Source organism: Rhodococcus sp. ARC_M12 (assembly GCF_022810385.1).
Classification (GTDB): Bacteria; Actinomycetota; Actinomycetes; order Mycobacteriales; family Mycobacteriaceae; genus Rhodococcoides; species Rhodococcoides navarretei.
In genome coordinates, this window is sequence record NZ_JALGQI010000021.1 from 55,167 (window position 1) to 99,929 (window position 44,763).

Annotated in this window: 46 protein-coding genes and 3 pseudogenes (1 of these 49 cut by a window edge); 26 read left to right on the forward strand and 23 right to left on the reverse strand. The window is 65.3% G+C overall.

What is annotated here, in order from left to right:
* Positions 1 to 319, forward strand: the end of a protein-coding gene (locus tag MTX35_RS23010) for a hypothetical protein (protein WP_243597153.1). Its footprint begins 494 nt before the window's first position; the window shows 319 of its 813 coding nt (coding positions 495–813); its start codon lies off the left edge, out of view; it ends in the stop codon at positions 317 to 319.
* Positions 320 to 333: 14 nt separating this feature from the next.
* Here MTX35_RS23010 and MTX35_RS23015 read toward each other — a convergent pair whose 3' ends face one another.
* Positions 334 to 705: an Lsr2 family protein gene (locus MTX35_RS23015; protein WP_243597154.1), complete on the reverse strand. Its 372-nt coding sequence runs from the start codon at positions 703 to 705 to the stop codon at positions 334 to 336.
* A gap of 196 nt (positions 706 to 901) precedes the next feature.
* On the opposite strand from MTX35_RS23015, the gene MTX35_RS23020 reads away from it, so the two are divergent.
* From MTX35_RS23020 to MTX35_RS23030, 3 genes are all read left to right on the forward strand, one after another.
* Positions 902 to 1,102 (forward strand): type II toxin-antitoxin system HicA family toxin, encoded by a 201-nt coding sequence (locus tag MTX35_RS23020; RefSeq protein ID WP_243597155.1) that lies wholly within the window; start codon positions 902 to 904, stop codon positions 1,100 to 1,102.
* Positions 1,099 to 1,485: a HicB family toxin-antitoxin system gene (locus tag MTX35_RS23025; RefSeq protein WP_243597156.1), complete on the forward strand. Its 387-nt coding sequence runs from the start codon at positions 1,099 to 1,101 to the stop codon at positions 1,483 to 1,485. The genes MTX35_RS23020 and MTX35_RS23025 overlap by 4 nt, the downstream gene beginning before the upstream one ends.
* Positions 1,486 to 1,556: 71 nt before the next feature.
* Positions 1,557 to 2,333 carry a hypothetical protein gene (locus MTX35_RS23030; protein ID WP_243597157.1) on the forward strand — a complete coding sequence of 259 codons (777 nt, stop codon included), beginning with the start codon at positions 1,557 to 1,559 and terminating at the stop codon, positions 2,331 to 2,333.
* A 98-nt stretch (positions 2,334 to 2,431) separates the two neighbouring features.
* Here the strand turns inward: MTX35_RS23030 and MTX35_RS23035 are convergent, their stop codons facing one another.
* From MTX35_RS23035 to MTX35_RS23045, 3 genes are all read right to left on the reverse strand, one after another.
* Positions 2,432 to 3,208: a hypothetical protein gene (locus tag MTX35_RS23035; protein ID WP_243597158.1), complete on the reverse strand. Its 777-nt coding sequence runs from the start codon at positions 3,206 to 3,208 to the stop codon at positions 2,432 to 2,434.
* Positions 3,209 to 3,239: 31 nt separating this feature from the next.
* A complete protein-coding gene (locus MTX35_RS26125; RefSeq protein WP_243597159.1) occupies positions 3,240 to 4,238 on the reverse strand; it encodes a NucA/NucB deoxyribonuclease domain-containing protein in 999 nt (332 codons plus the stop codon).
* A 516-nt stretch (positions 4,239 to 4,754) separates the two neighbouring features.
* Positions 4,755 to 5,777 carry a GAF domain-containing protein gene (locus MTX35_RS23045; RefSeq protein ID WP_243597160.1) on the reverse strand — a complete coding sequence of 341 codons (1,023 nt, stop codon included), beginning with the start codon at positions 5,775 to 5,777 and terminating at the stop codon, positions 4,755 to 4,757.
* Positions 5,778 to 6,171: 394 nt separating this feature from the next.
* Between MTX35_RS23045 and MTX35_RS23050 the strand changes: the two genes are divergently transcribed.
* From MTX35_RS23050 to MTX35_RS23075, 6 genes and pseudogenes are all read left to right on the forward strand, one after another.
* On the forward strand, positions 6,172 to 6,372 hold the full coding sequence (locus tag MTX35_RS23050; protein WP_243597161.1) for a hypothetical protein: 201 nt from the start codon (positions 6,172 to 6,174) through the stop codon (positions 6,370 to 6,372).
* Positions 6,373 to 6,437: 65 nt separating this feature from the next.
* Positions 6,438 to 7,289: a hypothetical protein gene (locus MTX35_RS23055; RefSeq protein ID WP_243597162.1), complete on the forward strand. Its 852-nt coding sequence runs from the start codon at positions 6,438 to 6,440 to the stop codon at positions 7,287 to 7,289.
* Between the two features lie 388 nt (positions 7,290 to 7,677).
* Entirely contained in the window at positions 7,678 to 8,064 is a 387-nt protein-coding gene (locus tag MTX35_RS23060; protein ID WP_032391990.1) for a hypothetical protein, read from the forward strand.
* 150 nt (positions 8,065 to 8,214) lie between these two features.
* Entirely contained in the window at positions 8,215 to 8,499 is a 285-nt protein-coding gene (locus MTX35_RS23065; protein ID WP_243597163.1) for a hypothetical protein, read from the forward strand.
* A gap of 93 nt (positions 8,500 to 8,592) precedes the next feature.
* A pseudogene (locus tag MTX35_RS26310) lies at positions 8,593 to 8,835 on the forward strand (chromosome partitioning protein ParB); the annotation flags it as partial.
* 1,066 nt (positions 8,836 to 9,901) lie between these two features.
* A complete protein-coding gene (locus tag MTX35_RS23075) occupies positions 9,902 to 10,240 on the forward strand; it encodes a hypothetical protein (RefSeq protein ID WP_243597165.1) in 339 nt (112 codons plus the stop codon).
* Between the two features lie 103 nt (positions 10,241 to 10,343).
* Here MTX35_RS23075 and MTX35_RS23080 read toward each other — a convergent pair whose 3' ends face one another.
* Entirely contained in the window at positions 10,344 to 10,562 is a 219-nt protein-coding gene (locus MTX35_RS23080; protein WP_032391993.1) for an AlpA family transcriptional regulator, read from the reverse strand.
* A 207-nt stretch (positions 10,563 to 10,769) separates the two neighbouring features.
* Between MTX35_RS23080 and MTX35_RS23085 the strand changes: the two genes are divergently transcribed.
* The 7 genes from MTX35_RS23085 (at position 10,770) to MTX35_RS23115 (ending at position 13,878) form a co-directional block, all read left to right on the forward strand.
* Positions 10,770 to 11,051 (forward strand): hypothetical protein, encoded by a 282-nt coding sequence (locus MTX35_RS23085; protein WP_243597166.1) that lies wholly within the window; start codon positions 10,770 to 10,772, stop codon positions 11,049 to 11,051.
* A gap of 124 nt (positions 11,052 to 11,175) precedes the next feature.
* The gene (locus MTX35_RS23090; RefSeq protein WP_243597167.1) at positions 11,176 to 11,391 is read left to right on the forward strand and encodes a hypothetical protein; all 216 of its coding nucleotides are present in this window, start codon (positions 11,176 to 11,178) and stop codon (positions 11,389 to 11,391) included.
* The gene (locus tag MTX35_RS23095; RefSeq protein ID WP_243597168.1) at positions 11,391 to 12,047 is read left to right on the forward strand and encodes a DUF6349 family protein; all 657 of its coding nucleotides are present in this window, start codon (positions 11,391 to 11,393) and stop codon (positions 12,045 to 12,047) included. Before MTX35_RS23090 ends, MTX35_RS23095 begins: the two co-directional genes overlap by 1 nt.
* A 52-nt stretch (positions 12,048 to 12,099) precedes the next feature.
* On the forward strand, positions 12,100 to 12,342 hold the full coding sequence (locus MTX35_RS23100) for a hypothetical protein (RefSeq protein WP_243597169.1): 243 nt from the start codon (positions 12,100 to 12,102) through the stop codon (positions 12,340 to 12,342).
* 386 nt (positions 12,343 to 12,728) lie between these two features.
* Positions 12,729 to 12,962, forward strand: a complete 234-nt coding sequence (locus MTX35_RS23105; RefSeq protein WP_243597170.1) for a glutaredoxin family protein — start codon at positions 12,729 to 12,731, stop codon at positions 12,960 to 12,962.
* A 53-nt stretch (positions 12,963 to 13,015) separates the two neighbouring features.
* Positions 13,016 to 13,603, forward strand: a complete 588-nt coding sequence (locus tag MTX35_RS23110; RefSeq protein WP_243597171.1) for a DnaB-like helicase N-terminal domain-containing protein — start codon at positions 13,016 to 13,018, stop codon at positions 13,601 to 13,603.
* Entirely contained in the window at positions 13,600 to 13,878 is a 279-nt protein-coding gene (locus MTX35_RS23115) for a hypothetical protein (protein ID WP_155291248.1), read from the forward strand. Before MTX35_RS23110 ends, MTX35_RS23115 begins: the two co-directional genes overlap by 4 nt.
* 97 nt (positions 13,879 to 13,975) lie before the next feature.
* Here MTX35_RS23115 and MTX35_RS23120 read toward each other — a convergent pair whose 3' ends face one another.
* The 3 genes from MTX35_RS23120 to MTX35_RS23130 are packed head-to-tail and all read right to left on the reverse strand — an operon-like array spanning position 13,976 to position 15,685.
* The gene (locus MTX35_RS23120; RefSeq protein ID WP_243597172.1) at positions 13,976 to 14,326 is read right to left on the reverse strand and encodes a hypothetical protein; all 351 of its coding nucleotides are present in this window, start codon (positions 14,324 to 14,326) and stop codon (positions 13,976 to 13,978) included.
* Positions 14,323 to 15,279: a hypothetical protein gene (locus MTX35_RS23125; protein ID WP_243597173.1), complete on the reverse strand. Its 957-nt coding sequence runs from the start codon at positions 15,277 to 15,279 to the stop codon at positions 14,323 to 14,325. The genes MTX35_RS23120 and MTX35_RS23125 overlap by 4 nt, the downstream gene beginning before the upstream one ends.
* A 16-nt stretch (positions 15,280 to 15,295) precedes the next feature.
* On the reverse strand, positions 15,296 to 15,685 hold the full coding sequence (locus MTX35_RS23130; protein WP_006246584.1) for a heavy metal-responsive transcriptional regulator: 390 nt from the start codon (positions 15,683 to 15,685) through the stop codon (positions 15,296 to 15,298).
* Between the two features lie 105 nt (positions 15,686 to 15,790).
* Between MTX35_RS23130 and merA the strand changes: the two genes are divergently transcribed.
* The 5 genes from merA to MTX35_RS23155 are packed head-to-tail and all read left to right on the forward strand — an operon-like array spanning position 15,791 to position 19,640.
* Complete coding sequence (merA, locus tag MTX35_RS23135; RefSeq protein ID WP_006246583.1) at positions 15,791 to 17,215, forward strand: mercury(II) reductase; 1,425 nt, start codon at positions 15,791 to 15,793, stop codon at positions 17,213 to 17,215.
* Positions 17,216 to 17,252: 37 nt separating this feature from the next.
* Complete coding sequence (merB, locus tag MTX35_RS23140; RefSeq protein ID WP_006246582.1) at positions 17,253 to 17,912, forward strand: organomercurial lyase MerB; 660 nt, start codon at positions 17,253 to 17,255, stop codon at positions 17,910 to 17,912.
* A gap of 31 nt (positions 17,913 to 17,943) precedes the next feature.
* Positions 17,944 to 18,237: a hypothetical protein gene (locus MTX35_RS23145; protein ID WP_006246581.1), complete on the forward strand. Its 294-nt coding sequence runs from the start codon at positions 17,944 to 17,946 to the stop codon at positions 18,235 to 18,237.
* Positions 18,234 to 18,758, forward strand: coding sequence for a redoxin family protein (locus tag MTX35_RS23150; RefSeq protein ID WP_006246580.1), 525 nt, complete (start codon positions 18,234 to 18,236; stop codon positions 18,756 to 18,758). Before MTX35_RS23145 ends, MTX35_RS23150 begins: the two co-directional genes overlap by 4 nt.
* A gap of 3 nt (positions 18,759 to 18,761) precedes the next feature.
* Positions 18,762 to 19,640: a cytochrome c biogenesis CcdA family protein gene (locus MTX35_RS23155; protein WP_048472691.1), complete on the forward strand. Its 879-nt coding sequence runs from the start codon at positions 18,762 to 18,764 to the stop codon at positions 19,638 to 19,640.
* A gap of 48 nt (positions 19,641 to 19,688) precedes the next feature.
* On the opposite strand, the pseudogene MTX35_RS23160 reads toward MTX35_RS23155, so the two are convergent.
* From MTX35_RS23160 to MTX35_RS23170, 3 genes and pseudogenes are all read right to left on the reverse strand, one after another.
* Positions 19,689 to 19,859, reverse strand: a pseudogene (locus tag MTX35_RS23160) (ATP-binding protein); the annotation flags it as partial.
* Positions 19,838 to 20,083: pseudogene (locus MTX35_RS23165) on the reverse strand (IS21 family transposase); the annotation flags it as partial. The pseudogenes MTX35_RS23160 and MTX35_RS23165, both read right to left, overlap by 22 nt.
* Before the next feature lie 365 nt (positions 20,084 to 20,448).
* The gene (locus MTX35_RS23170; RefSeq protein WP_243597174.1) at positions 20,449 to 20,886 is read right to left on the reverse strand and encodes a hypothetical protein; all 438 of its coding nucleotides are present in this window, start codon (positions 20,884 to 20,886) and stop codon (positions 20,449 to 20,451) included.
* A 668-nt stretch (positions 20,887 to 21,554) separates the two neighbouring features.
* Here MTX35_RS23170 and MTX35_RS23175 point away from each other — a divergent pair.
* Positions 21,555 to 21,998 carry a hypothetical protein gene (locus MTX35_RS23175; protein ID WP_243597175.1) on the forward strand — a complete coding sequence of 148 codons (444 nt, stop codon included), beginning with the start codon at positions 21,555 to 21,557 and terminating at the stop codon, positions 21,996 to 21,998.
* A 51-nt stretch (positions 21,999 to 22,049) separates the two neighbouring features.
* On the opposite strand, the gene MTX35_RS26315 is transcribed toward MTX35_RS23175, so the two are convergent.
* Complete coding sequence (locus tag MTX35_RS26315; RefSeq protein WP_374230350.1) at positions 22,050 to 22,790, reverse strand: DUF732 domain-containing protein; 741 nt, start codon at positions 22,788 to 22,790, stop codon at positions 22,050 to 22,052.
* Between the two features lie 24 nt (positions 22,791 to 22,814).
* On the opposite strand from MTX35_RS26315, the gene MTX35_RS23180 reads away from it, so the two are divergent.
* On the forward strand, positions 22,815 to 23,114 hold the full coding sequence (locus MTX35_RS23180) for a hypothetical protein (RefSeq protein WP_243597176.1): 300 nt from the start codon (positions 22,815 to 22,817) through the stop codon (positions 23,112 to 23,114).
* Positions 23,115 to 23,258: 144 nt separating this feature from the next.
* Here MTX35_RS23180 and MTX35_RS23185 read toward each other — a convergent pair whose 3' ends face one another.
* From MTX35_RS23185 to MTX35_RS23200, 4 genes are all read right to left on the reverse strand, one after another.
* Complete coding sequence (locus MTX35_RS23185; RefSeq protein ID WP_094722035.1) at positions 23,259 to 23,594, reverse strand: hypothetical protein; 336 nt, start codon at positions 23,592 to 23,594, stop codon at positions 23,259 to 23,261.
* Positions 23,595 to 23,706: 112 nt separating this feature from the next.
* The gene (locus MTX35_RS23190; protein ID WP_243597177.1) at positions 23,707 to 24,261 is read right to left on the reverse strand and encodes a hypothetical protein; all 555 of its coding nucleotides are present in this window, start codon (positions 24,259 to 24,261) and stop codon (positions 23,707 to 23,709) included.
* Positions 24,262 to 24,263: 2 nt separating this feature from the next.
* Positions 24,264 to 25,082 (reverse strand): hypothetical protein, encoded by an 819-nt coding sequence (locus tag MTX35_RS23195; RefSeq protein WP_243597178.1) that lies wholly within the window; start codon positions 25,080 to 25,082, stop codon positions 24,264 to 24,266.
* Positions 25,079 to 25,441: a hypothetical protein gene (locus tag MTX35_RS23200; RefSeq protein ID WP_243597179.1), complete on the reverse strand. Its 363-nt coding sequence runs from the start codon at positions 25,439 to 25,441 to the stop codon at positions 25,079 to 25,081. The genes MTX35_RS23195 and MTX35_RS23200 overlap by 4 nt, the downstream gene beginning before the upstream one ends.
* A 206-nt stretch (positions 25,442 to 25,647) precedes the next feature.
* Between MTX35_RS23200 and mobF the strand changes: the two genes are divergently transcribed.
* Positions 25,648 to 31,839 carry a MobF family relaxase gene (mobF, locus tag MTX35_RS23205; RefSeq protein WP_243597180.1) on the forward strand — a complete coding sequence of 2,064 codons (6,192 nt, stop codon included), beginning with the start codon at positions 25,648 to 25,650 and terminating at the stop codon, positions 31,837 to 31,839.
* Positions 31,840 to 31,864: 25 nt separating this feature from the next.
* On the opposite strand, the gene MTX35_RS23210 is transcribed toward mobF, so the two are convergent.
* Positions 31,865 to 32,593, reverse strand: coding sequence for a hypothetical protein (locus MTX35_RS23210; protein WP_243597181.1), 729 nt, complete (start codon positions 32,591 to 32,593; stop codon positions 31,865 to 31,867).
* Positions 32,594 to 32,718: 125 nt separating this feature from the next.
* Here MTX35_RS23210 and MTX35_RS23215 point away from each other — a divergent pair, with 125 nt between their 5' ends.
* Positions 32,719 to 33,564, forward strand: a complete 846-nt coding sequence (locus tag MTX35_RS23215) for a hypothetical protein (RefSeq protein WP_243597182.1) — start codon at positions 32,719 to 32,721, stop codon at positions 33,562 to 33,564.
* Positions 33,565 to 33,624: 60 nt separating this feature from the next.
* Here the strand turns inward: MTX35_RS23215 and MTX35_RS23220 are convergent, their stop codons facing one another.
* The 6 genes from MTX35_RS23220 to MTX35_RS23245 form a co-directional block, all read right to left on the reverse strand.
* Positions 33,625 to 34,113: a hypothetical protein gene (locus tag MTX35_RS23220; protein WP_243597183.1), complete on the reverse strand. Its 489-nt coding sequence runs from the start codon at positions 34,111 to 34,113 to the stop codon at positions 33,625 to 33,627.
* A 112-nt stretch (positions 34,114 to 34,225) separates the two neighbouring features.
* Positions 34,226 to 40,513 (reverse strand): helicase-related protein, encoded by a 6,288-nt coding sequence (locus tag MTX35_RS23225; RefSeq protein ID WP_243597189.1) that lies wholly within the window; start codon positions 40,511 to 40,513, stop codon positions 34,226 to 34,228.
* On the reverse strand, positions 40,432 to 41,046 hold the full coding sequence (locus MTX35_RS23230) for a hypothetical protein (RefSeq protein ID WP_243597184.1): 615 nt from the start codon (positions 41,044 to 41,046) through the stop codon (positions 40,432 to 40,434). Before MTX35_RS23230 ends, MTX35_RS23225 begins: the two co-directional genes overlap by 82 nt.
* A 284-nt stretch (positions 41,047 to 41,330) precedes the next feature.
* Positions 41,331 to 41,807 (reverse strand): DUF4913 domain-containing protein, encoded by a 477-nt coding sequence (locus MTX35_RS23235; RefSeq protein ID WP_243597185.1) that lies wholly within the window; start codon positions 41,805 to 41,807, stop codon positions 41,331 to 41,333.
* On the reverse strand, positions 41,804 to 43,651 hold the full coding sequence (locus tag MTX35_RS23240) for a type IV secretory system conjugative DNA transfer family protein (protein ID WP_243597186.1): 1,848 nt from the start codon (positions 43,649 to 43,651) through the stop codon (positions 41,804 to 41,806). The genes MTX35_RS23235 and MTX35_RS23240 overlap by 4 nt, the downstream gene beginning before the upstream one ends.
* Positions 43,652 to 43,692: 41 nt before the next feature.
* Entirely contained in the window at positions 43,693 to 44,355 is a 663-nt protein-coding gene (locus tag MTX35_RS23245; RefSeq protein ID WP_243597187.1) for a TraI DNA relaxase, read from the reverse strand.
* Positions 44,356 to 44,763 lie beyond the last annotated feature (408 nt).

The following is a 44,763-nucleotide window of genomic DNA, read 5'->3' on the forward strand; positions in this document are numbered from 1 at the left end:
CGCGAGGATCCCGTACGACCTTCCGCCGCAGCCTGTGAGCGTCTACTTCCCGGTCACCGTGAAGAACACATCGCCCGACTCAACCATGCCGGATATGGTCTCTACCCAGGCGACAAACGCCGAACAGGGTGCGTACGACGGCATCCGGGAAGTGCGAGACGGCGACGTCGGCTTGCGTTCGGTCACCTCCGCTCTCAGCCTGCCCGTGGGCGAGACGCTGACCGTCAAGGAAGGCTGGAACATGACAACGCTCGATGGTGTGCAGTACAGCCTGTCGATCGACGGTCAGGCCGGATACACCGTCGAGTTCGCGCGGTGATCCTGAAGTAATGATCAGTGTGCAGCGTTGAATGCTTCTTCGATCGCAGCGGGAATGCGGCCCCGATCGTTGATCTCGTAACCGTTGTCTGCGGCCCATTGCCGGACAGCTCTGGTCTGAGCCGGATCACGTGTGGCTCGGCTGTTCGAGGGTGCTGCAGATGGAGCCGTGGAGGTGGGGGTGTGTCGACGCTTACGCCCGCCGACACGGGTTGCGTGCTCGATGTAGTAGCCGATCTTCCGATGAAACTCGCTGGCGTTCTTCGCCTTCAGATCTACGAGGTAGTCGACACCGTTGACGGAGAATTCGATCGTCTCGCCTGATTCGTCGTCGATGACCGAGCCATCGATATCGTCGACCAATTGGGTGAATACTTTTTTTGCCACGGTTCGATGCGGCCTCTCTCGAGTAGAAACACATTGCTGTCGACAACCACCCTAACCAGACCGAACCCGCAGGCAGATGCACCAGATGAGGAATGTGGAATAGGCACTTCCTCCGTGTCGACCACCGCACCGCCACTCAGCCAAATTTTGTCTAGTCAACTTGACTAGAAAGTGTCCAGTCGGATAGACTAAAATCATGGTTACCGAGCAGCCCACGCGGAAAGTGGTCAAGGCCCTCAAGGCGGCCGGGTTCGCCTCGGTCCGCACGGTCGGCTCGCACAGCACGTGGGTGTCGGCCGATGGCGCAGTCAAGGTGACTGTTCCGGATGGGCACCGGACGATCTCGCCCGGCGTCTACCGCAAGATCCTCGCAGCCATGAAGGAGGCGCAGCAGTGAGCAAGACCTACACGGTGTCGGTGACCCGAGACGGCAAGTGGTGGATGATCGCCGTCCCCGAACTCGACGCCCTCACTCAAGCCCGTCGCATCGATGATGTCCCCACCGCGGCGAAAGAACTCATCGCCCTCGAAACCGGAGTCGCCCTCGCCGATGTCGAGATCGAGCAGCACATCGAACTCGAACCCGGGGGAGAGGATCTCGCGGTCCGCATCGCCGAGATCGCGACACAGCGAGCACGTCTGGCCGAGGACGAAGCCCGCGTCAAAGCCAGCACCGAGGCCTTCGCGAAGAAACTCGCCACCGCTCAGGTACCCGTCCGAGACATCGGATCACTTCTCGGCGTGACCTTTCAGCGAGCCAGCCAACTCGTCAACAACTGACCTGCGCATCGAAAGTTCGGTCCCTGGCAACTGCACCGGTTTCACAGTTGAGAACGACTAGAGTCGGTACCATGCCAACTCTGCCAGAAGGCCAATCCCTGCTCATCCGTACGTACTTCGGCAATGACGGTGCCTGGGAACAGGTCGCGCGAGAGGCCCAAGCGTCGCACGTACAAGACAGTGGTTATGAGGCTCAAGCCTTTCTGACGACGGTCGATGACCCGGAGTTTGCCGACATGTCGGTGTCACGCATTGTCGGCCTGGTGGAATCTCCGCCGCCGGACTATCTCTTCGTAGTCGACCAGCGGGCATGTGACGAGCCGGAACATCCAGTGCTCGTTGTGGATACAAGTGCCGATCCGGAAGACGAGGCAGCTACTTTTCGGGTTGTACCGAGCAGGCTCGCGGTAATCGAGAACAACTTGTCCATCGCAAATCTGAGCTTCGACGACCTCCGTTCCGGCTCTGATCCTGACGGGGTCTACCGCGGAACCCGAAAGCAATCCACTGAAAAGAGCCAAGTCCGTCGCGAGGATTTGATCGCCGCAGCTGACAACGCAGAAGACTCGCCGACGGTCCAGCAATTGCGAAAAGACCTGAGGACAAGGTCTGTGCCGGTCTGGCCGGCAAAAGTTGTCGATGATCTCCGGGACAGGTACGACTCGATTACCGGACAGACCTATGACTTGAAGCTGACCGTGGGATACAAAGAAGCGCTCGATGTTCTCGCTGAGGGCGGTTCCGCGCTGGGCATCCACTTCGCTGCCACCAACAGCTACTGGACTATCTACCTGGATCCGAACAATCTGAGCTTGCTGGCCGCCATGAAGGTGATCTATCCGTCGTGATCGCCGCCCGCCCGGGATTCCGTGACCGACCACAAAATCACCAGAGGCGCGCTAGTCCTCAAATTGATGCAGGGACCGGCGCGCCTCAGGGAGCGGGATCAGGAGATGGTGAACTCGCTGATCTGTGTTGTTCCATCGCTGGCGTAGACAGGAACCGTCTTCGGAGCCGATCCGAGGACATCGGTACCGCCGACGTTCTGCTTTTCGAGCGCCGTCGCCTCGTCGGGTGATGCTGCGGCCGTGTCGAGTGCGGACTTCTCGATGAAACCTTGGACCCCGTCGGTACCGATTGCAGCGACCAGATCAGGCAGTTCTGCGTCATTCGCAGCAGTGTCGCCTGCGCCGTACGACTGCCCGGAGGCGTTTGTTCCTGATTCGACGGTGGTTTCGTCCGTGGCACTTGGCGCTGCCGAGCGGGCCGCCGGGGCGGTCCAGTTGACGGGATTACTGGGGAAGGTGAGAGCTTCGCGGTACGCGCTCACTCCGTCCCACACCGCGGTGAAGCCGTGGCTGTTGTACGAGCCGGTGCCGCATGTTGCGGTGGTGCCGATTGTCAGTGATGCGGCACCGGTGAAGCTGTACTTGTAGCCCACGGCTTCACATAGAGCGCCGCTTTTGAACAACCGAGCCCGTACCCCGATGTCACCGGGTGCTACCTGCTGACCGAAGACCGAGTAGATCTTGGACTGCGCCGTTAGGTTCGGTGAGTTGATGATGGTGGAGGTGTTCAGAAACTGAACGCCGGCTCCGTTGCTGCCTGCCGGTCCGACCCATCCGGTGACCGTCTCCGCGTGCGCGGCACCGGGTACAGCGAGCGTCACAGCACCGAGTAGCGCGGTGATCGTCAAGGTCTTGCGAAGTGCGTGAATTTTCATTCTATGGAGCCTTTCGTGAGGGGTTCGGAGCTCAGCTTTGAGCGTTGACGTAGAAGCCGTCACCAGGCATGACCCGGTTTGTGCGGTAGAACTCGGCCATGAAAGTGCCTTGGTCGGTGTTTTCTGCAAGTGGAACCCACCTGACGGTTGATCCGTACCCTCCTTGTTCCGTGGACGCGAACGGGTACTCGTCGCACGAGGGGCTATCCATGTCAGTGGGTTTGTCTCCCAATAGGTTCAACCGCTGCAGAGACGAGGAGGGGCATGCCGCCTCTCGGTTCGCTGCGTTGTTTGCCGATGGACCGCGAACAAGTGGGTTTCCCGAACCGGGAATGCCTGACTCGTATGCTGCCTGACCATCCAGAATGGTTCCTGTGATTGTGGGGAACCGCGCGGCGGTGTACGTGACCGTGGGTATGAACGACGGGTTGACGCAGCCAGTGCCGTAGTTGACCGCCGTGGCGGCGTCGCACCTGATCTTTTGGTTGGTCGTGCGGGTCCGTCTCGGCTCGTCCAAGTCAGGCACGGGGGTATTGCCCTGATAGTCGAAACGCATTGTCGTTACATCGGTGTTGGAAGTTGCGTTGCCCTGGGTGTAGTGCTCCCATTGGTTGAAGGCGGTCGATCCGACTGCCATAGGGAACCTGAAAGGCGTCCACCCCTGGGAAGTATTGCCCGATCCCCTCAGCGCGATGAGCTCGAACTCGAAGATTCCGGGAACCGTCAGTTCGGGGTTGGTCGAGACGACGTTGGCGTACATCGTGATGACGGACTCTTTGGTGGGTGTTTGAACCGGTGAGCGAACATGCAAGATGATGTTCGTGAGCCAGCTGCCGATCGGGGTCAATGGCCCACTGGGAGGGTTGTACTGCACGTACTGAGTCACCGTTGCCTGGTACGTCTTGCAGGACTGGAATCGGGTGTCGCGGCAGTCGAGTGGGGGTGCTTGGCGAGCTCCAGGGCCGGCCTGTGTACTGCGGCTCTGCATCACCTGGTTGTAGATCGCCGCCGCTTCGGCGGGATCGGTCACTTCTCGGGAAGATCGGTCCTCGGTCAGCGGCTCACCGGTCGGAGTGCGCGGAATTTCTTCCGGTGGAACAGCTGGGATCGAGTCCGAACTTTGAGGTATGGGAACGTCGCCAGGTTCGGGACTGCTTGACGATTCAGGTACTCCGGATTCGAGCTGGCTAGCTTCTGGATCTGTAGGTGCTGGATCCACTGGTTGAGCATTGACGGCGACGTTGGGGCCGATTGCGAATGCAATCACAGCTACGCAAACGAATGCACGATGCGACCAGCGCGATCGAGGACGAGGTTGCAGTGTTTCTACACCTGAATTCTTCAACGGATTCCTCGTAATGCGTATGCCGATCGTTGCACGCGCACAGCGCTTTACAGCGCTGGACGACGTGATGCGATCGAGTAGCATGAACGCCCGATGGAGGGCGTGGAGGAGGCCCCGACTGCTACAAGGTACCTACCTCAGGCGCTGGTTGAGCGTGGATCAAACGCTATCAAGATCCGACATATCTGGCAACGAAACAGCTCATGCGGTCTGTGGTCGCAGAATCCACAGTATGGCGCGCGAGTCGTCGGCGAGGTCGATTGCCCTCGCCGTGACCGGGACCGACGCGTACTCGTCTGCATTGGTGAGAAGACGCAAGCTCAGTGCTTGTGTTGCACCCAGGGGCGCGGTCAGCAGTGCCTGTGCGGACGCCCTCGCGTTCTTTCTGTCCCCTGGATGAAGAACAGGCTTTCCGTCCGCAAGGTGGTCGGTTTGCCAGGCTATGTCCGACGGAGAGTCGCCGTACCAGTACAGGAGCCGGAGCGAGTCCGGATCTGCAATCGCGCGGTATTCATTGGGATCGCAAAGTGATTGAGCGACAAGCTCACCCATGTTGGCGGCGTCGCGATCGGAATGTTCGGGGTTGTTCGAGGGTCCGAGGTCGACGGACACGCCTCGAATGAACCGGCCGGAGTGTTCCGTGTCGTGGGCTGGATCGCCGTAGAAGTGTGCGGTGAACTGAATCTTGCGATGAAGGCCCGATGGGCGTCGTTCGATACCGATCTCTTGCAGCACGGTTCCGGTGCCACCCGACACCAACCGTGCCAGCACCGATGCTGTTGCGTCACCGAGGTCCAACTTCGCCAAGCCGTCCGGAATCGGTCGGACGAGATCGACCCCGAGCTGTGCCCATGACTGGGATTCGCTCACGATCGCGCTGCGCCGTGCGATACCTGCGTTCAAGTCCCAATGGAAGGCCCACGCCGAGGGTCGCCCGGTTGGCTCGGCGGAGCGGTGTGCGACCTGCACCCAGACTCCGTACACCACACCCGATTCGTCGTCTTTGATCGGGTCTACCGATACCTGACGCGATCCCGAAGCGACTCGGACAGGATCTGTGGACCGTACGGCTCGAGTGACCGCAGCGAGCACGACGTCACGATCGGACTCACGGATGAACGTCCTCAACGCCACACGGCTCTTGGCGCGGGCACCGACTGCCACCACAGTCGGGCGGCGCGGATCCATGACGTCAACGAGTAGCCAACTGTTAGGTGACGGCATTTGTGTGCCTTTTCCTAGCCTCATCGCTGCGCGTGGCACACCGAGTCCAGGTGCCCACGCAACTGTGCATCTGTGACCGAAGTGACCAAACCAACCAGCAGCTCACAATAATGGCGCTCAGAGTTCGAGGCAGCTGATTCGAGAGGTGTGATCGAGATTTCAGCAGTGATCGGACCGGCCGACTCGGCGAACTTTTTGACAGCCCTTCGGGACCGTTCGCGCATGGGACGCAATACTGCTCCCGTGACAAGTGACCGCAACTTCGACCCTGATTCCGACCATGGGCAGGCAGGATGACGCTGCCGAGCGGACAGCGCGCGTACCGCTACGACGGCTCTGACGACCTGATCTACGACACGGGAACCACGCCCGACGCCGCTGCGTCGAACTAGGCATGGACCCCATCGAACGCGCGGCCATCATCGACGAGGGCTACGACCCCGACGACCCGGCCGTGCGCGCTGACCTCGATCACGTCAGGCGTCTGCTCGCCGAACATCGCCACCTGACGGCCGACCCCGAACTCTCCCTCGACCACCTCGTGAACGCCGCCAGGGTTCGCGAACCAGGGCCAGCTGCGGGCGTACGCAGGTAGTTCGACATCGAACGTATGTTCGCATAGATTGAGGGCACTGATCCGTTCGGCGAAAGGTCGCACTCATGGCCGGTACCGCCGACACGATCCCCGACCTGACCAGCCTGGACAAGGCTGCACAGCTCGCCGCTCTTCGCCGCAGCATGGCCGCGATCCCCGGACGCCGCGACCACGCACCCACCGACTCCGACGACTCGCCCGCATTCGCCCCCTCGCAGCCGAACGCGCAGGCCGCCGCGACCGACGGCGATGAGCGAGCCCTGAGCGGCCCCGTGCGCTCACGAACCCTCAAAACCCTGCCGGTACCCATGCCGCTGTCGGAACTGCTCCCGCGCGGCGCGTTGGCCCGGGGAACGGCCCTGTCGATCACCGGTGCCGGATCGATTCTCGTCGGACTCGTCGCCACCGCCACCGCGGCCGGCCACCACGTCGCCCTGATCGGTCAACCCAAGTTCGGGCTCCTCGCCGTCCACGAACACGGCGGGGACTTGTCGAAGATCGCCCTGATCGACCCCGGCCAAGCAGACCCTCTCGACGCCTCAAATATCTGCATCGATGGGATCGATCTGGTCATCAGTACCGTCCACGGTCGCGACGTGCCGCCGACCCGTGCGCGTGCCCTGTTGGCCCGAAACCGTACTCACGCAGGGATATTCGTAATCACGGACGGTCGAATGCCTGGTCTCGATCTGACGATTTCCTCTCGGCCGGTCGGCTACGGGGGCATCGAGCAAGGCAGGGGCCGTATCCGCTCGATCACCGTCGAGACCACCGTTCACGGACGCGGAATCACCCAGCGCACAGGCCGTTACACCCTCACCGCACCCATGTTCGGCGAACACGGCTTACGTTGGACCCCCGCGGTCACCGACGCAGTCGCCGAACATGGGCCGCACCGATTGGCGGTCGCGCAATGACCCCCGACCTGTACGAGAACTGGCCCGTGAGCTTCGATCCCCCCACGCGCCGTATCGTCGATCCACCTCGGAGAGTCCTGGTCAACATAGCGCTCACCGTGGCAGGCTCGTCCGGAGGATCCTTCCGCGACGGGACGCCTCTCAAGGTCCGCTCGGAGGGGCTCGCGATGGATACAAAATCGCCCGGGCTGCTCCATGCGTGGGCGAAAACGGCTCGCGGACAGTGGATTTGCTGTCTGAGCTTCGACATACCGATCGGGAACGGCAAGGGATTCCTTCGCCTCCATCAACAGTGGTGCCCCGCAGAAGCTGCAACCCCCGTCAGCTGAAACATGCTCAATCGTCAAGATATGTTGACGGACAGAATGCGTCAAGATATCTTGACGTTATGGAATCGGAGAAGGTCCTCACCCCGACCGAGCTGACCGAACTCTACGTCCAATACAAGGACGCTCTCGTCGACGTCGACCTAGCCGAGATGGTGCACGAGCAGGGGCGCAAGGACGCCGGGACGTGGACCGCGAACGCCCAACGACGCATGGATGACGCGGTCTCCGATGTCGACGCACTCGAGATCAACGCCTTCCTCGCCTCGACGATGATCGCCGACCGCTACGCCATCATCGGACGCCTCCGCAGTCAGGAGCGACCCGTGCCGTGGTCGAAGATCGGCGAGATCCTCGGCATGAGCAAGCAAGCCGCACAGCAGTGGTACGACACCTACAATCTGCGCCCCCGCATCGAGAACCCCACCCGGCGCACCGACTCAGCGTGAGCCGCGGGCTCGATCATCCTGCGCTGTAGGCGATCCGAGTGTTTGCAGTAACGCCTCTCGGTACCCGCAACGAATCGGCTCCCCTGTGCATAGGTATCGAAATACGTTGCAGCGCTTGACTTTACAGTTTGAGACTGTAAGGTTAGGGGCATGGGAGAAACGCAACGAGAACTCACGGCAGTCACCTCCGAATACGGCGACGAACGCCCCGAACGCGGCCTGGGAGTGTCCATCCGACGGGGCGGCATCGAGGTCGAGTACATCGACGCGACCGGCATCGAGGAGCACGCACCGATGGACTGGACCCCGGGCGCGGCGCAGGTGCTGCTCGACCGCCGCGGATACGCGGTCACCGGTCGCTGGGTCGACATCAGCGCCCCCTGTGCAGAAGACCCGATCTGGGAACTACCCATCGCGAAGACCGCCGACCGCTGACCCTCGCTCGACCCTCCACCTGCGAACGGGCACCGGGCAGCTGATATTTGCCCGGTGCCTCACCGCCGCACTCTAACCAGGGAGACCGCCATCATGACCACCGCCACGGCTGCGCTATCTGCACCGACCTCGACCGGATACACCCTCGTCCACGCCGATCCCAACGAACTCGACATCAGCGCCAACGTCCGCACGGGCGTCGACATCACCGCAGCACCCGATTTCATCGCCTCCATCGCAGAACTCGGAGTCCTGCAATCTGTTTCGGCGGTCCGCCGCGCCGATGGGACCCTCTCGGTTCGCGACGGGCAACGCCGTATCCTCGCCGCCCGAGAGGTAGGCCTGACCTCCATTCCGGTGATGGTGCGTGACCAGAACGCCGACGAGCGTGCAGCAGACATCGAGCGCATCACCGAGCAGTTCAATACCAACGAACAGCGCGAAGACCTCACCAGTGGCCAACGCGCCGGTGCCGTTGCAGAGCTGCGCGATCTGGGACTGAGCGTGCAGAAGGTTTCGAGAGCACTGCACGTCCCCAAGGCCTACGTCGAAAAGGCCGGTCGAGCAGGACGATCCGAGCGCGCCCGCCGCCAGCTCGACGACCGTCAGCTCACCCTCGAAGGGGCCGCGATTCTGGCCGAGCTCGAAGACGCCGCACAGGCCGAGCCGTGGATCACCGATGCAATCGAGCAGATCTTCGACAACAGATTCGGCTTCGAGTACCGCCTGGCCACTCTCCAGCGCCGCATCGACGAGCGCGCCGAGACCACCGCTGCCGCAGCGGACTACACCGCACGCGGCTTCATCCTGCTCCACGACGAACCGTCCACCAGTGACGGCCAGTGGTACTCGCTGGTGGATCTGCGGACCGCAGACGGCGCGGCAGTCCCGGCCGATGCACCCGAGAAGGCACCACACCTGTGGCACATCCACGTCCACGAGACCGGCACCGTCTGGGTCGACAAGGCGACCCGCGAGGAAGTCGACGAGGACGACATCGACTTCGACACCGAGGGCGATGACGAGGCCGAAGCGTACGAGGAGCTGCGGCACGCCAACACGGTCGAGAAGGTGACCGCCTGGGGCCACGAGTTCTTCCTCCATCACGACAGCCGGACTGCGGCCGGCCTCGAACTCTCCCCCGAGAAGATCGCCGCCGCCGACACAGAGGGTGGTGGAGACGCTGCGGACGGGTTGACCCCGGCGCAGCGGAAAGCGGCCCGTGCCGAAGCCGAACGCATCGAGACCGAGCGGGCCGAACGCCGAAAGGTCAAGGCCCTCAACCGCGCCGGAGCGACCGCCACCGAGGCACGGCGTACGTTCCTCACCGGCCTGCTCTCACGCAAGGACGTCCCGAAGAACGCCACCAAGTGGATGGTGACCGTCCTGGCCACCCATGGTGATGTGTTCACCGAATCAAAGTGCTCGGAGCGGTACGCCGAGATCATGGGCTCCCCCCCTACGCGAGGTCACTCGAAAGGTCGACGGTGCCACCGCCGCCCGCGCCGAGGTGCTGCTCCTTGCTCGTGTGCTCACCGCGTTCGAGGCCCGACTCACCGGCCCCCAGGACGCCAAGGACTACTGGCGCTTCTCCTCCAAGCACTACCGAGGCATGGTCGGCATCGACAGTTACCTGACCTTCCTCGCCGACAGCGGGCACACCCTGACCCCGGTGGAACAGGCCGCGATCGGCAACATCACCGTCGACGCCGCCTACGCCGCCGTCGACGACGACGCCTGATCGAACCGCAACAAAAGGAAGGGCCCCGACCATCACCCGATGGCCGGGGCCCTTCCTGCTCGTCAAGAGATGTTGACGATCGACGGGTCGGTGGGTTCGCTCGTCACGGTCGGAGGTCGGTCCGTGCACCGCTCCCTGGCCGGTCGGTGATCCACTGCTCGATGTCCTCCCGCGCATACAGCGGCGTGCGCGAGAGGTGTCGCGCCGGTTTCGGGGCCTGTCCGCGTGCGACGTACGACGACCACGTCTTGGCCGATATGGCCTTGCCGGTCTTGTCTTCGATCAATGCCAGCACGTCGGCGGTGGTGAGTTCGTCAGGCATCGGATACTTCCTGGGTCGTAGTGGTCGATGCCCTGACCTTACAGGCTCCGACTGTAAGGATTCCCGGCTCCACGCCTTGCACCTTACAGGCTCAGACTGTAAGGTTGGGTCATGGCCACGACACGCACCGAATCACACCAATGTGACTGGCAGTCAACGCTGTTCGATGACTGCGCTTTGCCGGGTTGTGGCGCTCCAGTCGTTACGATGGGGGACGTGTGCCAGTCCTGCCGCGTGGCTTTCGGGGCCATGCTGACCGTGCGAACCGATGGTCCTGACCTCGACCCAGAGCAGGTCCGCGCCGCCCTCGCCGCCCGAGACGCGAGCACCCGTGAGCAGTACCGCGCACAGGCCGCGACCGTGGCTGCGGCGCAGGAGGTTTCGCTCCGCAAGCGCAACCAGATCTGCTGGCTCTGCGAAGAGCGGCGGACCTGCACCTCTACCGGCGGGCGCTGGGAATGCACCGACTGCCAGAGTCTGCCGTCCTGAACGCCTGCGCACAGCCCGCAACCGTTGCCGCTCACGACTTTCACCACCCGACCTTGGGAGCACATCCATGACCGCCACTCTCGCCGCGCCCACAACCGCACGCCGTCGCCTCACAGGAGTTGGAATGAAACTGATTTCGCTCGACACCCAGTTCGGCGGAACGGTGGTCGACATTCTCGGCTACCGCACTGCTCCCGCAGGCCGCGTCGAGGTCACCGCCATCCTCGACGCCCCCGGTGCCTGGTACAGCCGCACCTACCCCGTCGTCCTCGATGCCAGCGACGTCCGGCTTTCCCTCGCCCTGCAGTCCCTCACCCGTCCCGAGCTGGGCGTGCGGTGATGACCGAGACCGCAGGCCAGATCGACATCTTCGAGGTGCTCGCCGCCGCCGAGCTGGACGAACGGAACAACCGCATCCAGCGGCACGGCATCCAGACCTTGTTCGCCAGCCCGACCCGAGGGGTGGCAGCTCGCGTCGCCGAATTCGAGACCTGGGCGACCACCTGGGGGCGACACGACTCGACCGCCGCCTCCCACGCGTTCCGCCCGGGAATTTGCGACCCGTCCACACCCACCGACACCTGCCAACCCACCTGCATTGCAGCAGACCTCGACTGCTGCTGCCCGGACACGAGCAGGGACGCTCTATGTGAGTGCGTCGGCGGCGATGTCTACCGCGGCGCGTGCACCGGCTGCCAGTGGGAAGGGGAGAACCGCGCCGACGAACACGAAGCAGTCTGCGACGCCCTCGATCACGCCCACCCCGGGTGGATCGACGACCTCCCGATCGTGATCCCCGAACGCAGGCCGTCGCAGAAGGACCAGGTGTGGACAGCGAAGGTCATCGACCTCGTCGGGGAACGCCCCACCGGATGGCCCGTCATCACCCGACGCGGGGACACCATCGGCCTGCGCTCGGTCCCGCACCGCTCGCCGTGGGGTGGCTACGACGTCGCCGCCGCCTCAGCCAACACGCACGTCGCCCGCCACCCTTGATCCCTCGATCCGACCACGCCGGAACGCATTGTCGTGCTGGCATGATCGAAAAATGACCCGACGAACCATCACCATCGAAGTAGACATCCCCGGCACCCCGGCGCAAGCGCCGATGCCCGACGGTGCCACCGAGCACGATGACCGGTATGCAGATCTCGCGAACGCCGTATGGATGCTCCTACAGGCCGGATCGTTCTCCTTCCTCGTCAAGCCCGACACCAAAGCCGACGCCGACCACCTCAACAAACGGTGGAGCAACTACAACGCCGACGAGTCCGGCATGTGGCATTTCTGATCGGCTGAGGGCGTGAACGGACGGCAACGAAGAGCTACCGCGCCGCCGACCAACATCCACCCACGCATCCGTACCCCGACTGACGCCGCCGTAGAGCAAGAGCTCCGGCGGCGTTTCGCATGTCTCGATCACGGCGTCGCACCAGTAGACGGGCGACAGCACCATAACCGAAATGTGAAAGGAACTGTTCCCCGTCGCTTTCTCGTATTCCTCTCCGTTGTCCTGCCGATAAGGGGCCGAAACCAACGTGTTTCGATCTGCTAGGAAATCAAGAATCTATTGTGCGCCAACATATTCGAGTGAAACTATCTCGCTTTATCTATGGCTAATTGGGGCAATGTGGGATAAAATTGAACCATCGGAAAAATTCCCTCGAGGAGTGAGCTATGTCGATCACTGTGTACACGAAACCCGAATGCAACAACTGCGATCAAACAAAACGACGCCTGAACAAGCACGGGATCGAATACACGACCGTCGATGTCACCGAAGATGCAGCGGCGCGCGAGTTCGTCACCGACGGACTCGGCTACCGGCAGATGCCCGTCGTGGTCGTCGACGAGAACACCCACTGGTCCGGCTTCCGGATCGACGCCCTGGACAGGCTCGCCGCCGCCTGACCGACCACTCCGTTGACCCTGTTCGAGATTGACCTGCGAGAACGAGCCCGACGATGACGCCACTGAGCGCAGTTCCACCGCCCGACGAGCCCGAGCGTGTCGTTCGCAGCCTCGCCGCTGTTGTCGACGACACTGCCGTCGACAACGAGACAGCTCACGAGCCGTCCACCGACCCCGAGGCACTGCTGCTGTGCGCCCTGATGTGGAGCGCCCACACCGGGGGAGTGTCCGCCGAAGATCTGCGCATCACCGCGATCGTGACCGCCGACGACTTCGACGACGTCGCGTACCGGCGAATGTTCGTCGTGATCGCCGGTCTCGCCCTGGCCGGCGAACCCTACGACCCGGCGAGTGTCACCGCAGCCTTCATGCGATCCGGATCCGGCGGAGCCAAGGACGCGCCCCTGCGTCGCCGCTTGAACGAGGTCATCACCGCCGGGGCAGACGGCTTCACCGCCGTCCACTACGCCGACATCGTGCTCTCGCAGTCCTACCGGCGCAGTTACCGGACCGTGGCAGCGGCCATCGTCCATGCCGCCGAGGAGCTTCCGGAGGAGTACCTGTTCGATCACCTCGTGGAGCACGGGCGCGCTCAACGCGCACTGTGGCGGCGGCTCAACACGTTTCGGGCAGGGCAGTGACCCTCGACAGTCCCCGCGCCCGCACCGGCCCCCGTAACGAACGAGACACCCGCGGTGTCGATTCACACGGGCACGAGGTGGAGTCCCCGGTCGGGGCGTATCTGTGGTGGTGCGGACACGTCGGAGCCGACGCACACGACCTCGATGCGCTGCAGGAGTGGGACTACCTCCACGCCGACGAGACGACCGACGCCGAGCGCCGCACCCTGACCGCATGGGCACTGGCGGCCGGAATCTTCGGTGCACCAGGCACCGCGCCGCACCCGCAGCGCTGACCGCGCGCCCAACCCGGCCCGAACGAGAAAGGCACCCACACCGGCTGTGTGGGTGCCTTTCTCGCGTGTACGGCCGAGCTGAGCCAGGCGGGCGGTGTCAGTGGCGATCGCAGATCCGGACCTCGTCGCCGAAGTCGATGTCGTAGTCGGCCAGATACGGCGCATCGGGGTCACCGCTGGATGTGTATCGCGGGTAGAGGCCCTTCTGCTGTTCGGTCTGAAGAACGACCACGCGTACGCGGCCGGGCGTGATGTGGATTTCGCGGAGTACGCCGGTCATCGGTTCGTTCCACAGCACCGCCTCGAACGCCAGGACCGCGCCGAGGTCGCCGCCGTCGAGCCGGAACGCAGGCTTTCCGTCGCCGAGCGCGTCGGAGCGCTGCGAGGGCCGAGGTAGTCGGTGCCGCCCTTCCCTCCTCTGCGGTGGGAGCTGGTGGTCGGTGGTCACCCGAGACCGTGATCGGCCGACCGCGATATCGCCGCTGTGTGTGTCGGGGCAGGGGCGGTGTGCAGCGTGGACGAAGTGGCCCGTGCAGCTCCGGACGAGCGTCCGGTCGGGGGAGTAACCAACCCGCGCGGACGCGTCGACGCACGGTCGACCTCGACCGAGACCGAAGTGGACGGAGCCGAAGTCGATGCAGCTGCAGAGCTGTCCGGACGCGCGGCCGGCCTCGATCGAGCTCGCAGATCGTCGAGGTCGGCGGCGAGTGCGGTGATGTGTTCGGCGTCGGCGACCGGATCGAGGACGGACAGGTTCGCGCGCAGGTTCCGTACCTGCACGGACCGCTCGGCGGCGATGCGGTCGGTGTCGGAGACGTCCGCGTCGTGGGTCACGCGCAGCACCGTGTCGTTGCGCATCGGTTCGATGGTGCCGCCGAGGTCGGCCGCGAGCTGCTCGGCGATGCGGTGTGCGTCTTCGGGGGTGTACGCGCCGACGTCGGTGCGCGAGTTAGGGATCGGGCCGGGCCGGGTGGAGTACACCTCCACGTCGAGAACCGCGACGGCGTCGGGACCGTCGACCGCCGAGTCGGGTAACGGGGGTGACGTTTCGACGACAGCGGCCACGGCGGCGGTCACCGCGCGTGGTGCGGGGATGACGGTACGTCGCGCGCCGGAGGCGTAGGCGGGGAGCGCGGTCAGTTCGGCGGCGAGTTCGCCGGGGGTGCCGATGAACTCGACATCACGGCGTGAGGTTCCCTCGCCGACTGCGTCGATGACGACGGAGACAGTGTCGACTTCGCGGGTGTCCGACAGTGCTGCTGCTTGGGTGAGGGCGAACTGTCCGGCGGAGCGGGAGGTGTAGAACGCGCTGGCTGTGTCAACCCGATCTGGGACCACGATGACGGCCTGACTGGGACCCACCTGGCACCGGCTAATCACGCCCTTGGTCTCGGTGGTCACTGCCGAGTGGCGAGGGCTATAGGTATCTGCAGACCTGATCGGGGCTACAGGTTTCGGGCTCTGGGAGGGCTGCATCGTCGCGGAGCGCAGCCACGTTGTCGCGAAGTGTTGTGAGGTCGGCGATCTGCGCGTCGATGTCGGCAAGGCGCGCGTCCAGCAGGTCACGTACGTGGCCGCAGGGAGCTTGGCCGTGGTCGCGGATGTCGAGGATCTGCTTGATCTGGGCGAGGGTGAGCCCGGCCGCTTGGCCGCGGTGGACGAAGTCGATCCGGCTGACCGCGTCGGGGGTGTAGTCGCGGTAGCCGGCCGGTGTGCGTTCGGCCGGGGGCAGCAGCCCTTGCTCTTCGTAGAACCGCAGAGTCTTGGTGGTCGTGCCTGCCGCCTCGGCGAGTTCTCCGATCCGCATCCCGGCCTCCATCGTGTCGCAGGTCTCGCTTGACCTTCCCCTTTACTGGAAGGTCCAGTATCGCTGCATCAGGAGCGTTTCCCAACAGTTCTGGGAGGAATCGGGATGCAGACCAGGTACGACCTCGCGATCATCGGATCCGGCGGCGGTGCGTTCGCGGCGGCCATTCGTGCGACCTCTCTGGGCAAGTCGGTGGTGATGGTCGAGCGTGGCACGTTCGGCGGCACGTGTGTGAACACCGGCTGCGTGCCGTCGAAGGCACTGATCGCAGCCGCGGAGGCCCGGCACGTGGCCGCGGACGCGCCGACCCGGTTCCCGGGCATCGCCAGCGTCGCGGGCGCGGTGGACATGCCGGCCCTGATCGGCGGAAAGCAGGATCTCGTCGAGGCCCTGCGGGGTGAGAAGTACGTCGACGTCGCCGACTCCTACGGTTGGCAGGTCCGCCGCGGCAACGCCGCGTTCGCCGGCACTCCGGATTCGCCCCTGCTCGAGGTCGCCGCGGCGGATGGCAGCGTCGAGACCATCGAGGCAGCGCAGTACCTGGTGGCCACCGGGTCCCGTCCCTGGGCCCCGCCGATCCAAGGGTTGGAGGAGGCCGGGTACCTGACCTCGACTACGGCGATGGAGTTGACCGAGGTCCCCGACTCGCTGCTGGTGCTCGGTGGTGGCTACGTGGCCCTGGAGCAGGCGCAGCTGTTCGCCCGGCTCGGGTCGACGGTGACCCTGCTGGTTCGGTCCCGGCTCGCGTCGAAGGAGGAGTCGGAGGTCTCCAAGGCGCTGCAGGAGGTCTTCGCCGATGAGGGCATCCGGGTGGTCCGCCGAGCGGTCCCGACCCGCGTGACCCGCGACGCCGCCACCGGCCAGGTGGTGGTGACCGCGGACGTCTCCGGTGGCGCGCAGGAGTTCCGCGCCGACGAGGTTCTGGTCGCTCTCGGCCGCCGACCGGTGACCGACGGGCTCAACCTCGACGCGGTCGAGGTGAAGACTGGCGAGGTCGGCGAGATCGTGGTCACCGACCAGCTGCAGTCCTCCAACCCGCGGATCTGGGCGGCCGGTGACGTGACCGGGCACCCCGAGTTCGTCTATGTCGCCGCCCACCACGGCACCGTGGTCGCCGAGAACGCCTTCACCGACGCCGAGCGGTCGGTGGACTACATGCGGCTGCCCCGGGTCACGTTCACCAGTCCCGCGATCGGCGCAGTCGGGATGACTGAGGCCCAAGTCCTCGCGGCCGGGATCCGCTGCGACTGCCGGGTGCTCCCGCTGGAATACGTGCCGCGAACGCTGGTCAACCGGGACACCCGCGGCTTCATCAAGATGGTCGCCAACGCCGACACCGGCGAGATCCTCGGCCTGACCGCGGTCGCCAAGGACGCCGGCGAACTGGCCGCCGCGGGCGTCCACATCATCGGCAAGACCATCGCCGAGGTCGCCGACGCCTGGGCGCCTTACCTGACCATGACCGAGGGCATCCGGATCGTCGCGAAGGCCTTCACCACCGACGTCTCCAAGCTCTCCTGCTGCGCCTGACCCGCACCCACCCCACTCAACGAAGGAGGCATCCGCGATGTCGGACCTCAGCACCCAACTGCCCCAACGACTCACCCGACCCGAGGAGACCGGCCTTGACGCCGGCCTGCTGATCCCGCTGCTGCGGCTGCTCGTCGACGGCGACCCCGTCACCGTCGAGCAACTCGCCGCGGCTGCGAGCCGCACCCTCGATGACGTACGGCGCGGTCTCGCGGCGGTGCCGGACACCGAGTACGACGATCAGGGCCGGATCATCGGCCAGGGCCTCACCCTGCGCCCCACCCCGCACCGGTTCACCGTGGCCGGTGAGGAGCTCTACACCTGGTGTGCGCTGGACACGCTGATCTTCCCCGCCCTGCTGGACCGCCCGGCAAAGGTGGAGTCGGCCTCCCCGGTCAGCGGCGAGCCGGTTCGGGTCAACGTCGACCCCACAGAAGGTGCAACCAGCGTCGATCCGCCCACCGCGGTGGTGTCGCTGGTGAACCCGGAGCAGATCACCTCGATCCGTTCCTCCTTCTGCAACCAGGTGCACTACTTCACCTCCCCCGAGGACGCCGCGGGCTGGCTGGCCGAGCACCCCGGCGCGGAGGTGGTCCCGGTGGCCGAGGCGTGCCGGATCGGGGCCGCCCTCGCCACCGGCCTGCTCAACCGCCTCCAGGCGCCCGCCGCGGCCGACGACAGCCACAGCTGCTGCTGACCCATACCCACTGAAGGGAATGAGAACACCGATGATGTCCAACCACGACGATCGCCCGGGAGGCAGCGGCCTGCTCCTCGGAGCCGGCGCCGCGCTGCTCATGGTCGCCTGTTGCGCCTTGCTCCCCATCCTCATCGCCGGTGGCGCGATCGCCGGTATCGGCGCGTTCCTCCGCAACCCGTGGGTCATCGGCGCCGGGATCGCCCTGGCGATCCTCGCGCTGATTGCCATCTCCCGCCGCGGCGGCGGCACCGCCGGCCACGGCTGCTGCCCGCCCATGCCCACCAACGAAAACGTCGACCCGAAGGACGAGCAGAACCGATGAGAATCACCCGCCGCCACCACGCCGCGCTCTCGATCGCCGCCGTACTCGCCGCCGGATCGCTGACCCTGACCGCCTGCGGCAACAGTGCCGACCCCGCGACCGCCGGTTCCGGTTCACCCGCCACCGTGACCAGCGTCGATGGCCAGCAGATCAGCCTGCCCGCCAACGGGAAGCCCACCGCGGTGTTCTTCTTCTCCGTCGGGTGCGGCGAATGCGTCAACGGCGTCCGGTCCCTCGGCGAGGCCGCCACCACCGCCGAGAACGCCGGCACCGTGGCAAGCTTCCTCGCCGTCGACATGGACCCCGGCGAATCCAAGGCCCTGATCGGCGACTTCATGGAGTCCGTCGACGCCGAACACGTACCGGCCGCAATCGACGATGGCGCGGCACTCTCCCGGCGATTCGAGGTGGCCGCTCTGTCCACCCTGATCGTCGTCGACGCCGACGGCACGGTGACCTTCCGCGCCACCGACCCCGACGCCGCGACGATCACCGCCGAACTGGCAAAGGCCGGAGCCTGACCCATGGGCGGACTGCTCACCCTCGCCTTCGCGGCCGGCATGGTCGCGCCCGTGAACCCGTGCGGGTTCGCGCTACTCCCGGCCTGGATCACCCACACCCTCGGCGACACCGATGCCTCAACGGTCCCGGTGCGGCTGCTGCGGGCGCTGCGGGCCGGTCTCGTGTTGGCGGTGGGGTTCGCCGGCACCCTCGCGGCAGCTGGCCTGGTAGTCAGCGCCGGCGCCCGAGGGCTGATTCGCGCCGCGCCGTCGCTTGGCCTGGCCGTCGGCATCCTGCTGGTGGTTCTCGGCCTGTGGATGCTAGCCGGACGCTCGGTCTCGGTGCGGGTGCCTCGGATCCCCGGCCGGGCAGCCGCGGGACTCCCACCCACTGCCCGGATGGCTGCGTTTGGGGTCGGCTACGCGCTGGCTTCGCTGTCGTGCACGTTCGGGGTGATCCTCGCGGTCATCGCGCAGGCGCAGGCCACCTACAGCTATGCCGGGCTCCTGCTCGTCTTCGGTGTCTACGCTGCTGGCTCGGCGACCGTCCTGCTGCTGCTCGCCCTGGCCACCGCCGCGGCAGGCAGCGGACTCACCCGCCACGTCGCGCGATTGGCCCGCCATGGCCCACGGGTCACCGCTGTCGTCCTGCTGCTCACCGGCGCCTATCTGGCCTGGTACTGGTACCCGGCGGCCACCAGCGACGCCCCGGTCGCCGCGGGCCGTGGTGGCGGACTCACTGACGTCTCCGCGGTGGTCTCCAGCTGGATCCAGACACGGGCGACACTCATCGGCGCGCTCGCTGCCGCGTCTGCGCTGGTAGTGCTGGCGCTCGGGGTTCTCCAGCGACGCCGCCGGATCCTTCGGGGGCGCCCGATGACCACGCGGGACAGCACGCAGTGACAGCCCACCGGGTGCGGCGTGCGCACGAAACAGGCTCGGTTGATTGCGTCACCGCGACGCGTTCCCTGACCGGGTCGACGCCAGCCGGTAGGAGTCGGTACCAGTTTCGATGATGTTGCCGCCGAAGGTGAGGCGGTCGACGATGGCCGCGCACAGGCGCGGGTCCGTGAAGGTCTTGGTCCAGCCGGCGAAGCCCTCGTTGGACGCGATTGCCACGCTGCCTCAAGGTCGGCGCGGAGCATGTCGTCGATGGCCGACTTGAACGGATCCAACCGGGGCGAGGAACGCACCGGGGTCTTCCGCGGCGGTGGTTCCGCGGACGTGAGGGCCCGGCGAACGGTGCCGCGTCCGACTTGGTGCTTGCGTGCGAGCGCTCGGATCGACATGCCCTCGACCCGGGCGTCCCGACGGATCGCAGCGAACAGTTCCACACGCACCCTCATCCCGAAACCCACTTCCGGTGCCGCGAGGACCGCTGGATGCGGGTCCTCCTGACGCCACGGAAGTGGGTCCAGATCAAGCCGTCACGACGCCACGCCGAAGCCCGGGTGGGTCCCGAATCAGACCGTCACACTGGTCCCGAATCAGACTGTCACCGCCAACGCGCCGCGGTAGTGCACGAAACCGGGGTCGCCGTTGCGGTCGAGGGAGGCTACTTCGACGTTGAATTCGGGCTGGCTCATGGCAAGTGGTCCTTCGAGGTGTGGGTGTGCGCCCGCACGCGGAGAAGATGTGTCGCGCGTGCTCACGGGCGCACTGGGGATCCGCGACCGGTGCCGGTGCGCGGGTTGTGCGAGGGCAGCAGTGTTCAGTGCGCGGGCGCAGTCGAGGACTGCGTTTCGGTCGATATGTCGGGTGCAGGCGACGAGGCGGCGTCATCGTGGTGTCGGTCCGGTGCCGCGGCGGTGTTCTCGGCACCGACTCGGCGGCGCGGCGTACCGCGACCGGTGGCGCGTTTCGCTGACGCCTTGGATGCTTTCTTGCCGGTCGGCGGTGTCGGAGCGGTCAGTCCACTTCCGGTGAGTTCGGCAACCGTCCACCCGGCATCGATCGCTTCTTTGTACGCGGCGGCGTGTTCGGCGTTCGCGTGTTCAGCGGCGCGAGTGGCCTCGGCGACCTTTTCGCGCGCATCAGCGGATGCCTGGGCAGCGTCGAAAAGGGACTCGATGTATTTGGTGCGGTTTTCTATCGCGGCGCGTGCGCGCGCGATGACGGTGTCTTTGTCGACAGCGGGAGAGACAGACATGGTGAGGGCCTTCCAGTTTCGGTGCGCGGAAATCCCCACCGGACAGGTACCGATCGGTTCAGCTCGCAGCGCCGTGAAGGCGTAGTGCGGGGTGAATCGGTACGGGTGGGGCGCGCTCGAACGTGACCCTCATCGACGCTCGAACATTGCAAAGTGTAGATCATTCGGCTGTCCACTGGCCGCCCAGCCGAACACATTCGTCGATTGATCGAACGCTTCTACTGGCGCGCCGGACAAGCAGCAAACCAAGACATGTAACGCTCGATGCTTTTACAAAGAAAAAGTGTCGATGGCGCTCGCCCGAAGCGCATCAGACGCTAGGAGACGCTATGTCATCGCCGCATTCTCGAATCGCTACGTCAGCCGTGTTGTTCTGCGCCGCGCTCGTGGCTTTGGCGGGATGCTCGTCAGGTGACGCAGCGGACAGTGCGTCGCCTACCAGTACGTCCAGCTCGGTGACGACTGAGTCTGCTGCCACGAAGCCCAACCGGCAATCCGCGACGACGACTACGACCCCTTACTCAGTTCCCCGGTCTTCAGATCGCAGCGCGCCCATCGCCGCGGAGGTCGTCGAGAGCGGGTGGTCACTGAACGAGAGCGGCACCCAAGTTTCCTACGGCGTCCGTGTCCGTAATGCCGGCCCAGCAGCCTCGTTCCCGTCCGTTACTGTGACGGCGCTGGACGCGGATGGTGTTCCCCTCGAGACCAAGAAGAGCGAGCTCGGAAGTTACGTTGCCGCCGGCGCTGATTCCTACATCGGAGGGACTCTCATAAATTCAGCCGACATTGCTGATCTCCAGATCACGACCGATCCAGGGCAGAGCCTCAATCGCTCTCAACAACCCGTCGTGGTCACCGGCGAAGCGACGATCAGTGGCTCCGGGTACTCACCTCGCATTGTCTTGACAGCCCAGTCGAATAGCTCGGAACCTGTTGATTCACCCGCCAGGATTGACATGGTCTTCCGGGACGACAGTGGTGCGATCGTTGGCGGCACCTGGGCGTATACGCAGAGCGACATTCCCGTGGGCGGCACCTTGAAGGAAGCGCCCTCCATCTCGGGATTTGCGCCCTCCGATTCGACCTCGGTCGAGGTCACCATCTCTGAGTGACGGCCTGGACGTAGGGAGTTCGCGTAGCGCGGAAGTTCGACGCGCTTCCGCTCAGTTCTGAACGTAACTGTTGTATTCGGGGCAATATGCAAGTACGGCAAGACCGACAAAGTCGTTGGCTTCTGTTCGTGTGTATCCGCCGGACCGTTGTGCAATTTCTGAGGCAGCCAAGATTGCGTTCGCGGGGTTTGCCGAGTTGTCGATGGTGCGACACGTTGTCTTCGCCACCGACACCGCTTGTGCGGGTGAGGAGTAGTCGACCCCGAGGTCGGTGAGACTCTGCGCGAATGCGGCATCGATGGACGAGGCTCTGGTGGTCGATTGCCGTGAGGTGGTCGGTGACGCCGTTCGAGGAGTAGCCGCAGATGTGGGGGCGGTCGACATCGTTGTGACGACTGTTCGAGCCGGGGCAGCCGTTGCTTGCTGCGGCTCGGAATCTTGGCGTGGGTAAAAGATCACGAGTGAAATTACTGCGGCGACCGCGACTGCCAGTACCGGACCGATCAGGGGTTTTGTCCGGCTTCGACGTCGACCCGATTTCGTTGACCGAGTTGCCTCGGTGGGGCTTGTGTGGATGTTGGGCTGTGCGGCGGCTGTCGGGGGCGTGTCTGTCAACGATGGTGTGTCATTTTGTTCCGACACCCAGGACTGCCAGATCGACTCCGAGGCCGAAGCGTGGAGTGCTGCATCCAAGTAGGGGTCCGGAGTCGCGTTCATTCCGGCCGACTTCTTGTGGAGTTCGGGAACAATGACTCGTGCTTCTGTGAGTCCTTCTTCGGCGGACACGCGCATGAGCAGGGTGCGTTCGATGGTGCTGTGGGCATCACTACCCAACGCTGCGACTGTGAACTCTATCGAGCCACGATCGTTCCCATCTGGATACAGGACAACGGAACGTATGTGCCGGAACGGTATTACGAAGTCGCCGTGCTGCGGAGCGTCGCGGGTCTGGCAGAAGAGCCTTACCTCACGTTCGTCGACAATCATGCCGCCATCGACCGTCACGAATGCGTATTCACCATCGTCAGTGACGTTTTCTTCGGACACCTGCGTCCTTTGCTGTTCGACGCTCTCGCGGGCGAGGCGCTGTATCCGGTTGGGCGGAACACCCTTTAGTCGTGTGCAGCGCACCCGCTGTTACGTCGCGTGTACTCCACGCGCGGGCACGATCGGTGAGCATGAGTGCAAACCGTTGGTGCAACGGCTGCACTGTGCGCAACGCAATTGCTTGAAGCGGCGTCGGGGGCGACGCGTGTGCGGTCAGTAATAGTCGTTGCCGTATGGGTCGCGGTGGTACCCGCGTCGGGGTCTGCGGTCGGCAACACCGCTCGCACCGCCGAGCGCGAACAAGGGAAGCATGAACAGCATCACCGCGATGAACGCGCCGATCACCGCGATGAATGTGGAGAACACGACAGCGAGAACGACGAGGTACGCGCCGACACCGATGACGGTGAGAATGTTCGCCACGAACCCCTTCCATCCGGGATCGTTCTCGCCGAGGTACCGCACGTACCAGATCAGGAATCCGGCACCGGCGACAGCGAGTAGGGGGAGCGGTCCGACGTCGTCGGTGAAGAGCGAGGAGAGCGTCATCTCGTAAGTCCTTTTCGTTGAGGACTGCTCTCACCGGTGCGGTGCAGCGGCCCGAAGCCTTGATGGATCTATCTCTACCGGTCGCCACCGACAACGTTTGTCGGTGGTCGTGTCAGAACAGTGTTGGTGGTGCTTGTGCGTCGAAGCTGTATCCGGCGAGGGCGGCGCGCAGTCGGTCGGCGTCGTAGCCGTCGCGGAGTGCATCGCGGATTGCTACGGCTCGTCCGTATCGTCCGCGTGGATCGCCGCCTGCGGGTGTCGGGCCGATGTGGCGTCCGGTTGCAACGGCGTGTGCAAGGTTCGTCGATTGGGTGCCGCGTTTGAGGTGGCCGTCATCGACTCGCACACAAAGGGTTTCGTCGCAATCGTGCTCGCCGACGATCCCGTCTCCGAGGTCGCCGTGCGCGAGCAACAGTGCGAACCGGTGTGCCGACAGCGTTCGTGGTGTGTCGCCGTCGGTGAAGGTGAAGCGCCCGTACCCGTCCGGACAGCTGACGGCCGATCGCCACAGCCAGCACGTCGGAGTGATGACCACTTTCGTCCAGAACCGTGCCACGGTCTTGGCGGTCAACGGTCCCTGCAACGGACGCCACGACCGACGAACCGACATCTCCGGTTCGACGACGGCGTCCCCGCCGAACAGTGCCAGTTGCGTCGTCGCGGTCACGGTCAGCGTCCCGATAAGTGGTGACCGTCGGCGAGGTGTCGACGCCGCGCGTTCCGCAGCACAACGAACGCAACGGAGGACGCGTCGGCAAAGGTCGATGTCGTATTTGATCCTCCGGCCACGAGTTCGATCGTCGGGGCGTGGAAGTCACGAAAACGCGCGTCGGGAACGAACGGTTGCGCGGGTGCCTCGCGCCCACCGAATCGGATGCCAGCTCGCTCCATGAACCCTCGGGTGTCGCGGAAGGAGATCGCGGGCAGCCACATTCCGGACCCCTGCACCGCCGACGCGTAGGCGAGGTCGGCGTTGATCATCACCGCTCCCAGGTGTGCCGATTGCAGCAGAGACAGCACCGACGGAGTGACGCCGAGTTGGTGTCCCAGAGCGGTGCTAAACAAGTCGGTTGCGGTCTCGACGCCGATCTTGTCCGACACGCGGATGCGTGCGTTGTCGGTGTAGACCGCGTACGTCCCGTGACTGTCGAAGTCAGGCTCGAGCCACACCAGCGCCGCGCTGCGTTGCACGACCGACGCGGGTTCGGCGATCACAGTGCCCGTCGCGGCGGCGACAGGTGATGCGAGGTGCGGGTGCAGCAGTGCGACCCAGTCGGCGGCGGACTGACGCTGCGGGCCGAGTGTGAACTCCGCGTCCAGGCGTGCCTCGGTGTGCACGCGCACCCGGCCGGTGTCGTCGACATGGATATTCGGAACGGTGCCGTCGCTGCTCCAGGCGAGCACGTTCGGATCCGTGTCCGGTGTGTGGGGAGCGGGGTAGCCCGCGTCGGTCAATGCCGCCACCAGTTCTCCGGTGTAGACGCTCATCTGTGTTCTCCGTTCGTGTCGTCGGCCGGTGCCGCGACGGTGTCCGGGGACGAGCCGGTGCCGGTGTCGGAGTCGTCCGAGGAGTCGGTGTCGCTGAGCAGGGCCAGAAGTTTGCGTGCTTCCCCGGTCGTGATCTGGGTCAGTGTCGCGGCGGCGGCGAGTGTTCCTTCGCGGGCGCGGATGTCGTCGAGCGCCCGAGCCATTGCGAGTTTCGCGGCGTCGATCTGCTCGGCGGCGGTGAAGAACGCCGTCAGCGACGCCATGTTCGCCGCGTCCCGGCGCTGACGATCCGCGAGCACCTTCTGTTGCGCCGCACGCGCCCGAGCACGCGCAGTCATCCGAACCTGTGTCGACGCCATGCGGCCAACCATAGCCCCAGACCCCGTCAATCTCACAGATCCTGACACAACCTCCCGCCATATCACCGATCCACCACAACCGAAACCCCAGTTCACAATCAGCTACTTCCACTGCCACCGAATACCGATTCACAGCCAAAACCAACCCACACACCTCATGCACTATGGAGCGGCGCGCGTTTTCGCTGGTACAGTCCGCGTTTGTGATGGGTCTGCACAAGCTGACCGCTGGGGACGGGTACGAGTACCTGACCCGGCAGGTTGCGGCTGCCGATTCCACCGAGCGTGGGGCCTCCTCACTGGCTGATTACTACTCCGAAAAAGGCGAGTCACCGGGCCGTTGGGCCGGGGCCGGCCTCGCTGGTCTGGGGTCGGTCGCGGCCGGCCAGCAGGTGTCCGAGGCGCAGATGAAGGCCCTGTTCGGTGAAGGGCTGCACCCGAATGCGGACCTGATGTTCGAGCTGGCGCTCGCCCAAGGGGCGTCCCAGGCCGACGCCGCCCGGTCGGCGAAACTGGGCCGGGCGTTCAAGATCGACTCCGGCGCGACCGCGTATCGGGTGGCGTGCGCGGAGGCGTTCGTGGCGCACAATCTCGCACGCGGGCAGAAGTGGAACGCGGCGATCGACGACGCCGACCGCGCGCGGATCCGCACCGATGTCGGATCGAAGATGTTCGCAAAGGAGTACGGACGCGCGCCGGCGGACGAACGGGAACTGTCCGGGTGGGTAGCGAAGGTCGGACGGCAGAAATCCAGCGCTGTAGCCGGTTTCGACTTGACGTTCACACCGGTGAAATCGGTGTCGGCATTGTGGGCCGTCGCCCCGCGCGAGGTCGCGGAACAGATCGAAGCTGCACACGAGTCCGCGATCGCCGCCGCGGTGACGTACCTGGAGAAGCACGCTTGCTTCACCCGCGTCGGGACCGGGGGAGTGGCGCAGGTCGACGGCAACGGTTTGATTGCCGCACAGTTCACACACCGCGATTCACGCGCGGGTGATCCGAACCTGCACACCCACGTCGCGATCAGCAACAAGGTCGCCGCGACGATGCCTGACGGCACGACCAAGTGGCTCGCACTCGACGGGGCCGCGTTGTACCGCAACAATGTTCCCGCCTCCGAGGTCTACAACACCGTCCTCGAAGCGCAGTTGCGTGAACGCGTCGGCGTCCGGTTCACCGAGCGAGCGTCGACCGATCGCAGCAAGCGTCGGGTCCGCGAGATCGACGGCATGGACGAACGTCTCGCCGAGCGGTGGTCCTCGCGTAGCGCCGCGATCAGACTCCGCACCGCCGAACTTGCGCGCGCCTTCCAGGCCGATCACGGACGTGAACCGACCGCCATCGAAGCGATCTCCCTCGCCCAGCAAGCGACGTTGGAAACCCGTGCTGCCAAGCACGAACCGGTCTCGCACGCCGACCAACGCAGCGGCTGGCGAGCCGAAGCGATCGAGATCCTTGGCTCACAGAAGGCGTTGTCGGAACTGGTCTCCTCGATCACCGCGCACACCGCCGCCGAAGCGAGGACGGACTTCGATCACGCCTGGGTGCGCGAGACCGCCGAACGCTCACTCGACATCGTCTCGCGGAAACGATCACGGTTCCTACGGCACAACATTCGCGCCGAAGTCGTGCGGCAAGTACGCACTTTCGACCCACCGGCCGAGCGCATCGACGCACTCGTCGACGCGGTCACCGACCTCGCGTGCGGGGACGAGTTGTCGATCGACCTCTCCGGTGCCGCCGACACCGACCCCGCGGCCGATATCGCCCCGGATGTGATGCGCCGACGCGACGGTGCCGATGTGCACACCCGCCACGAATCGCAGTTGCTCACCACCGCAGCAGTACTCGACGCCGAAGCGCGCATCGTCGCCCTCGCCGGACGCACCGACGGTATTGCGATCGACGACAAGCACGTCGAGATTGCGTTGCTCGAATCCGCAGCGAACGGTCTCGACCTCAACGCCGGGCAGCGGTCGCTGGTGCGCGCGATGGCGACCTCGGGAGCGAAAGTGCAACTCGCACTCGCGCCCGCAGGCACCGGCAAGACCGCGTCGATGAAAGCGTTGACGACCGCGTGGCAGAACGCCGCCGGCCGTGTCGTCGGGTTCGCGCCGACCGCTGCCGCCGCCGCAGTCTTGCGTCAAGATATCTTGACGACTACCGACACGTTGGCGAAGTTCGTCGACATCACCCAACGCTTACGCGAGGGCCGGTCGGTGAAAGTTCCGCAGTGGTACACCGACATCGGCGAGGACACTCTCGTCATCGTCGACGAAGCGGGCATGACCGGCACCCTCGATCTCGACGAAGCAATCACTGCACTTGTCGAGCGCGGTGCAACGGTGCGGTTGATCGGTGATGATCAACAGCTGGCCTCCGTCGCCTCCGGTGGCGTGCTCCGCGATATCCACGACCGCATCGGTGCGTTGTCGCTCTCGCAGGTCGTCCGGTTCCGAGACCCGGCCGAAGGTGCCGCATCGCTCGCGTTGCGTGACGGCGACGAAGCCGCGATCGGGTTCTACATCGACCACGGACGGGTCCACGTCGGGTCGATTGCGACGGTCACCGACGACGCCTACACCGCGTGGGCGGCCGATCATGCGGCCGGCAAGGACGCGCTCATGCTCGCCCCGACCCGCGAGCTCGTCGCCGAACTCAACACCCGCGCCCGCTCCGACCGCCTCGCCGCCACCGACACGCGTGTCGGCCGGGAGGCTGTCCTCGCCGACGGGCTCGTGGCCAGCGCCGGGGACACCGTCCGCACCCGCTCGAACGACCGCCGCAACCCGCTCTCGCAGACCGACTGGGTCCGCAACGGTGACCGCTGGATCGTCGAGAAGGTCGGCCGGGACGGCTCGCTGCGGGTTCGGCATATCGAACTCGGACGCACCGTCACCCTCGACGCCGACTACGTCCAGAGCGCCACCGAACTCGGCTACGCCGGAACCGTGCACTCCGCGCAGGGCTCGACCGCCGACACCTGCCACGTCGTGGCCACCGGCGACGAAACCCGCCAGCTCGCCTACGTCGGACTCACCCGCGGCAAGCAAGCCAACCACCTGTACTTGGCGACCGCGTCGGACGGCGACATGCACACCGCGATGACCGAACGTGGAATGCTTCCCCCGACCGCGGTCGACGACCTCCGCGAGATTCTGCGGCGCGACGGCGCACAGGTCTCGGCGCACTCCACTCTCGCCGAAGCCGACGATCCGCACCTCAATCTCTCGCCGGCTGCGCGGGCCTACGACTACTCGGTGGCTACCGGCTCCGAAGTGCACCTCGGCCCGGAGGTGATGGCCGCGATCGACGTCGCCGCCGAAGAAGAGGCACCGGGTCTGACCGACGAGCCCGCATGGCCGACCCTGCGCGGACACCTGGCGATCCTCGGTGCACACGGCCGCGATCCCGTCGAGGCCCTGCGCAGTGCTGTCCGTTCGCGCGAACTCGATACCGCCCTCGACCGGGCCGCAGTTCTCGACTGGCGTCTGGACCCGAGCGGCAAGCATTCCTCCGCCTCCGGGCCGCTGCCATGGCTACCTGCCATCCCGACAGCGGTACACGATCTGCCCGAGTGGGGTGCCTACCTCGACGCCCGCGAGGAACTGGTGACGGCGCACTGCGCACGCATCGCCGTCGACGTCGCCACGTGGACACCGACGACTGCACCGGTGTGGGCGCGCCCGCTGCTCACCGACGAACCCGACCTCGAACTGCTCACCGATCTCGCGGTGTTCCGCGCCGCACACGACGTCGACCCGGCCGATCGGCGTCCGACCGGACCCGAGCAGCTCGCCGCCGCATCGGTGAAAGCGCAACGCAGCCTCGACCGCCGCGCCGCCGAAATGATCGACACCGGAAACGATGCCGTCGCCCGGTGGCGTCCGTTCGTCGACGAACTCGACACCCACATCGCCCGCGATCCGTACTTCCCGATGCTCGCCGACCGACTTTCCGCCGCCGCCCGCGCCGGAATCGAAGTCCACACCCTCGTCCGCGACTCCCTCGCCACCTCGCCGCTACCCGACGAGCTGCCCGCTGCCGCACTGTGGTGGCGACTGTCCGGTGAACTCTCCGTCGCCGCGCTCGACGCCGACACCGACGGCGCGGTCCTCGAACCCTCGTGGACGCCGGTACTGACCGAACTGCTCGGCTACACCGCCGCCGTCCGCGTGATGTCCGATGCAGCGTGGCCCTCGCTCGTGGCGACCGTCGACGACGCCGACCCGACCCTGTGGACCCCGGGACAGTTGCTGGGGACCGCGTACGAGTTCCTGCACGGCGGCATCGACCCGGTCGATCACGGTGTCACCCTGCCCGCTCACGAACTCGCGACCGCGCTGACGTGGCGGGCCGAGATGCTGGTGCGCGAGAACCACCTCGCCCGCACCTACACCCCACCCATCGCCGAACCACTCTCGATCGAGGACGAAGAAGCCGTCCCCGTCGTCGACGAGGCGGTCTCCGACACCATCGGCGGCGAGCTGCCCGACGAGTTCGTCATCCCGGCACCACTACCGACCGAGGCTGCTGCGACCGACACCGTCGTCGACGGCTCGACCCCCGCGATCCCGGTCGACGCCGACTACCTCGCCTCCCTCGATGCACTCGACGCCCCTGTCGACTACGACCAGCCGCCACCGCCGGAGTACGACAGCGACTACGACCAGCCACCACCGGAGTACGACAGCGGTTACGAGGACGAGTACACCGGGGTCGACCACGAGGCCGGCGCACCACTCGACATCGCCGCCGACACGGCCGAGGCCGCCACCCCCGACGCCGATGTGTGGGATGCGTTGCGCTCGCAGATCGAGACGATCGAGCTGCCGTACCCGACGGTCACCACCGACGAACGAGTCCGACTGCTCACCGCAGATCTCGACGACGCGAAAGCCAAATACCGGGAGCTACGTGGCCAGCTTTCCGACGGCACCAGCCCCGCACAGTTCCATGCCCGCACGATGCTCGCCGAGCTGCAGGAGCGAGCCGACCGGCAACGCCCCGCCCGCATTGCCATGCTCGACACCCGCCAGGAGTGGACCGACCGCGAGTTCGAGGCCGAAGCGCTCTGGCATCACATCGACACCGTCATCCGGCCCGCCGTGGCCGCCGACGTCGCGGCTGCCGGGGACGACGACGATGCACGCGCCCTCGCGCAGCGCGGCCTCGACTGGGAAATCTGGCGCGCCGGATTCGTCGACGACACCGCGACCGCCGCCCGCACCCGCGCACACGAAGCCGCCGCCGAATACGAGCGCGTCACCGCCGCCGACGGGGGAGAAGTCACCGCCGTCGACGTCACCACCGCACGCCTGGCGGCCGAGAGTATCGACCTCGCAACTCTCGCCGAGCTCAAGGCCGACGTCGACCGCACCGAAGCGATGCTGTGGCGGGCCGAACAGGCAGCGCAGCGTGCAGCGATGACCGACACTCTGACCTTGACGCCGCACGTGCAGCCCTCCGTTGAGGCTGTCGACGCACCAGCAGCCGACGCAGTCGAGCAGCTCGAGCAGACGGCCCCGACCGAGCTGGCAGTAGAGGACGCCACCGAGCCTGCACCCGAGCCGCAGCCGGTGCTCTCACTGGCCGATGCCACTCTGCTCGCGAAGATGGAACGAGACCCGATCAGGCTCGTACCGGACGCCGAGCTGGCCGCGTTCGTCGACCGCGCCGGACGCGACCGCACCGAACCCACCGTCGTCCCCGACACCGAGAAGTTGTACGCCCGACTCGACGAGCAAGCCGCCGCGATCGCAGCAGCCCGCGAGATCGAGACCGAACTACGCCGCGTCACCGCTCAGTACGAGGCCGCACGCACCGAACACGCGACGCTCACCGAGCAGCTGTCGACCGCGAAGAGACGTGAGCGCAAGAGCATCGAACCCGCCGTCGACGACGCACGACTACGGGAAGAACGCCTAGCCCGCCAAACCCGCGACACCCAACGTGCCGCCCGCGACGCCTCCGGCCGGGTGGGTGCGGAGACCGGCGAATGGCCTGCGATCGTTCAACGCGCGACCGATCCGGATCGGCGCTCCGCTGACCTCTCCGCCGCAACCGTGTTCGATACCGCCATCACCGAACATGCTCGCCGCCGCCGACAGAAGCTCACAGCACCCCAACGTGCAGCGATCGAGCAGCGACTACGCCGCGAAACCGACGTCACTCCTGAGGCCATCAACGACGCTCCACCAGTCGAAGGAATCACCGATCAACGACGCGACACCGAAGTTCTGCGAGATGCCGAGCGCCAGGATGCTGCACGTGCACGTTCTCTCGCCAGTGCCCCGTCAGCGTCGAATCGACAGCCAACGACGGATGCCGCCACGCGCAGACAAACCCCACAGGACATCGACCCGAATCGGGGGATCGATCTCGACCACGGCCTGTAACGAGCCTCCACGGACAGACGCGCGCTCAGTCGCTCAGTTCGGGATGTGGGGCGGGCTCGTGTAAGTACTCGATCAGCTCTTCATGGCGTTCCGATGTTCGGCCGAAAACCGGCGTGTCACGGAAGTACTCCAGACCCTTAACGATCGAGTGATCGGTTGTCTCGGGACCGAACTGGGCCAAGGCAAGCTGTGTGCGCGCCATCATGATGTCCAGTTCTCTACCCTCAGCTGTGGCGTCGTCATCGAGTTGCCGGATCGTCCGTCGTGCTACGAGCAGGCTGTCTTGGCGACCGGTGAGGAAGTCGAACCATGCTCCGGTCAGATCCCCGGCGTTCGCGGCTCCTTCGACGCTGCCGCCCATGTTGTTCCACGGCGGGATCTTGCCGAATGCCTTCTGGTGGCCCTTGATCAGCTGCCCTTCCGCAGTTTTCGCGTAGCCCTCCGTGGCATCGTCCGCGGCATCCGATTGAACGATGATGCTGTAGCCCAATCGTTCGTGGGTTTCGAACCATGCGTCGACTTCCTTCGCTTTGTTCCCTTTACCAGGGGTGCCCTTCAACCCGTTGTGATTGGCAAACCGGTCGGGGAGGTTCTTGGCCAACCCCAGGTAAAGCGCGTCGTGGGTGTCTGGGTCCCAGAAGCAGTAGATCCCGGCGGTATTCCAACCCCCGCAGAGAAACGCTCGCAGGACTTTTCGCATATCTTTGCGTTCGTCGTTGGAGTACACGTCTCTAATGATCGTTGCGAGAGCCATCCGTCGACCGTACGACGCTGCCACCCACGTGAAGGCAGAACGAGGAATCGTCCCAAATCTTGCACAGCCGGGCCGGTCCAGGCTCGTCAACGCCGGTCCGTCCAAGTGCGTGGCAACATGTGGGCATGGTGACACTTGAGCCGAGCATTGCCCTGTTTACGTGTGAAAACGCGATCAGACGTCTCATGAGCACTGTCTTCTCAGAAACGTACGGTCCCAACTGGATCGAGAAGGTAACGACCGAGAAGCAGCGCGCGAATTGGCCAGAACGAGTAGAGGCCGAAGCGAACACCCGAGAGCCTCGCGGCGTCGCCGAAACCGACGGGCCGGGGCTCACCTACGCAAACTTCTCCGACTTGTTGGCGATCGCTAAATTATTTTGGGCGGATCTATCGCCGGCCCTCAACAAGCAAGCCGACACCTTGCCGCTACTGCAGCGGTTCGAGCAACTGAGAAACTCCATCGCTCACGGACGGCTTCTGCTGACGTTCGAGCGCGAACTCCTGTCCGGCATCGCCGGTCAAATACGAAACCAGGTGACGTTGTACATGAGCAGCCAAGATCCCGTCGGAGAAATTTACCCGCGCATCGAATCTGTGGTGGACTGCTTCGGCCACACGCTCACCGGCCAGGGCGTGCCGATCGGGGAACTATTCGATAGGAAGGTGACCGAGAAGGTCCTCTTCCCAGGGGACCGGGTTCAGTTCACGGTAATCGGTTTCGACGCCCACGATCGGCCTCTCGAATGGTGGTTCACCACCCCGGCAAGCCTACGAGTGACGGGTCATTCCACGAGCGGAAAGGAAGCCGAACTCGAATGGCAGGTTGCAGAGGGCGACGTGGGCGAGGCGGTTGACATAGACATTCACATGCGCGCCCAGGGCTCTAAGTACCAGCGTTGGCACGGATTCGACCATCGGGCCTACTTCCGATACATGGTCCGTCCCCCCGTGGATTACGGCCCGGCGTAAAGGTTCTGGCGCATTCCGTGGCCGGATACGAGGCCATGTGATTGCTGATGCGGGACCGCGTTAGCTATTTTTCAGATGAGAGGACACTGTGCTGACTAGGACGTCTCGAAGCTTGTAATCGAGCGATTCGCGATACCCGGAATGATGCAGAGTCGCCTCGAACTGGGTGTCTGCTCCGAATCCGCCCGATGGACGTAGAAGCTCGGACTCGTCCATGGATTTCGGAGACTTGAAACGGGCGGTAATCCCCGCGTCGGGCTGTGCTCGTAGGTCGTAGACCTGACAATCCGTACCCACCGCATAGAATTCTGGCTCTTGGTCTCCATTCGGCGTCAGGTGCAGTGACCAGCCCTGGACGCCGATCTTCGTAATGGAGCCGTACTTATATCTGTGCTGACCGGGGGGCACGCCGAGTTTCGTCATCGCGCGGATGAACTCCTCTATGTCTGCGCGCGTGCGGCTCATAGCGTTTGCTCTCGACAATTCGTGCGAACCGTTACGGTTCTCTCCATCGCGCTTCAGATTCTGCGCCTCGTCCATGAGTCCCATGTCACGCATCATCCCACCACGCGCAACAAAGTGCCCCTACTGTTATCCAGCGGCCAAAGCTGGGGCTGATGACTCGCCGGACCGCTGGTAGGCCCGGCGAGCCAGTCACCTGTTATTCCAGTTGGGGCCCTATGTCGCGAGTGGGACCGTTTGGATCCGGAGGCGGGCGTCGCCGATCGGGGGCCGGTCGATCGGTGCCGGGTGCCCGGTGTTCGGGTGGTGCGGACAGTCCGCGCCGGGGGCGGTCCAGGTCGACCGCATCGACACTCGACGACGATGAACTGCGCTGCAACGCTTCGACTTCGGCCTGGCGCATCATCGCGCGGACGTTGTCGGCGCTGCCCATTCCGAGCTGTTCGACGTACGCCGGGGTGGGGTTGAGCATCAGCGACCACCCCGGTTGCCGTCCCTTCGCTGCTGCGCGTTCGGCACGGGCAGCGTCGCGGGCGAGGGCTTCGGGACTCGTTTCTGCCTCCTTGATCTCGCGCCGTAGCCGGGCGACTTCGTTCGAGAGATCCTTCAGCTGTAGCGCTTTCGGGAAGTCGGACAGCTCGACCAGTTCGAGGTCGTCGAGGCGTTGCTCGTCTCGATCGAGTGAGCGTTCGGCTTTCGCCAGGTCCGTGTCGACGGTGTACGCCATGTTCTCCACCCGCGTGAGCAGACCGAACGAGTGTTGGCTGCGGTCCCCGTCCCCGATCCTCGGATACAGGTCATGCGCTTCGATCACCTTCGTCGACGACCCGAGACCGGAGAACGACAGATACAGCGCACTGGCCTGGGCGGGGCGAGAGGCCTCGATCGGGAATCCGCTCATCTCCGCGATCACCATCGACTTGGTCAACCCTTCGCCCTTGAGGGCCTGGTAGGTGCCCTGCAACGCTATGGCCATCGCATTCGCGGCATCGCTGCGTTTGTCGTAGAACACCCCGCGGATGGTCATACCGGGCCACTGCTCGACCTCGCGCCGGCCTTTGAGGATCGGTGCTGCTTCGGTCAATTGGGCGACCCGCTGGCGTCCCCGCGGTACTTCACGGCGCAACCGGTCGCGGTCGCGTTCGATGGAGCGTTGCTCGGCGAAATGCGAATCCGCTTCGGACTGGAGCTCCTGGAGCTGGGAGTCGAGTTCGATCTGTTGGATGTACCGATCATCGCCGGTGGCGAGGGCCTTGGTCATGGCCGAGTTCTCGGCGAGCGAGTCGCTGTCGAGTTCGACCACGCGCCGCATCGACCGGTCCGCTTTCTTGAGCTGTTCGATGAAGTGTGCCTTGCGGTGCACGGTCTGCCACATGACGGTGTCGAAGGTCTTCTCGGCGACGTAGTTGAATACCTTGACATGGGCGTTCTGGTTGCCCTGCCGGATGATTCGGCCCTCGCGCTGTTCGAGGTCGGCCGGTCGCCACGGCACATCGACGTGGTGCAGCGCGATTGCCCGGTCCTGAATGTTGGTGCCGGTGCCCATCTTCTCGGTGGACCCGAACACCACCGATACCCGTCCGGTGCGGCACATCTCGAACAGGCGGGCCTTTTCCGACGGCTTCGGGTAGTCGTGGACGTAGGCGATCTGCGTGGGCTCCATTCCGCCGGCGAGCAATTCCTCGCGGATCCCGTCGTAGATCGACCACGACCCGTCGGCTTTCGGGGTGGATCGGTCGCAGAACACGATCTGCAACGCACCCGGTGTCGGGTGCGGTTCGCCGGAGGCATCGAGGTAGGTGTTCTCGCTCGATTCGTTGTGTACCTGCAGGATTCGTTGCGCGACGATGTGCGCGCGCGAATGCTCCGGCGGTGCCGGGTCCATGTGCGCGACCCTCGGGTCGAGGGTGGCGTTGCGGCCGTCGTTGGCGACCTTGAGGGCGTTGTCGAGATCAGGACGTTTGACGTCGGCGTGATCGGCCCGGTAGCCCAGATCGGCGATGAAGTCCTGCACCTCGAGGGCTGGAGTGAAGGTGACGTCGGTGTTGCGGCCACCGTCCTTGACCGGCAGGTTCGCCGGCACCTGATCGCGGGTGACGGCGTCGGTGTAGACGCTGGTCATACCGATGAGATCGCCGACGTTGGTGAATTCACCGACTCGGGTGATGGCCCGCAGTCTCGATCCGGACGAGTTCAGCTCGACCCGTTCGACGGTGTCGGTGAACGTCGCTCCCCAGTCGTTGATCGAGGCGACCCCGGCGTCCTCGAGGAGATCCGGACGCAGGTAGTGCTGCATCACCCACAGCTCGGCGAGGGAGTTCGCGACCGGGGTGCCGGTGGCGAACGTGGCGACACGTTCGACGTACTCCTCCGGCGGGATGCCTTTGGTGATCGCTTCCTCGCGGCGCATCGACCGCAGATAGTTCAGCTTGAGGTCCATGTCGGTGGCGCGGTGCGAGCCGTCGTTGGCGAGCTCGGTGACCCCGGACGCGCGGGCGAGGTTCTTGAACTCGTGGGCTTCGTCGACGAACAGGTAGTCGCAGCCCGACGCCTCGAACGTCAGACCGCGATCCTTTCCGGCCTGTTCGAGAGCGGTCTCGAGTTTTTCCTCGAGCTTGGCCTTCATCGCTTCGAGTCGTTTCTTGGTCTGGCGGCCTTCGACATCGCCCAGATCCGCGTCGATGGCCTGGACCTGGCCGCGGATGTACTCGGCTTTCGTGCCGGGATCGACCCCGATGGAGGAGAACGCCGACCGCGGCACGATGACCATGTCCCAGTCCTGCGAGGCGGACTGTGCGACGAGCAATCGGCGCCCTTCGGCGTCGGTGGCCGCCGATCCGGAGAGGATCCGCGCGCCGGGATACCACTGCCCGGCTTCGCGGACGACCTGGTCGATGATGTGGTTGGGTACCACGACCCACGGCTTGTCCGCCAACCCGAGGCGCTTGAGCTCCATCGCGCCCATCAAGATGGTGCCGGTCTTGCCGGCCCCGACGACGTGATCGAGCAGCACCGTCGGCTCGGAGACGATCCGGGCCGCGGCGTCGCGTTGGTACGGGTACGGCGAGTACTTCTCACCCAGTCCGGGGAAGGCCATGTGCGCACCCGAATGCACGGGCGCGACAAGGGAGTTGAACTTGTCGTTGTAGATGTCGAGGAGCTGTTCGCGGCGCACCTCGTCGGAGTGCAACGCCCACTGCCCGAACTCTTGCGAGAGCCGCCGCGCCTTCGACTGGGCGGCGCGGGTCGCGGCATCGTGAATGCCCGGTGCCCCGGCGTTCTCGCGGAACTCCTTGGAGGTGGCGATCTCGATCGGGTCGCTGTTGAGCAGGTCGGTGAGTAGTTCCTGCCACTCGTAGTCACCGGATCGCATTCCGGCGTTGCCGATACCGCGGTCCTCGGCGGGCCGGTGCTCGAAGTTGTACTTCGTCGACCACGATCCACGTTTGGGCACCAGGCCCCACTTGAGGTGCTGCTCGCCGACACCGGGGTAGGCCTCCACCGACACCGACCAGCGCCCCGATGCCCGCTCGATGGTGACCGGAACGTCTGCCGGTACCTCGAAGGTCTCGCGGACGAACTGGGTGTAGGTCTCGATCGGCACCCACGGGGCACCGAGCGCGACATCGACATCGGTCTTGCGCGGCGGGATGACCGCGGTCAAGGCGTCGACGTTGGCTTGGTAGCGGGGATCGAGCGCGGCGATCTCTTCGGCGTCGACGAGTTTGGTGCGGACGTTGCCCGACAGATACGTCGACGAGGATACCCACCGTGTCGGATCGGTCAGAGTCCGGAAAGCACGTCCTTCCATCTGGGTCTCGGCCTGCTCGACGGTGGTCCCGAGCAGCTCGGCGATCCGCCCGACGTCGAGGCGGGCTTGCTCGTCGAGGCTGATGGCCATCGCCTCGTCGACCGTCTCGGCGTGGCTGCGCAGCTCACGCGAATACAGAACGTCGGTGTGGAAGATCGCCGCCTTGCGGGCGGTCATGGTCTCCTCGTCGAAGTGCTCGAGGGAAAGCACCGCAGCGAACGTCGGATCGGTGCGCAGCGCCTTGCCGAGATGGCTCTGCAGCTTGGTGGGCTGGCGCGGATTGATCCACGCATCGTCGGACAGCCGGTCGTAGACGTCTTCGGGAATCTCCCCGGCGTACGGATCTCCGGCGACGCCTTCGTCCTTACGCCAGGTGTCAATCAGCTTCGCCAGAGCGGCGTCGTGCTGGGTTTCGCTGAGGTCCTTGGGTATCGACATCTTGAACCGGTTGATCGGACCGTAGCGGGCAACGTAGGCGTCGTACTGCTCACCCAGGATCTCCCGCAGCGCTTGCCGCTGACTGGGGTCGGTGGGGCCACGTTGCGCGTCGATCAAGGCGTGGGTGGTGTCGCGCAGCGCGAGCAGCTCGCCCCATTCGGCGACCTGCTTGGCCCCGCGAGTGTTCACCGGCTCCCAGTCGCGCGAATTCCAACCTTCGATGGTCTCCATCTGCGCGTCGTGCCGCAGCGTTCCCACCGCGAGCTCGTCCTGCGCCGGGCCGTTCCCGATCGCCAGCAATCCGCGCTCGAAGTCCTCCCGGGTGGGCCCGAGGGTGTCGCGCCACGATGCGGTGAGCCCGAGACCGTCGGTCTTCGCGACATCGACGATCGCGATGAGTCGATCCTCGACCAGGGAAGCAAGGTCGACGTCGCTGTCGGGGGCGTCGACGGACAGCGTCTCGTTGCCGTACATCCCGTGTCCGACCCGCAGCTCACCGAGCACCCATTCGGGGTGATCGGTGTAAACGGCATTGATCGGCACGCCCTTGTCCTCGCCGGCATCGTCGAGAGCGGTCGCGTTCTCGAGCTGCAAGAACCGCTCGGTCAACGGTGCAGGCTTCACCCCGTCGGCGCGGCGACGCAACACGAGAATGTCGGTGACGACCTCCGTCCCGGCGACGCGCCGGAATGCGTTGGACGGCAATCTCACTGCGCCGACGAGGTCGCCGAGGGCGGCGATGTCGCGGCGGGCTCGCTGGTTCTGGGCGTCGAGGGTGTAGCGGGAGGTCAGGACGGTGACGTACCCGCCGGGTGCGGTCATCGCCAACGATTTGACGATGAAGTGGTTGTGGATCGAGTGCTTGGCCTGGTTGTGGACCGGGTCGTAGAGCCGGTAGTCCCCGAACGGGACGTTGCCGATCGCCGCGGTGAACGATGACGCCGGTGCGGTGGTCTTCTCGAATCCTTCGGCGCGGATCTGCGCCGACGGATTCAACGCCGCGGCGATCGCGGCAGTGGTGGCGTCGAGCTCCACCCCGACCATCTGCGCGGAGCTGGGGGCGTGAGCGATGAATGTTCCCGACCCGCAACCCGGTTCGAGAACCCGGCCGCCGGTGAACCCGGCCCGCATCGTTGCCTTCCACATCGCCGCGGCAATAGCGGGGTCGGTGTAGTGAGCGTTGAGAATGGTCCGCTGCGCCTGCGCCCAGGCGGTGTCGTCGAGTAGCGCGCGGACCTGCCCGCGTTCAGTAGTCCAATCGTCGCGGCGCGGGTCGAACACCTGCGGCGTTGCACCCCAACTCGACCACCGGGCCAACACTGCTTGCTCGTCGGCTGTGGCGTAGCGATCCTGCGCGGTCACCGCCGCCAGCACCCGCAGGGCCTCGATGTTCGCTGCCACACGGGCTTTCGCTCCAGAGGGCACCAGGATGTCGGTGCCGGGCCGGAAGTCTACGGGCTCGACATTCCACAGACGTTCGGCGACCGTCTGAGTATCGACCACCATCCCTTCAGTGGTGTCCGGGACTGCGATCTCCGGGGAGACGGGGACAGTCTCGGATACCGGCGCAGTCGTCTCCGGCATCGGTTGGGCTGTGGGGGAGTCGATCCCGACGCTGGGTGGGGGAGTGCTCTGCGCGGGGAGGAGTTGGTCGACGCGGCGACCGTCGACGGCGATCAGGTGCCGACTCTGGTTGCCGTAGCTCACCGCTGCAGCGTGATCGTCGGGCCCGAGGGTCTTCTGATTCTCTTCCGGAATCAGCGACACATCGCCCGCGCGCCGCAGCTCCATCAGTGCGCCGGTGACCTGGTCGGCGGTCAGCGTCCCGTCGAGGTCGGCGCGGATCCGCGCCAGCCGCACATATGCCTCGTCCTCACGTGCCAGCCGGCCGTAGGCATCGCGCACCAGCTCCGTCGGCGACGGAGCTGGCACCGGCGGCAGTGCCGGGACGTCGACGGCGACGTCCGGGGCGACCTCCGGTGCGGGCTGGAGCTCGCGCGCCTGCCGGGATGCGGCGTCGGCGGCGAGGATCTCGGGATCGACCGGTGCCGGGAGTGGTGTGCCGCCGATCTCGGTGCCGGCCGGGTCGATCGGTGCGGCCCCGTCGGCGTCGAACGAGAACAGATCCAGTTGGGCGTCGGATTCGCTGCGGCGGGTTACTTTCCGGTTGCCGCGTGCTCGGCCACTCTCTCGTCGAGCTGGCTGGTGAACGATGGATACAGCGGGTGGCTCTGCGATGTCGGGTAGGGCTCGTTGTCCTCGATCCTCGCCGCTATCAGATGCGCTGCGTAGTAGAGGAACTGCACCGGTCGGCCCTTCCACAGTTGATCGGTCAGCCGGTCCGCTTCCTTGTCCGGGTCCGCGCAGTTGAGCGGGTTGCGCCACCGCTCCGGATCGCTCTTGTGGACCTGAATCCGCGCCTGATCCCGTTCCGCTTCCGCTTCCGGGCTCTCCTGGTCCGGTGGGTAGGCCTCCATCTCCGGCGGGAGCTGGCCGTAGATCTCCTCGTTGATCACGAAGTCCGTCGCCTGCGCCCACGCCTGGTTGATCATCCCGACCTTCTCCATGTACGGGGGCGGCTGGCCGTTGTCCCGCATGTAGCGTTGCAGCACTTGCTGTTCCATGACGATCTTCATGTTGTCGATCCGCTCCGCGATCCGCTCGCTCTCGGTCTCGAGGAACGCCTGCTGATCGGTCGGGCTCAGCTCCTGCGGCAGCCCCTGGTGCTCCAAGTAGAGCTTCATTATGTCCTGCGTTATCGGGTCGATCATGGGTGTCACTGTCCTCTGTCTCGGCGAACAAATCGAGTTGGAAATCGTCGGAATCTTTGGCCACGGTGTGCGCTCCTGAAGTCGGGCGAGACGTCTGTGCGACCCGCACTGCCCGGGACCGGGCAGGGATCGTTAACGTCGTCGTCGGCCGGAGACGCACTCTCCGGCTGCATCGGACCTGGTGGGTCTAGCCGGACCCACCAGGTCCCTTCGGTCGATCGAATCGGTAGTTGTGTCAGGCTCCACCCGAATCGTCAAGATATGGTGACGATTCGGGTGGAGCATCAGTCGAGCCCGTCGAACCAGCCCGCTGGGGGCAGAGTCAACGTTCGCCGTAGCGGCGGGGTCGTGACGTGCTTGTCTCTGCTGCACAGATACATCGGGCCACCGTCCGGATCGAGCAGTACGCGCAGCATCGGGTCGGCATCGTGAATCCACCAGGCACTCGGAGCCCCGAGATTCTCGCTCGCCTCTGCGCCCTCCCACGCCAGCCACAGATCACGCAGGCGTCGCACCACTTCGTCGTGTCGCCACCACTCGGGACAGAACACCCGGCCGCTCTTACCGGCGGTGCCGCTGAGCTTGCGGGTGATCAGAGTCGCGAACCAGGTGTCGAACCAGTCGAACATCGACTCGTACTGCCGCTCCGGTGCCGGCGGCTCCTCGTCCGGGCCGCCCTCCGCGGGGCCGCCCTCTGCCGGGTCGAAGTCGTCGAATGCGGTCACAGGCTCCGCCGGGTCGAGGTCGTCGAATGCGGTCACAGGAACGGCTCCTCGTCGATCTCGGTGACCTCGTCGAGGTCGACTGCATCCTCGTCGAGGAGAATCTGTGCCTTCTCAGGGATTCCGTATCGCTCGCCAGAGGCGGTGATGGCGTCGGCGTTCGGGCCGTCGGACCAGTACAGCTTTTTCATCAGCACCGGCCGGTTACCCGAAATCTGCACCAAGGCTCGGGTTTTCGGGATCGCGGCAAGGTCGTCGACGGTCATGATCGGTTCCTTCGACCAGGACTGCGACTTCGAGGTCGAGCCGCTGTCGAACATGCCGCCGCCCCGTGAGGCCGACCAGCGTTCGACGTCGTGATCACCGACGAGCGCGGACAAATCCGACAGGGTGGTCTTGTCCTTGATTCCGCCGCCGTACCAGAGGAAATTCGCGGCATCCTGGAGTTGCTTGACCCCGTCCTGGCCCCACACCTTCTGGGCCTGGGAGAGGTTCTGCACGATCGTCATCAGGCAGATCCCCTGCGAGCCGAGGTGGGAGTACCAGGCGGGGAGCTCGGGGAGACGGCAGACGTTCGCGGCTTCGTCGAGGATGCACAGCATCGGCACCGGCATCCGTCCGCGCGGGCTGCGGCGAGCGGTGCGCTGAGCGGCGTCGATGATCGACCCGATCAACGCCGTGGTCAGCGCCGACGACGAGTCCGGCCCTTCCTTCGACAAGGCGTAGAGCGTGTCGGTGCTGGTTACGAACTTCTCGATCACGAACTCGCGCATCGAATGCGGGTATCGCACGCCCCTACCGATGTCGGTGTCGCGGACCGCGCCGAGCGAGACGTCCACACGCTCGGGTGGGAGCACGCTCATCACGTAGGTCTGTTCCTCGAGCAGACCGATGAACCGGCGAGCCATGTCGTACAGGCCATCTCGTTGGCGCGGGTTGAGTCCGCGCACCGATTGCAGCCGCATCGCGACGATCTGGTGGTTGTGTTCCTCGAGGATCTTCTGGGGGAGTTCGTTCTCCTCGTCGGAGAGCCACCCGTAGACGTGCAGCAGATCGCCGCCCGCACACGATGCCGCCAGCATCATCTGCGCGAGCAGTTCCTGTGCACCCCCGTCGAAGTACGCATCGACGCGAGCCGAATCGTCCTTCGATGCGGCCGCGAAGTAGGAGGCGAGCTTGCGGGCCGCGACGATGGAGGTAACTCCGCGCAGCGGATTCCACCAGAACCCGTCACCGCCGGTGCGGGGGCCTTCGGCGATCCCCTGCAGGTCGTAGCGCCACACCGTGCCGAGCTCCTCGCGAACGCCGCGGGTGAGGTCGTGGCCGTCACGTTTGTTGGAGGTGAACATTGCCGCGCCCGGTGCGGTGCACAGGGCGTCGATCGCCATCGCGGCCGTTTTACCCATGCGAGGTCCGGCCAGGGCGAACATCATGTCCTCCCAGGACATGTACACCTTCTGGTTGCCTTGGACCGTGCGGCCGACGATGACTCCGATGTCGGCGTCGTCGAGGGTGTCGCGGTCGGCCAGATCCGAACGCAGCGATTTCGCGCGATCACGGGCCTGCTTGCCCGTCACCCCGGTCAGCTTCGATGTCGACCCCATCAGACGGGCCTTGGCGTCGACGTCGTTCTTGCCGCCGCGTGACGCCCGAGCGGCCGTAGCGACGCCGGCGAGACCGGAGCCGATGATCACCGCCATCACGAAGATCACTGTCGACACCGTCGGCCACGTCAGCTTCCCGCCGGCCACGGAGAACAGTGCCTGAAACGGGTTCCCGGGGATCGACTCACCGGTGTCGGTGAACGCGTGCCCGAGCCGGAGCGATCCGTATCCGAGGGCGATCAGCACGATCACCAGCGATATCGCGATTAACGGGACCATTGACGACTGTGTGCCGGCCCCCTTGGCGGTCGGCCTTTTGGTCACCATGTGTCCACACCACCTTCGACAACTGTGTCGACGCCGCGGTCGATCTCGATGACCTGCGCGACCCGATCGGTGATGTCGACGACCGAACCCGACGACTGTTCCTGGCGCGGTGTCTCCCGCAGAAGGTCGACCAGTCTCAGGGGTTCGACGTCGGCCGAGGTGGAGGACACATCGAGTGTGTGCTCGGCAATATCGTCGAAGTCGAGGCCGTCGAGGTCGGCCGGTAGCTCCAGGACGTCCAGTGACAGACCCGGACGAAGTACGGCGTCATCGACACCGTTGTCGACAAGCCGCTGCCGCCACGCATCCTCGTGGACTGCCGTGCGATCGGCCGTGGCATCGGCCCAGTCCTGTTGGACGGGGTCGGTGAAGGTCTGGCCGGCGATCAGCTCGTGCGCGACACCGGTCGCGGCGAGATACGCCGCCGCCCGCACAAGTGAGACGTCGGTATCGAGTAGACCGAACGCGCGACTGTCGCTGCGCGGCTCGTAGGAGTGCGAGCGCGCGCGATTTTCCTCGCGGCGGGTGTGCGCCCGGTCGGGCAGGCTGCGGCGTCGAGCGGCCGCCAGAGCTGCACGGCGACCGCGTTCGTAGGCGGCGGCAGCGATCTGTGAGCGGCGCTGCAACTCGGCGGTCGAGACAGTGCCGGTGGTCATCGACGGTCACCGCCGCCGGCATGGAACTGGATTGTAAATGAGCTCGTGGAGAGCGAGCGCGAATTAGACATGGAGGGCCTTCACTGGGAGCGTCGGCCAGCCCACAGCACGAAGACACCGATACCCGAAGGCGGTGCGGTGCAGCGCTGTTGCTGGATGGACGCTCGACCGTGACCCTCATCGACGGTCGAACAGCTTCACCATAACGCATGACGCGGGTCTCTGGCAGCCTCCGTCTGGCTCGGGGAGCGTCAATAGGGCTCTTCCCAGATGACGGTGTAGGTCGGCCGGGCGCGTCGGTCCGCAGATAGACGTCGAGGTCTCCCGACGATGGAGGTTCCTACGCCATCCATCCGAAAGACCTCGACGTGTCCGACGCTACCCCGCCGGCCGGCTTCGGCCGCCCTG

Excerpts from the sequence above, each read along its gene's own strand:
- MTX35_RS23020 (WP_243597155.1), top strand. The coding sequence starts at position 902 with ATGGTTACCGAGCAGCCCACGCGGAAAGTGGTCAAGGCCCTCAAGGCG.
- MTX35_RS23030 (WP_243597157.1), top strand. The coding sequence starts at position 1,557 with ATGCCAACTCTGCCAGAAGGCCAATCCCTGCTCATCCGTACGTACTTC.
- MTX35_RS23035 (WP_243597158.1), bottom strand. The coding sequence starts at position 3,208 with ATGAAAATTCACGCACTTCGCAAGACCTTGACGATCACCGCGCTACTC.
- MTX35_RS23045 (WP_243597160.1), bottom strand. The coding sequence starts at position 5,777 with ATGCCGTCACCTAACAGTTGGCTACTCGTTGACGTCATGGATCCGCGC.
- MTX35_RS23050 (WP_243597161.1), top strand. The coding sequence starts at position 6,172 with ATGGACCCCATCGAACGCGCGGCCATCATCGACGAGGGCTACGACCCC.
- MTX35_RS23055 (WP_243597162.1), top strand. The coding sequence starts at position 6,438 with ATGGCCGGTACCGCCGACACGATCCCCGACCTGACCAGCCTGGACAAG.
- MTX35_RS23060 (WP_032391990.1), top strand. The coding sequence starts at position 7,678 with ATGGAATCGGAGAAGGTCCTCACCCCGACCGAGCTGACCGAACTCTAC.
- MTX35_RS23065 (WP_243597163.1), top strand. The coding sequence starts at position 8,215 with ATGGGAGAAACGCAACGAGAACTCACGGCAGTCACCTCCGAATACGGC.
- MTX35_RS23075 (WP_243597165.1), top strand. The coding sequence starts at position 9,902 with ATGTGTTCACCGAATCAAAGTGCTCGGAGCGGTACGCCGAGATCATGG.
- MTX35_RS23080 (WP_032391993.1), bottom strand. The coding sequence starts at position 10,562 with ATGCCTGACGAACTCACCACCGCCGACGTGCTGGCATTGATCGAAGAC.
- MTX35_RS23085 (WP_243597166.1), top strand. The coding sequence starts at position 10,770 with ATGGGGGACGTGTGCCAGTCCTGCCGCGTGGCTTTCGGGGCCATGCTG.
- MTX35_RS23090 (WP_243597167.1), top strand. The coding sequence starts at position 11,176 with ATGAAACTGATTTCGCTCGACACCCAGTTCGGCGGAACGGTGGTCGAC.
- MTX35_RS23095 (WP_243597168.1), top strand. The coding sequence starts at position 11,391 with ATGACCGAGACCGCAGGCCAGATCGACATCTTCGAGGTGCTCGCCGCC.
- MTX35_RS23100 (WP_243597169.1), top strand. The coding sequence starts at position 12,100 with ATGACCCGACGAACCATCACCATCGAAGTAGACATCCCCGGCACCCCG.
- MTX35_RS23105 (WP_243597170.1), top strand. The coding sequence starts at position 12,729 with ATGTCGATCACTGTGTACACGAAACCCGAATGCAACAACTGCGATCAA.
- MTX35_RS23110 (WP_243597171.1), top strand. The coding sequence starts at position 13,016 with ATGACGCCACTGAGCGCAGTTCCACCGCCCGACGAGCCCGAGCGTGTC.
- MTX35_RS23130 (WP_006246584.1), bottom strand. The coding sequence starts at position 15,685 with ATGCGGATCGGAGAACTCGCCGAGGCGGCAGGCACGACCACCAAGACT.
- merA (WP_006246583.1), top strand. The coding sequence starts at position 15,791 with ATGCAGACCAGGTACGACCTCGCGATCATCGGATCCGGCGGCGGTGCG.
- merB (WP_006246582.1), top strand. The coding sequence starts at position 17,253 with ATGTCGGACCTCAGCACCCAACTGCCCCAACGACTCACCCGACCCGAG.
- MTX35_RS23145 (WP_006246581.1), top strand. The coding sequence starts at position 17,944 with ATGATGTCCAACCACGACGATCGCCCGGGAGGCAGCGGCCTGCTCCTC.
- MTX35_RS23150 (WP_006246580.1), top strand. The coding sequence starts at position 18,234 with ATGAGAATCACCCGCCGCCACCACGCCGCGCTCTCGATCGCCGCCGTA.
- MTX35_RS23155 (WP_048472691.1), top strand. The coding sequence starts at position 18,762 with ATGGGCGGACTGCTCACCCTCGCCTTCGCGGCCGGCATGGTCGCGCCC.
- MTX35_RS23170 (WP_243597174.1), bottom strand. The coding sequence starts at position 20,886 with ATGTCTGTCTCTCCCGCTGTCGACAAAGACACCGTCATCGCGCGCGCA.
- MTX35_RS26315 (WP_374230350.1), bottom strand. The coding sequence starts at position 22,790 with ATGCGCGTGTCCGCCGAAGAAGGACTCACAGAAGCACGAGTCATTGTT.
- MTX35_RS23185 (WP_094722035.1), bottom strand. The coding sequence starts at position 23,594 with ATGACGCTCTCCTCGCTCTTCACCGACGACGTCGGACCGCTCCCCCTA.
- MTX35_RS23195 (WP_243597178.1), bottom strand. The coding sequence starts at position 25,082 with ATGAGCGTCTACACCGGAGAACTGGTGGCGGCATTGACCGACGCGGGC.
- MTX35_RS23200 (WP_243597179.1), bottom strand. The coding sequence starts at position 25,441 with ATGGCGTCGACACAGGTTCGGATGACTGCGCGTGCTCGGGCGCGTGCG.
- mobF (WP_243597180.1), top strand. The coding sequence starts at position 25,648 with ATGGGTCTGCACAAGCTGACCGCTGGGGACGGGTACGAGTACCTGACC.
- MTX35_RS23210 (WP_243597181.1), bottom strand. The coding sequence starts at position 32,593 with ATGGCTCTCGCAACGATCATTAGAGACGTGTACTCCAACGACGAACGC.
- MTX35_RS23215 (WP_243597182.1), top strand. The coding sequence starts at position 32,719 with ATGGTGACACTTGAGCCGAGCATTGCCCTGTTTACGTGTGAAAACGCG.
- MTX35_RS23220 (WP_243597183.1), bottom strand. The coding sequence starts at position 34,113 with ATGGGACTCATGGACGAGGCGCAGAATCTGAAGCGCGATGGAGAGAAC.
- MTX35_RS23230 (WP_243597184.1), bottom strand. The coding sequence starts at position 41,046 with ATGATCGACCCGATAACGCAGGACATAATGAAGCTCTACTTGGAGCAC.
- MTX35_RS23240 (WP_243597186.1), bottom strand. The coding sequence starts at position 43,651 with ATGGTCCCGTTAATCGCGATATCGCTGGTGATCGTGCTGATCGCCCTC.
- MTX35_RS23245 (WP_243597187.1), bottom strand. The coding sequence starts at position 44,355 with ATGACCACCGGCACTGTCTCGACCGCCGAGTTGCAGCGCCGCTCACAG.